The organism is Achromobacter sp. NFACC18-2 (genome assembly GCF_900108985.1).
GTDB lineage: Bacteria > Pseudomonadota > Gammaproteobacteria > Burkholderiales > Burkholderiaceae_B > Achromobacter.
The window spans coordinates 57044-110815 of the sequence record NZ_FNYM01000008.1; the positions used below are offsets into that span (position 1 = coordinate 57044).

The 53772-nt window shown below is 68.4% G+C and carries 59 protein-coding genes (2 of these 59 only partly in view); 30 read left to right on the forward strand and 29 right to left on the reverse strand.

Annotation, left to right across the window (positions count from 1 at the left end; all coding sequences use genetic code 11):
- From badH to aliA, 4 genes are all read left to right on the forward strand, one after another.
- On the forward strand, positions 1 to 677 hold the 3' portion of the coding sequence (gene badH, locus BMW75_RS13990; RefSeq protein WP_092580112.1) for a 2-hydroxycyclohexanecarboxyl-CoA dehydrogenase. 91 nt of this gene lie to the left of the window's left edge; 677 of the gene's 768 nt are visible here — the last part of the coding sequence; its start codon lies beyond the left edge, outside the window; it ends in the stop codon at positions 675 to 677.
- A gap of 35 nt (positions 678 to 712) precedes the next feature.
- Positions 713 to 1495 carry a 2-ketocyclohexanecarboxyl-CoA hydrolase gene (badI, locus tag BMW75_RS13995; RefSeq protein WP_076520265.1) on the forward strand — a complete coding sequence of 261 codons (783 nt, stop codon included), beginning with the start codon at positions 713 to 715 and terminating at the stop codon, positions 1493 to 1495.
- Between the two features lie 82 nt (positions 1496 to 1577).
- Positions 1578 to 2729: a cyclohexanecarboxyl-CoA dehydrogenase gene (gene aliB, locus BMW75_RS14000; RefSeq protein WP_092580114.1), complete on the forward strand. Its 1152-nt coding sequence runs from the start codon at positions 1578 to 1580 to the stop codon at positions 2727 to 2729.
- A gap of 46 nt (positions 2730 to 2775) precedes the next feature.
- A complete protein-coding gene (gene aliA / locus BMW75_RS14005; protein ID WP_092580116.1) occupies positions 2776 to 4431 on the forward strand; it encodes a cyclohexanecarboxylate-CoA ligase in 1656 nt (551 codons plus the stop codon).
- Here aliA and BMW75_RS14010 read toward each other — a convergent pair.
- Together BMW75_RS14010 and BMW75_RS14015 are read right to left on the reverse strand one after the other, a co-directional pair.
- Positions 4428 to 5177 (reverse strand): ABC transporter substrate-binding protein, encoded by a 750-nt coding sequence (locus BMW75_RS14010; protein WP_092580118.1) that lies wholly within the window; start codon positions 5175 to 5177, stop codon positions 4428 to 4430. The two genes, aliA and BMW75_RS14010, sit on opposite strands and share 4 nt — an antisense overlap.
- Positions 5178 to 5258: 81 nt before the next feature.
- Complete coding sequence (locus tag BMW75_RS14015; protein WP_076520269.1) at positions 5259 to 5684, reverse strand: copper resistance protein NlpE; 426 nt, start codon at positions 5682 to 5684, stop codon at positions 5259 to 5261.
- A 201-nt stretch (positions 5685 to 5885) separates the two neighbouring features.
- Here BMW75_RS14015 and BMW75_RS14020 point away from each other — a divergent pair, with 201 nt between their 5' ends.
- From BMW75_RS14020 to BMW75_RS14050, 7 genes are all read left to right on the forward strand, one after another.
- Entirely contained in the window at positions 5886 to 6359 is a 474-nt protein-coding gene (locus tag BMW75_RS14020; protein WP_076520270.1) for an OsmC family protein, read from the forward strand.
- Positions 6360 to 6375: 16 nt separating this feature from the next.
- Positions 6376 to 6924, forward strand: a complete 549-nt coding sequence (locus BMW75_RS14025) for a cysteine hydrolase family protein (protein WP_092580120.1) — start codon at positions 6376 to 6378, stop codon at positions 6922 to 6924.
- 5 nt (positions 6925 to 6929) lie between these two features.
- Positions 6930 to 7154 carry a DUF3820 family protein gene (locus BMW75_RS14030; protein ID WP_076520271.1) on the forward strand — a complete coding sequence of 75 codons (225 nt, stop codon included), beginning with the start codon at positions 6930 to 6932 and terminating at the stop codon, positions 7152 to 7154.
- 153 nt (positions 7155 to 7307) lie between these two features.
- A complete protein-coding gene (locus tag BMW75_RS14035; RefSeq protein ID WP_092580122.1) occupies positions 7308 to 7625 on the forward strand; it encodes a hypothetical protein in 318 nt (105 codons plus the stop codon).
- Between the two features lie 74 nt (positions 7626 to 7699).
- Positions 7700 to 8953, forward strand: a complete 1254-nt coding sequence (locus tag BMW75_RS14040; protein WP_092580124.1) for an Hsp70 family protein — start codon at positions 7700 to 7702, stop codon at positions 8951 to 8953.
- A 93-nt stretch (positions 8954 to 9046) separates the two neighbouring features.
- Positions 9047 to 9634: an NUDIX domain-containing protein gene (locus BMW75_RS14045; RefSeq protein ID WP_092580126.1), complete on the forward strand. Its 588-nt coding sequence runs from the start codon at positions 9047 to 9049 to the stop codon at positions 9632 to 9634.
- A 24-nt stretch (positions 9635 to 9658) separates the two neighbouring features.
- Entirely contained in the window at positions 9659 to 9991 is a 333-nt protein-coding gene (locus BMW75_RS14050) for a 2Fe-2S iron-sulfur cluster-binding protein (protein ID WP_092580128.1), read from the forward strand.
- Here BMW75_RS14050 and BMW75_RS14055 read toward each other — a convergent pair.
- The 7 genes from BMW75_RS14055 to BMW75_RS14085 form a co-directional block, all read right to left on the reverse strand.
- Positions 9972 to 10364, reverse strand: a complete 393-nt coding sequence (locus tag BMW75_RS14055; RefSeq protein WP_092580130.1) for a hypothetical protein — start codon at positions 10362 to 10364, stop codon at positions 9972 to 9974. The genes BMW75_RS14050 and BMW75_RS14055 overlap by 20 nt on opposite strands.
- Before the next feature lie 25 nt (positions 10365 to 10389).
- On the reverse strand, positions 10390 to 11091 hold the full coding sequence (locus tag BMW75_RS14060) for a DUF899 domain-containing protein (protein ID WP_092580132.1): 702 nt from the start codon (positions 11089 to 11091) through the stop codon (positions 10390 to 10392).
- 107 nt (positions 11092 to 11198) lie between these two features.
- The gene (locus BMW75_RS14065; protein WP_092580134.1) at positions 11199 to 11648 is read right to left on the reverse strand and encodes an SRPBCC family protein; all 450 of its coding nucleotides are present in this window, start codon (positions 11646 to 11648) and stop codon (positions 11199 to 11201) included.
- Positions 11549 to 11986, reverse strand: a complete 438-nt coding sequence (locus BMW75_RS14070; protein WP_092580136.1) for an ArsR/SmtB family transcription factor — start codon at positions 11984 to 11986, stop codon at positions 11549 to 11551. Before BMW75_RS14070 ends, BMW75_RS14065 begins: the two co-directional genes overlap by 100 nt.
- A gap of 82 nt (positions 11987 to 12068) precedes the next feature.
- Complete coding sequence (locus tag BMW75_RS14075) at positions 12069 to 13238, reverse strand: hypothetical protein (protein ID WP_092580138.1); 1170 nt, start codon at positions 13236 to 13238, stop codon at positions 12069 to 12071.
- A gap of 14 nt (positions 13239 to 13252) precedes the next feature.
- Complete coding sequence (locus BMW75_RS14080; protein ID WP_076520281.1) at positions 13253 to 13981, reverse strand: helix-turn-helix domain-containing protein; 729 nt, start codon at positions 13979 to 13981, stop codon at positions 13253 to 13255.
- 97 nt (positions 13982 to 14078) lie between these two features.
- Complete coding sequence (locus tag BMW75_RS14085) at positions 14079 to 14513, reverse strand: gamma-glutamylcyclotransferase family protein (RefSeq protein ID WP_092580140.1); 435 nt, start codon at positions 14511 to 14513, stop codon at positions 14079 to 14081.
- A 138-nt stretch (positions 14514 to 14651) separates the two neighbouring features.
- On the opposite strand from BMW75_RS14085, the gene clpB reads away from it, so the two are divergent.
- Positions 14652 to 17258 (forward strand): ATP-dependent chaperone ClpB, encoded by a 2607-nt coding sequence (gene clpB / locus BMW75_RS14090; RefSeq protein ID WP_076520283.1) that lies wholly within the window; start codon positions 14652 to 14654, stop codon positions 17256 to 17258.
- 117 nt (positions 17259 to 17375) lie between these two features.
- On the opposite strand, the gene BMW75_RS14095 is transcribed toward clpB, so the two are convergent.
- Both BMW75_RS14095 and BMW75_RS14100 read right to left on the reverse strand, forming a co-directional pair.
- On the reverse strand, positions 17376 to 19034 hold the full coding sequence (locus BMW75_RS14095) for a CehA/McbA family metallohydrolase domain-containing protein (RefSeq protein WP_092580142.1): 1659 nt from the start codon (positions 19032 to 19034) through the stop codon (positions 17376 to 17378).
- A 106-nt stretch (positions 19035 to 19140) separates the two neighbouring features.
- The gene (locus BMW75_RS14100; RefSeq protein WP_076522034.1) at positions 19141 to 19788 is read right to left on the reverse strand and encodes a TetR/AcrR family transcriptional regulator; all 648 of its coding nucleotides are present in this window, start codon (positions 19786 to 19788) and stop codon (positions 19141 to 19143) included.
- A 161-nt stretch (positions 19789 to 19949) separates the two neighbouring features.
- On the opposite strand from BMW75_RS14100, the gene BMW75_RS14105 reads away from it, so the two are divergent.
- Both BMW75_RS14105 and BMW75_RS14110 read left to right on the forward strand, forming a co-directional pair.
- Entirely contained in the window at positions 19950 to 21161 is a 1212-nt protein-coding gene (locus tag BMW75_RS14105) for a Tm-1-like ATP-binding domain-containing protein (RefSeq protein WP_092580145.1), read from the forward strand.
- Between the two features lie 11 nt (positions 21162 to 21172).
- Positions 21173 to 22003 (forward strand): phosphoenolpyruvate hydrolase family protein, encoded by an 831-nt coding sequence (locus tag BMW75_RS14110; RefSeq protein ID WP_092580147.1) that lies wholly within the window; start codon positions 21173 to 21175, stop codon positions 22001 to 22003.
- Between the two features lie 61 nt (positions 22004 to 22064).
- On the opposite strand, the gene BMW75_RS14115 is transcribed toward BMW75_RS14110, so the two are convergent.
- A complete protein-coding gene (locus BMW75_RS14115; RefSeq protein ID WP_092580404.1) occupies positions 22065 to 23030 on the reverse strand; it encodes a LysR family transcriptional regulator in 966 nt (321 codons plus the stop codon).
- Positions 23031 to 23119: 89 nt separating this feature from the next.
- Between BMW75_RS14115 and BMW75_RS14120 the strand changes: the two genes are divergently transcribed.
- Both BMW75_RS14120 and BMW75_RS14125 read left to right on the forward strand, forming a co-directional pair.
- Positions 23120 to 24577, forward strand: a complete 1458-nt coding sequence (locus tag BMW75_RS14120; protein WP_092580149.1) for an N-acyl-D-amino-acid deacylase family protein — start codon at positions 23120 to 23122, stop codon at positions 24575 to 24577.
- Positions 24578 to 24606: 29 nt separating this feature from the next.
- Complete coding sequence (locus BMW75_RS14125) at positions 24607 to 25566, forward strand: tripartite tricarboxylate transporter substrate binding protein BugE (RefSeq protein ID WP_092580151.1); 960 nt, start codon at positions 24607 to 24609, stop codon at positions 25564 to 25566.
- Between the two features lie 94 nt (positions 25567 to 25660).
- Here the strand turns inward: BMW75_RS14125 and BMW75_RS14130 are convergent, their stop codons facing one another.
- Genes BMW75_RS14130 through BMW75_RS14150 form a run of 5 tightly spaced genes read right to left on the reverse strand, consistent with a single transcriptional unit; the run spans position 25661 to position 30105 of the window.
- Entirely contained in the window at positions 25661 to 27037 is a 1377-nt protein-coding gene (locus tag BMW75_RS14130; RefSeq protein WP_092580153.1) for a sulfite reductase subunit alpha, read from the reverse strand.
- Between the two features lie 6 nt (positions 27038 to 27043).
- A complete protein-coding gene (locus BMW75_RS14135) occupies positions 27044 to 28072 on the reverse strand; it encodes an FAD:protein FMN transferase (protein WP_092580155.1) in 1029 nt (342 codons plus the stop codon).
- Between the two features lie 15 nt (positions 28073 to 28087).
- Positions 28088 to 28888, reverse strand: coding sequence for a DUF4198 domain-containing protein (locus BMW75_RS14140; protein ID WP_092580157.1), 801 nt, complete (start codon positions 28886 to 28888; stop codon positions 28088 to 28090).
- 47 nt (positions 28889 to 28935) lie between these two features.
- Entirely contained in the window at positions 28936 to 29451 is a 516-nt protein-coding gene (locus tag BMW75_RS14145) for a DUF2271 domain-containing protein (RefSeq protein WP_092580159.1), read from the reverse strand.
- 27 nt (positions 29452 to 29478) lie between these two features.
- Entirely contained in the window at positions 29479 to 30105 is a 627-nt protein-coding gene (locus BMW75_RS14150; protein ID WP_092580161.1) for a PepSY-associated TM helix domain-containing protein, read from the reverse strand.
- A gap of 200 nt (positions 30106 to 30305) precedes the next feature.
- Here BMW75_RS14150 and BMW75_RS14155 point away from each other — a divergent pair, with 200 nt between their 5' ends.
- On the forward strand, positions 30306 to 30860 hold the full coding sequence (locus BMW75_RS14155) for an HdeD family acid-resistance protein (protein WP_076520293.1): 555 nt from the start codon (positions 30306 to 30308) through the stop codon (positions 30858 to 30860).
- 5 nt (positions 30861 to 30865) lie between these two features.
- Positions 30866 to 31258, forward strand: coding sequence for a fluoride efflux transporter CrcB (crcB, locus tag BMW75_RS14160; protein ID WP_076522037.1), 393 nt, complete (start codon positions 30866 to 30868; stop codon positions 31256 to 31258).
- 10 nt (positions 31259 to 31268) lie between these two features.
- Here the strand turns inward: crcB and BMW75_RS14165 are convergent, their stop codons facing one another.
- The 3 genes from BMW75_RS14165 to BMW75_RS14175 form a co-directional block, all read right to left on the reverse strand.
- Positions 31269 to 32057, reverse strand: coding sequence for a GntR family transcriptional regulator (locus tag BMW75_RS14165; RefSeq protein WP_092580163.1), 789 nt, complete (start codon positions 32055 to 32057; stop codon positions 31269 to 31271).
- Positions 32058 to 32082: 25 nt separating this feature from the next.
- A complete protein-coding gene (locus tag BMW75_RS14170; protein ID WP_092580165.1) occupies positions 32083 to 33048 on the reverse strand; it encodes a tripartite tricarboxylate transporter substrate binding protein in 966 nt (321 codons plus the stop codon).
- 80 nt (positions 33049 to 33128) lie between these two features.
- Positions 33129 to 34010 carry a LysR family transcriptional regulator gene (locus tag BMW75_RS14175; protein ID WP_092580167.1) on the reverse strand — a complete coding sequence of 294 codons (882 nt, stop codon included), beginning with the start codon at positions 34008 to 34010 and terminating at the stop codon, positions 33129 to 33131.
- A gap of 85 nt (positions 34011 to 34095) precedes the next feature.
- Between BMW75_RS14175 and BMW75_RS14180 the strand changes: the two genes are divergently transcribed.
- The 5 genes from BMW75_RS14180 to BMW75_RS14200 all read left to right on the forward strand — a co-directional run bounded on the left by BMW75_RS14180 (position 34096) and on the right by BMW75_RS14200 (position 38914).
- Positions 34096 to 34941, forward strand: coding sequence for an HpcH/HpaI aldolase/citrate lyase family protein (locus BMW75_RS14180; protein ID WP_092580169.1), 846 nt, complete (start codon positions 34096 to 34098; stop codon positions 34939 to 34941).
- A gap of 92 nt (positions 34942 to 35033) precedes the next feature.
- Positions 35034 to 36263, forward strand: a complete 1230-nt coding sequence (locus BMW75_RS14185; RefSeq protein WP_371467105.1) for a CaiB/BaiF CoA transferase family protein — start codon at positions 35034 to 35036, stop codon at positions 36261 to 36263.
- A gap of 52 nt (positions 36264 to 36315) precedes the next feature.
- Positions 36316 to 37320 carry a cyclase family protein gene (locus tag BMW75_RS14190; RefSeq protein WP_092580171.1) on the forward strand — a complete coding sequence of 335 codons (1005 nt, stop codon included), beginning with the start codon at positions 36316 to 36318 and terminating at the stop codon, positions 37318 to 37320.
- A gap of 73 nt (positions 37321 to 37393) precedes the next feature.
- Positions 37394 to 38380, forward strand: a complete 987-nt coding sequence (locus BMW75_RS14195) for a tripartite tricarboxylate transporter substrate binding protein (protein ID WP_092580173.1) — start codon at positions 37394 to 37396, stop codon at positions 38378 to 38380.
- Positions 38381 to 38458: 78 nt separating this feature from the next.
- The gene (locus tag BMW75_RS14200) at positions 38459 to 38914 is read left to right on the forward strand and encodes a carboxymuconolactone decarboxylase family protein (protein WP_076520300.1); all 456 of its coding nucleotides are present in this window, start codon (positions 38459 to 38461) and stop codon (positions 38912 to 38914) included.
- Positions 38915 to 38935: 21 nt separating this feature from the next.
- Here BMW75_RS14200 and hpnE read toward each other — a convergent pair whose 3' ends face one another.
- Genes hpnE through hpnC form a run of 3 tightly spaced genes read right to left on the reverse strand, consistent with a single transcriptional unit; the run spans position 38936 to position 41962 of the window.
- Entirely contained in the window at positions 38936 to 40258 is a 1323-nt protein-coding gene (gene hpnE / locus BMW75_RS14205; protein ID WP_092580175.1) for a hydroxysqualene dehydroxylase HpnE, read from the reverse strand.
- Positions 40255 to 41118, reverse strand: a complete 864-nt coding sequence (gene hpnD, locus BMW75_RS14210; protein ID WP_092580177.1) for a presqualene diphosphate synthase HpnD — start codon at positions 41116 to 41118, stop codon at positions 40255 to 40257. Before hpnD ends, hpnE begins: the two co-directional genes overlap by 4 nt.
- 13 nt (positions 41119 to 41131) lie before the next feature.
- A complete protein-coding gene (gene hpnC / locus BMW75_RS14215; RefSeq protein ID WP_092580179.1) occupies positions 41132 to 41962 on the reverse strand; it encodes a squalene synthase HpnC in 831 nt (276 codons plus the stop codon).
- 150 nt (positions 41963 to 42112) lie between these two features.
- On the opposite strand from hpnC, the gene alr reads away from it, so the two are divergent.
- The gene (gene alr, locus BMW75_RS14220) at positions 42113 to 43240 is read left to right on the forward strand and encodes an alanine racemase (protein ID WP_092580181.1); all 1128 of its coding nucleotides are present in this window, start codon (positions 42113 to 42115) and stop codon (positions 43238 to 43240) included.
- Between the two features lie 155 nt (positions 43241 to 43395).
- Positions 43396 to 44115 carry an SDR family oxidoreductase gene (locus tag BMW75_RS14225; RefSeq protein WP_076520305.1) on the forward strand — a complete coding sequence of 240 codons (720 nt, stop codon included), beginning with the start codon at positions 43396 to 43398 and terminating at the stop codon, positions 44113 to 44115.
- Positions 44116 to 44148: 33 nt separating this feature from the next.
- On the opposite strand, the gene BMW75_RS14230 is transcribed toward BMW75_RS14225, so the two are convergent.
- Positions 44149 to 45135, reverse strand: coding sequence for a LysR substrate-binding domain-containing protein (locus BMW75_RS14230; protein ID WP_092580183.1), 987 nt, complete (start codon positions 45133 to 45135; stop codon positions 44149 to 44151).
- A gap of 124 nt (positions 45136 to 45259) precedes the next feature.
- On the opposite strand from BMW75_RS14230, the gene BMW75_RS14235 reads away from it, so the two are divergent.
- Positions 45260 to 46153: an MBL fold metallo-hydrolase gene (locus tag BMW75_RS14235; protein WP_092580185.1), complete on the forward strand. Its 894-nt coding sequence runs from the start codon at positions 45260 to 45262 to the stop codon at positions 46151 to 46153.
- Between the two features lie 61 nt (positions 46154 to 46214).
- Positions 46215 to 47192, forward strand: coding sequence for a Bug family tripartite tricarboxylate transporter substrate binding protein (locus BMW75_RS14240; RefSeq protein ID WP_092580187.1), 978 nt, complete (start codon positions 46215 to 46217; stop codon positions 47190 to 47192).
- A gap of 102 nt (positions 47193 to 47294) precedes the next feature.
- Here BMW75_RS14240 and hpaI read toward each other — a convergent pair whose 3' ends face one another.
- From hpaI to BMW75_RS14255, 3 genes are all read right to left on the reverse strand, one after another.
- Positions 47295 to 48095, reverse strand: a complete 801-nt coding sequence (gene hpaI, locus BMW75_RS14245; RefSeq protein ID WP_092580189.1) for a 4-hydroxy-2-oxoheptanedioate aldolase — start codon at positions 48093 to 48095, stop codon at positions 47295 to 47297.
- 46 nt (positions 48096 to 48141) lie between these two features.
- Complete coding sequence (gene hpaR, locus BMW75_RS14250) at positions 48142 to 48606, reverse strand: homoprotocatechuate degradation operon regulator HpaR (RefSeq protein ID WP_092580191.1); 465 nt, start codon at positions 48604 to 48606, stop codon at positions 48142 to 48144.
- A 168-nt stretch (positions 48607 to 48774) separates the two neighbouring features.
- The gene (locus tag BMW75_RS14255; protein ID WP_092580193.1) at positions 48775 to 49425 is read right to left on the reverse strand and encodes a hypothetical protein; all 651 of its coding nucleotides are present in this window, start codon (positions 49423 to 49425) and stop codon (positions 48775 to 48777) included.
- 417 nt (positions 49426 to 49842) lie between these two features.
- On the opposite strand from BMW75_RS14255, the gene radA reads away from it, so the two are divergent.
- The 3 genes from radA (at position 49843) to BMW75_RS14270 (ending at position 52433) form a co-directional block, all read left to right on the forward strand.
- Positions 49843 to 51204 (forward strand): DNA repair protein RadA, encoded by a 1362-nt coding sequence (gene radA / locus BMW75_RS14260; protein WP_076522039.1) that lies wholly within the window; start codon positions 49843 to 49845, stop codon positions 51202 to 51204.
- A gap of 28 nt (positions 51205 to 51232) precedes the next feature.
- Positions 51233 to 52012, forward strand: coding sequence for a sulfite exporter TauE/SafE family protein (locus BMW75_RS14265; protein WP_076520312.1), 780 nt, complete (start codon positions 51233 to 51235; stop codon positions 52010 to 52012).
- 196 nt (positions 52013 to 52208) lie between these two features.
- Positions 52209 to 52433 carry a hypothetical protein gene (locus BMW75_RS14270; RefSeq protein WP_092580195.1) on the forward strand — a complete coding sequence of 75 codons (225 nt, stop codon included), beginning with the start codon at positions 52209 to 52211 and terminating at the stop codon, positions 52431 to 52433.
- A 177-nt stretch (positions 52434 to 52610) separates the two neighbouring features.
- Here BMW75_RS14270 and BMW75_RS14275 read toward each other — a convergent pair whose 3' ends face one another.
- Together BMW75_RS14275 and BMW75_RS14280 are read right to left on the reverse strand one after the other, a co-directional pair.
- On the reverse strand, positions 52611 to 53567 hold the full coding sequence (locus BMW75_RS14275) for a 2-hydroxyacid dehydrogenase (protein WP_092580197.1): 957 nt from the start codon (positions 53565 to 53567) through the stop codon (positions 52611 to 52613).
- Positions 53568 to 53685: 118 nt separating this feature from the next.
- Positions 53686 to 53772: the end of a Bug family tripartite tricarboxylate transporter substrate binding protein gene (locus BMW75_RS14280; protein ID WP_092580199.1), read on the reverse strand. It continues 885 nt past the right edge of the window; only the last 87 of its 972 coding nucleotides appear in the window; its start codon lies beyond the right edge, outside the window; it ends in the stop codon at positions 53686 to 53688.

Below are 53772 nucleotides of genomic sequence, written 5' to 3' on the forward strand. Positions count from 1 at the left end.
CCGCCGTGGCGGTCCTGGATCTCAACGCAGAGCACGCGCAGCGCGTGGCGGACGACATCGCAGCGGCCGGCGGGCGCGCGTTGGCGATTGCCTGCGACATCACGCAGCGCGCGCAGGTGGATGCCGCCGTCGCGCAAACGGAGTCGGCGCTGGGGCCGGTCGACATCCTGGTCAACAACGCAGGATGGGACGTGTTCAAGCCTTTCACCAAGACCGAGCCCGCGCAATGGGAACGGCTCATCGCGATCAATCTGCTGGGCGCGCTGCACCTGCACCACGCGGTACTGCCCGGCATGGCCGCACGCAAGGCCGGGCGCATTGTGAACATCGCGTCGGACGCGGCGCGCGTCGGGTCGTCCGGCGAGGCGGTCTATGCCGCCTGCAAGGGAGGCATCGTGGCGTTTTCCAAGACCATCGCGCGCGAACATGCGCGGCAGGGCATCACCGTGAATGTGGTTTGCCCCGGGCCGACGGATACGGCGCTGTTTGCCGACTACAAGGAGGGCGCGGGCAACCCCGAAAAGCTCGTCGAAGCCTTTACGCGCGCGATTCCGCTGGGCCGTATCGGTCAGCCCGATGATCTGCCCGGCGCAATCCTTTTCTTTGCCAGCGACGACGCGGCCTACGTCACGGGGCAGGTGCTCAGCGTGTCTGGCGGACTGACGATGAACGGCTGAGGCCGCGCGGCCCACATTCCCTTCATGGAGCCATGATGAACTACGAAGACATTCTGTACGACGTGCGCGGCGGCGCCGCCTGGATCACGATCAACCGCCCCGAAAAAATGAATGCGTTCCGCGGCCGGACCTGCGACGAGCTGATCCACGCCATCAACCGCGCAGGCTATGCGCCCGAGATCGGCGTGATCGTGCTGGCCGGCGCCGGAGAAAAGGCCTTCTGCACGGGGGGAGACCAGTCGGCCCATGCCGGCCAATACGATGGCCGCGGCACCATCGGGCTGCCGATGGAGGAACTGCACAACGCCATCCGCGACGTGCCCAAGCCGGTGATCGCCCGCGTCCAGGGCTATGCCATTGGCGGCGGCAACGTGCTGTGCACCATCTGCGATTTCACGATCGCATCGGAAAAAGCGGTATTCGGACAGGTCGGACCCAAGGTTGGCTCGGTGGACCCGGGATACGGCACCGCCTACCTGGCGCGCGTGGTCGGCGAAAAGAAGGCGCGCGAGATCTGGTACCTGTGCCGCCGCTATCCCGCGTCCGAGGCCTTGGCCATGGGGCTGGTCAATGCGGTGGTGCCGCATGAGCAGCTCGACGAAGAGATCGGAAGGTGGTGCGCCGAGATCATGGAAAAAAGCCCCACCGCGCTCGCGATCGCCAAGCGGTCTTTCAACATGGACACGGCGCACCAGGCCGGCATCGCCGGCATGGGCATGTATGCGCTGAAGCTCTATTACGACACCGACGAGTCGCGCGAAGGCGTGCGCGCGTTCCAGGAAAAGCGCAAGCCCGATTTCCGCCAGTTCGCGAAGTAGGCGCACCGCGGCCACGCGCCCGTCGGGTACGGGCGACGAATAACAGCGGGCCGCCCGGAAGGGCGAGCCCGAAGGAGACGGCATGAATCCGTATATCGACGAGGACTTGTCCGCGTTGTCTGAACACGCGGGGCGTTTTGCCGACGGGCGCATCGCGCCGGGGTGCCAGGAGCGTGACCGGACGCGCGTGCTGGACCGCGGCCTGATGCGGGACATGGGCGCCATGGGCTTTATTGCCCCCGAACTGCCCGAGGCTTGCGGCGGGCAAGGCATGGGGTGCCTCGCGGCGGGCGTCATCCATGAAGCGGTGGCGCGCGCTGACCTCAGCATGTCGTACGTGAATCTGCTCGCATCCCTGAACGGGCAGATCCTGGCGCAGCATGGCCTTCCCGACGTCGCAAGGCCCTGGCTGGCACGGTTGACGCAAGGCGAGGCGCTGCTGGCCATTGCGCTGACCGAGCCGCGTGGCGGCTCCGATGCCGCCAATCTGCAGTTGCGCGTGGAGCGCGTGGACGGCCATTACGTGCTGAACGGGGAAAAGGCATCCATTTCCGCGGCCGACCAGGCCGACGCCGCAGTCGTGTTCGGCCGCAGCGGTCCGGCGGACTCGGGCGCGCGCGGCGTGACCGCGGTGCTCGTGCCGCTGGACCTGCCCGGCATCACCCGCAACCGGTACGACTGCCATGGCCAGCGCGCGATCGGGCGCGGGTCGCTGTTCTTTGAGAACGTCCGTGTGCCGGCCGACCACCTGCTGGGCGAGGAGGGCGGGGGCTTTGCGCAGGTGATGCAGGGCTTTGACTACTCGCGGGCGCTCATCGGCTTGCAGGTCCTGGCCGTCGCGCGCGCCGCGCTGGACGAGGCGTGGGACTACGCGACGCAGCGCGAGGCGTTTGGCAAGCCGCTGTCCGCGTTCCAGGGCGTGTCGCATCCGCTTGCCGAAGGCGACACGCAGGTCGAGGCGGCGCGGCTGCTGTGCCTGCAGACGCTGTGGCTCAAGGACCGGGGCCAGCCGCACGGCTCGCAGGCCGCCATGTGCAAATGGTGGGCGCCCAAGCTCGCGTACGACGTGGTGCACCAGTGCCTGCTGACGTTCGGTCACGGGGGCTACGACCGCGGCGTGATGGAGCAGCGGCTGCGCGACGTGCTGGGATTTCAGATCGGGGACGGTACCGCGCAGATCATGAAACTCATCATCGCGCGCCATCGGGCTGGACGCGGGGCGGTGCCGGCATAGTGGGGCGGGTGACCGCGGACATTACAACCATAAGGGAGACGTAGCCATGGAATTCGACGCCGTACTGATTGCGCCGCGCCGGGCCGAGAGCATCGCGCGCGGCTGGTGGCCGGACCGCACGATCAACGATCTGCTGGACGATTACGCGGCGTCGCGGCCGGAGAAGATTGCGTTGACCGCGGTGCAGGCAGAACAGGGCGTGGCCAGGCAGTTCACCAGCCGCGAGCTGGCGTCGCTTGCCGATCGGGTGGCAGTCGGGCTGGCGCGCCTGGGCGTGGGGCGGGGAGACGTGGTGGCCTGCCAGTTGCCGAACGGCTGGCAGTTCGTTGTCACGTACCTGGCGTGCTCGCGCATCGGCGCGGTCATGAATCCGCTGATGCACATCTTCCGTCAGCGCGAGCTGTCGTTCATGCTGCATCACAGCGAAGCCCGCGTGCTCATCATTCCGGATCGCTTTCGCGGCTTCGATTATCCCGGCATGGTCGAGGGCCTGCGCGCGGCCGTACCCGCGCTGGAACATGTGATCGTTGTGGGCGGCGCGGGGCCCGACAGCTTCGAGGTCCGACTGAGCGATCCGGCCTGGGAGCGCGAGCCGGACGCGCACGTCATCCTGACCCGTTCCCGGCCCGGTCCGGACGACGTCACGCAGCTCATGTACACATCGGGCACCACAGGCGAGCCCAAGGGCGTGATGCACACCGCCAACACGTGCCTGTCGAACATCGCCGCCTACGCCGAGCGCCTGCGTCTGGGGCCGGACGATGTGGTGCTGATGGGTTCGCCCATGGCTCACCAGACCGGCTTCATGTACGGGCTGATGATGCCTTTCTACCTTCAGGCCAGCGCCGTGACGCTGGATATCTGGAACGCGGCGACGGCCGCGCGGTTGATGCGCGAGCACGGCGTCACCTTCAGCATGGCCTCCACCCCCTTTCTGACCGACATTGCGCGCGAGGTGGCGCAGTCGGGCAATCCGGTGCCGACGCTGCGCACCTTTCTGTGCGCGGGCGCGCCGATACCGGGACCCCTGGTTGAACAGGCGAGCCGCACGCTGGGCGCCAAGATCATCTCGGCCTGGGGCATGACCGAGAACGGCGCGGTCACGCTGACGCTGCCGGAGGACGCGGACGAGCGCGCCTGCACCACCGACGGCCGGCCGCTGCCCGGGGTGGAGATCAAGGTCACGGACGCGTCGGGGACCGTGCTGCCGGCGGGCCAGGAAGGCTGCCTGTGGTTGAGATCCGCATCCAACTTCGGCGGCTACCTGAAGCGGCCGCAGCTCAACGCGACGGACGCCGACGGCTGGTTCGACACGGGCGACATGGCGCGCATCGATGCGGACGGGTATCTGCGCATCACGGGCCGCAGCAAGGACGTCATCATCCGCGGGGGCGAGAACATCCCCGTGGTGGAGATCGAATCGCTGCTGTATCGGCATCCGGCGGTGGAAAGCGCCGCCATCGTCGCCTATCCCGATGAGCGGCTGGGCGAGCGGGCGTGCGCCGTCGTCACGTTGAAGCGCGGCCAGCAACTGGAGCTGGCCGCACTGGTGGGCTTTCTGAAGGGGTTTGGCGTCGCGGTCCAGTACATTCCGGAACGCCTGGAGATCCGGGACGCCTTGCCCACGACGCCCAGCGGCAAGGTACAGAAGTTCCGGCTGCGCCAGATGCTGGCCGACGCCTCGCCCGCAGCGGGCGGCTAGGCCTTCGCCTCAGCCTCCAGCGGCGCCACGGCGGCGCCCTGGATCTTGTGGCGCGCCAGCGCATCGGCGACGAAGCCCGACTGCTTCATGGCCTCGACAAACGCCGAGAGGTAGGCGCTGGCCTTGTCGCCGCGGCGCTTGGGCACGCCCATGGCCTGGCGGATCAGCATGAAATGGCCGTCCAGGAGGCGCAGTCCGCCGAGTCGCCGGGCGTCCGCTTCGAGCTGCTGTTTCACGCCCGCGGCCACTTCCATGTTTTCCTGCAGGAAGGTGTCGACCACGGCGGGCGACGTGGGGGCGCGGAAGATCTCGGCCTGCTTGAGTTCGCGGGTCAGATACAGGTCGTAGGCGCTGCCCTTGCCCACGACGACGCGCTGGCCCTTGCTGTCGACCTCGTCCCGGCTCTTGATGGGCGAATCCTCGCGCACCAGGTAGGTGCCCTCGATCACGACATACGGCGCGGTGAAGGCGATCTGCTCGCCGCGCAGCGGGTCGATCGCGAAAAAGCCCACGTCCGCCTGCTCTGCCGCGACGGCGTTGACGGATTCGCCGGCGGATTTGAACACGACAAGTTCCAGCTTCACGTCCAGACGGCGCGCAAGCTCCGTGGCCAGGTCCACCGACACGCCGCCGGGCTGGCCGGTGGCGGGATCGGTGTTGGCGAGGATGGGGTTGCCCAGGTTGATGGACGCACGCAGCACGCCCGTGGGAGCAAAGGCGGAGAGCATTTCGGATTCGGTCTTCATGGCTTCCTTGCTGGAGGGGACGCGCCGCCGGGCGCGGTCGATGCCAGAGGATAGCGCCAAAGCCCTCCGCCGTGCGATGGCCTATTGGGCGCGGCGCAGGATGTACTGCCCAGCGAGCGGGCCGGTGGGGCGCGTGCCGTCGCGGTACAGCATCGTGACCTGGTTCTCGCCGACGAAGAAACGCTGGCTGTCGCCCGCCGCGTCGAGCCGGATCGTGCTGCCGTCGGACTCCCAACTGAAGGTGCCGGTCACGATCTCCGGTTCGGGCTGGCGGTCCAGGTATTGGGTCAGCTTTTCGTATCGGCCGTCCTTCATGAGCGTCAGGCGCATGCGGATGCCCGGGCAATCGGCGCAGGGCAGGGTGCCGTCGTAGCTGCCCTCCCAGTCCAGGGAGTTGCGCGCGGTGTGATTGTCCACCGGCACGGAGCGGGCGGTGATGGGCTTGGACGGGGCGCAGCCGGCAAGCAATGCAAGACTCAGGGTGCAGGTCAGGGTGGTTTTCATCATGGCGAGCTCCTGTGTGGCGGGTGATTGGCGGCAAGACGCGTATCCACGATACGGACAGTAACTGGGCCGTGCTGAAACGGGATGTAAGGCGACGACCCCAGGCCAACCGCTACCGCGCGCCCCGCGCCTGCGCTAAGCTCGGCCTGCTTTGCGCGCACAGGGCGGCATGGGGCCGCCGGCGCGCCGACTGGGACGACAGGCATGAAGGGCGAACACCAATACACCGTTACCGTGGACTGGACCGGCAATACCGGCGCCGGCACGTCCGGCTACGCGGCCTATTCCCGCGACCACCTCATCCAGTCCGCGGGCAAGCCCGATGTGCCGGGGTCATCGGACCCGGCGTTCCGCGGCGACCCGTCGCGCTGGAACCCCGAGGACATGCTGGTGGCCTCGCTCTCGGCCTGCCACAAGCTCTGGTATCTGCACCTGTGCGCGGTCGAGGGCGTGACGGTCGAGGCATACCGCGACGAGGCGCAGGGCGTGATGATCGAAGACCCCGAGCGCGGCGGCGCGTTTTCGCAGGTCACGCTGCGGCCCCAGGTCACGATCCGCGCTGGCGACGACGTCGCGCTGGCGGAAAAACTGCACGAACGCGCGCATCATTTCTGCTTCATCGCCAACTCGGTGAATTTCCCGGTGCGGTGCGAGCCGCGCATTGGTACGGTGGGATGAGCGCATGGAATTCCCCATGACCTCCGCCCTTATCGTCATCGACGCCCAACGCGCGCTTTTCGAAACCTCGCCTCCCCCCTTCGAGGCGGGTGAGGTTCTGGCCCGCATCAATGCGCTGGCCGACCGCGCTCGTGCCGGGGGCGTTCCGGTCGTTTATGTGCAGCACGAAAGCCCCGGCACCGAGCTGGCGCACGGCGCGCCGGGATGGGCGCTGGACCCGCGCCTGACGCCGGCCGGGCACGATATCCGCGTGCGCAAGACCACGGCCGATTCGTTCCTGCGCACGGACCTGGCGCAGCGGCTGGCGACGCTGGGCGTGACGCAGCTCGTGGTCTGCGGGTATGCGACGGAGTTCTGCGTGGACACGACGGTGCGGCGCGCGGCCGCGCTGGGGATGCCGGTTACGCTGGCGGCGGATGCGCACACCACGCACGACAAGCCGCATGCGGACGGCGGGCGCATCCGGGCGCACCACAATGCCACGTTGCCGGCCATTTCGAGCTTTGGCGTGAAGATCGCCGCCGTGCCCGCCGCTGAGCTTTATGCCGGCGCCTCGCCGCGGTGAATGCGATGGATCCGGAACTGCTGTCCCTGCTGGTGACCCGCGAGATGCCCTTCGGCAAGTACAAGGGGCGGCTGATCGCCGATCTGCCGGGGGCCTATCTGGCGTGGTTCGCGCGCAAGGGATTTCCGCCCGGTGAGCTGGGGCGCCTGCTGGCCCTCATGCTTGAACTGGACCACAACGGCCTGTCTTCGCTGCTGGATCCGCTGCGCAAGACCCCGCGCCGGCGCTGATCCGCGTCCCGGAAACGGCAGGAAACATCTGGCGCGCCTCATGTAGCGTCTTGGCACGACGGCCCGGGGCGGCTGGGGCTACCATAAGCGGCGCGCCCTGGGGCCGGCCGTCGGCCCGCCGCCCGGGCGCCGTCTTATCGAACGGAGGTCGCCATGAAAAAACGCCACATCACCGCTTTCCTCCTTGCCGCCCTGTGCGCGGCGGGCGCCGCGCAGGCCCAGAACGCCGCGCCCGCCACGCAGGAAATGCAGTTCCCCTCCCGCGAGGGCAGCCTGTCGCCGCCATCGACGCTGCGCATGACCGTGACGCCGGAGACCCCGCCGGTGGTGATCCGCGACACGCCGGCCAGCCAGGCCGAGTTCCAGCGCTGCCGCCAGGTGTCGGACCGGGCCGCGGTGTCCAACGCGCAGATGCAAGCCGGCGTGGAGCAATGCCTGCGGGAACTGGAGCAGCGTCGCCAGCAGCAATAGCCCCGGGGAAGACCGGGCGCGGAGCCGAAGCGGGTACACTTGTGCGCCGTTTTGCTTTCAGCGCCTGAATTCCCATGATTCCCACCGCCTGCGGCGTCGACTTCGGCACCTCCAATTCCACCGTCGGCTGGAGCCGTCCCGACCAACACGCGCTCCTGGCGCTGGAGGACGGCAAGACCACCTTGCCGTCGGCCATCTTCTTTCACGACGAGGACGCCGAGGTCAGCTATGGCCGCGCGGCTATCTCCGACTATCTGGCGGGCTATGACGGCCGCCTGATGCGCTCGATGAAGAGCCTCCTGGGCAGTTCGCTCATCGACGGTTCGACGGAAGTGCAGGGCCGCTCGATCCCGTTCCGCGTGCTGCTCACACGCTTCATCGCCGAATTGAAGGCGCGCGCCGAGACGGCCGCTGGCCGTGGCTTTACCCGCGCCGTGCTGGGCCGTCCGGTATTCTTCGTGGACGACAACCCGGCTGCGGACCAGACCGCCCAGGACACGCTGGAAGAGATCGCGCGCAGCGTGGGATTCACCGACATCGAGTTCCAGTTTGAGCCGCTCGCGGCCGCATTCGACTACGAGTCGCAGATCCGCCGCGAGGAACTGGTGCTGGTGATCGACATTGGCGGGGGGACGTCGGACTTCTCGCTGATCCGCCTGGGACCGGACCGCGCGGCCAAGCCCGACCGCCGCGACGACATCCTGGCCTACGGCGGCGTGCACATCGGCGGGGTGGATTTCGACAAGCAATTGAGCCTGGCGCACGTCATGCCGTTGCTGGGGCTGGGCAGCCAGTTGCGCAGCGGCAAGGATGTGCCGTCGACCCAGTACGGCAACCTGGCCTGCTGGCACACGATCAACCAGGCCTACACGCGCAAGGCGGCCGAACACTTCGCCTATATCCGCGCCGAGGCCGGCGACCGCCAGAAGATCGACCTGCTGCTGAACCTGGTCAAGGAACGGGCGGGGCACTGGGTGGCGGTGCAGGTGGAAGAAGCCAAGATCGCGCTGTCGGACGCGCCGGCCGCGCGCATCGATCTGTCGCGCGTCGCGCCCGAGCTGGGGGTGGAGGTGACGCGCCCGTCGTTCGACGCCTGCGTGGGAAGATTGATCGACAAAGTCGAGACCACCGTGGGCCAGCTTCTGCGCGACGCGGGGGTGTCGACGGCGGACGTGGATACCGTGTTTTTCACGGGCGGCTCCAGCCGCGTGCCGCGCCTGCGGGAAAGCGTGTCCCGGCTGGTGCCCGAGGCGCGCAGCGTCGAGGGCGATCTTTTCGGCAGCATCGGCGCCGGCCTGGCGCTGGACGCGGCGCGCAAGTTCGGCTGAACGGGGTCGGCTGCGCGGCGGTCGGCGGGCCGATGGTAAGCTCGCAGGCGTGCCCGCGCCGGTCCCGCGCATACCCCTGATCCAGACGTCCTCATGACCCGCCCAACCGATACCCATCTCGTCGAAACGCTCTTGAGCAGCGAGGCGCCGTACGACGGCAGCTTCCTAAAGATCCGCCGCGACACCGTCAGCCTGCCCAACGGCCACACAGGCATCCGCGAATACGTGGTGCATCCGGGCGCGGTGGTGGTCATCCCGCTGCTGGACGACGGACGGGTCCTGCTCGAGCGCCAGTTCCGCTATCCCATCGGCCGCGTGATGACCGAATTCCCCGCGGGCAAGCTCGATCCGGGCGAGGACCCGCTGGTGTGCGCCAAGCGCGAGCTGCTTGAGGAAACGGGCTACACCGCCGGCCAGTGGGCCCATGCGGGCGCCTTGCACCTGGCCATCGCCTATTCCACCGAAATCATCCACATTTTCTTCGCGCGCGGCCTGCGGGCGGGAGAGCGCCAGCTCGACCAGGACGAGTTCCTGGACGTGATCAGCACGCGGCCCGAAGATTTGGTCCAGGCTTGCGGCAGGGGCGAGGTCACCGACGCCAAGACGCTGACCTGCGTGCTGTGGATGCAGAACGTGCTGTCCGGCGCCTGGAAGCTGGACTGGCAGGACCACGCCGCCTGAGCGGCGCGCGCCGACACGACGGCCATGGCTTCCCATCCCGTGCTCATCCAGCCGTCCGGCCTGCGCTTTGACGCGCCGGCGGGCACGTCGGTGCTGATGGCGGCGCAGGTGGCCGGGATCAAGTTGCCCAGCTCGTGCCGCAATGGCACGTGCCGGGCTTGCATGTGCCTGATGCTGGAGGGTTCCGTGGCGTACGGCATCGAATGGCCCGGCCTGTCGCGCGACGAGAAAGAAGAAGGCTGGATCCTGCCGTGCGTGGCGCAGGCCACCGGCGCGCTGGAAATCCAGGCGCCGGGCGCCGCGCCCATCGAACCGGCGGCCGCGCCCGTGCGCCCGCTTACCGGCGCCAGGCGCTGAGGGCGCCGACGGGCATCAGGGCGGCGGTCATGCCCGCAACCATGCCCAGCACCATGCCCGCATAGGGCGACGCGTCCACATTCAGCGCGGTCTGAACGCCCAGACGCGCACCCAGCACCATTCCGATCGCCATGAGGACGGCGCACAGCGCGCGCTCGGCCAGCCTGGCTTGCGAACCGGGCCAAGGCAGCAGGGCGGCCAACGCCATGGCCGCGGAACTCGCCGGCATCAGCGCGGCATGCCGCCACGCAAGCTGCGCCAGCGTGCCGGGCGCGCCGCATTCGCTGGCCAGCAGCGCGGCGGGCGTGCGCCATGTGTCGACCAGCAGGCCGACAGCCATCGCGGCCATGCAGGCCAGCCACAGGCTCGCCATGCCCGCGGCCGGCGCAGCCCCGCGCCTAGGCCTGGTGGCGGCACGTACCGTGCGCGGTTTCGCCGTATCGGTCATGGTGGCGCACCCAGTCGCGCACATCGAAGTACGGGCCGTTTTCGTTGCGGCCCAGCGGCGCGATGTCCAGGTAGTTGTAGGCCCCGGACAGCCGCTCCACGCCGCGTTCGAAGGCTGAGTAGGTGTGGAAGATCTCGCCGTCCGGGTCGCGGAAGAAGACGCTGGCGCCGGGGCGCTCCTCCACGGCGCCGTCCGCCTGCGCCACGGACGCCTGGAAGTCGAAGTTGAAATCGCTGCGCTCGGACGAATACCAGTCGAACTTCCAGCCCATGCGTTGCTTGAAGGCCGCCAGCCTGGCCTGCGGGGCGCGCGATATGGCGACCACCGAGACGTCATGGTGGCGCAGGTGCATCAGCGCGCTGTCCAGGTGATCGGCCAGAAACGAGCAGCCCACGCAGCCGTCCTCCCAATCGGGGCTGAACATGAAGTGATAGACGATGAGCTGGCTGTGCCCCTGGAAGAGGTCCGCCAAGCCTTGGGGGCCGTGCGCGCCGTCGAAGGTGTAGGCCTTGTCCATCCTCACCCAGGGCAGGGCCATGCGCGAGCGCGTCAGCGCGTCCTCGGCGCGGGTCAGTTCTTTCTCGCGCCGCAGCAGCGCGTCGCGCGCGAGAGTCCATTCATGGCGGGATACGACGGGATGATCGGTTTGCATCGTACGGCTCCTTTGCGTGTTGGGCACGGGGCCCGGATAGGCGCGAACGGCGGACGCGTCAGGCCCTCATGCGAGGCCGGCGACGGACCCGCCTTTCACGGCCGGTGTCAGTCCGCGCCTGCCAGGTGCCCTGCCAGGCGGTCCATGGCGCCCGACCAGCCGTCCTCGTGGCCGTCGCGCGTGGCCTCGTCGACGAATGGGGCCTGCAGGAAGGCGAGCGCCGTGCCCGTCCCGTCGACCGTGAATTCCAAGGTGATCAGCGACACTTCCTGCGGCGTGTCGCGCCAGGCCCAGGTGAACACCAGGCGGCGATGGCGCTCCACTTCCTGGTAGCGGCCGCTGGCGTAGTGTTCACCGCCGTCCGCGGTGACGAAGCCCACTTGGTAGGCGCCGCCCACGCTGACGTCGGTCTCGGCCAGCAGCACGCGCTGGGTGCCCGCCGGACCGAACCAGCGCATCAGCGCTTGCGGGTCGGTCCAGGCGCGCCAGACGCGCTCGACTGGGGCGTCGAACCGTCGCTGGAGCCGCAGTTCGAGGGGGGAGATTCGGTTTTCCATGGGTGGACTTCCTCTTCGTGATAGAGATACCGCGCCAGTGAATCCAGTTGTCCGGTCCAGAACTTTTCGTAGCGGCCGAGCCAATCGGCGGCGGCGCGCATGGGTTCGGCCGACAAGGTGCAGCTCACGACCCTGCCATCCTTGGCCCGGGCGATGAGGCCGGCCGCTTCCAGCACCCGCAGGTGCTTCATGAACGCGGGCAGTGACATCGCGTGGGGCTGGGCCAGCGCGCTGACCGACGCCGACCCCCGTTCCAGGTCCGCAAGCACCCGCCGCCGCGTGCCGTCCGCCAGCGCGGAAAAGATGGCATCCAGCCTGTCGTCATTTAACTTAACCATAAGGTTAACTTTTAGGCCTGCAGCGAGCGGGTGTCAAGCCGTCAGGCTCCGGAGTTTCCCTAGGTAATGGTATGGCGGCGCGCTACTTGCCGCGTGGTTTGATGATGTCGCAGGCCGCGGCCGCGCTGCCCGCCTCGGCGTCTTCGCCCAGCAGCGCCCGCACGCCGCAGATCGACCCGAACATGCGCTTGCCGTCGTGGCCGACGCCGCCGACCTCGAAGCTGGTGTGGCGCAGCGCGACCGGCTTGGCGCCGCGCGCCGCCAGCACGTGCTCGTACCGCACGTAGCCCGTGCCCCGGGCCAGGCGCGTCGCGCCCTGGGCTTCGGCGCCGCAGGCCTTGTCCAGCAGCCGGTGCTCCGGGTTGTTGTCGGCGCCGCCCAGCAGGTAGACCACGTCGCGCGCCGCGTAGCGCACGAAGAGCCGCGAATCGTCGGTCTCCCGCGCGTAGGCGGGCAGCTTGTCCGTGCCGTACTTGTACTGGTTGTAGGTGGGGCAGATGCCGCGTTCGTAGCGGGCGTAGCCCTTGCCGTCGGGGCGCGGCCGTTCGTTGGTCAGGTACAGGTAGGAGGACGGATTGGCGATGACATAGCGCAGGGCCAGCCCGTCGCGGCGCAGCGATCCGTCCACGTTGTTCAGCACCGCGTAGCGGTGCACGAGCTGCGCGCCGGCGGAATGTCCGGCCAGCACCAGGCCGGCCAGGGCAGGCAGGCGCTTGCGGTCGTCCAGGCTGCGCAGCAGGTCGTCGAGCACCTGGAACGAACTGACCGGCGCGGGCCGGCCGGCGGCCTGGACGCTGTCTTCGCCGTCTTCCCAGCTGGCCTTGCGCCAGGCCGCCATGTTGGAGAATCCGGAGTCGATCGCGCCCGAAAAGCGCGGGGCAAGCACGAGCGTGTCGCGTGCGCGGGCGGGATTGGCGGCGACCAGGGCCGCTGCGGTCTCGAAATATTGGTCGGCGTCGCGCTTGACGCCGTGGATGACGATAAGCACCTGCCGGATGCCGCGCAGGTCGTCCTTGGCGAGGTCCCGGTTGGCGTAGACCGGCATCTTGTAGCGGTGGCCTGGGCGGCCCAGCTCAACCGCCTGCCAGCGCAGGGGCGCCGCGCGCCGGGGCGCGGGCGTGGCCTCGTCGTAGTCGTAGGGATCGGGCAGCGGCACCTGCGCATGCGCCGCGGCGCACGCCAGCAGGGCAACGATCGACAGGGATGCCGCCCGGGCGGCGCGGGAGAGGAACGCGGCGGGCGCGCGGCGCATGGCGCGGCGGCCGCTCAGCAGCCTTCGTGCCCCAGCAGTTGCTTGAGCGCCGGCAGGTCGAGGATGCGGACTTCGCGCTGGTTGATCTTGATGAGGCCGTCGCGCGCGAAGCGCGAGAAGAGGCGGCTCACCGTTTCCAGCGTCAGGCCCAGGAAATTGCCGATTTCTTCGCGGCTCATGCGCAGCACGAATTCGGTGGAGGAGTAGCCCAGCGAGGCGTAGCGTTGCGACAGGTTCAGCAGGAAGGCGGCCAGGCGCTGCTCGGAGCGCATCGAGCCCAGCGAGGCCAGCATCTGGTGCGAGCGGGTGATCTCGCGGCTCATGAGGCGGCGGAACTGCTGTTGCAGCGACGGCAGGTGCGAGGCGACGCGGTCGACTTCGTTCAGGCGGATGACGCAGACCTCGGAATCTTCGAGCGCCACGGCGGCCGACACGTGCTTGCCGTCCAGCATGCCGTCCATGCCGACGATTTCGCCCGGCAGGTGAAAGCCGGTGATCTGGATCTGGCCGGTGGCGTCTTCGAGCTGCGTCTTGAGGCTGCCGAAGCGCACGCCATAGACGGCGTCCAGCGGATGATCCAGCGAATACAGCGTCTTGCCCTTTTCCACGCGGACACGCTCTTTCACCAGTTCGTCCAGCTTTTCGACTTCGGCGGCTGCCATGCCCACAGGAACGCAGACGTGGCCCAGCATGCACGTGGAACAGTGGGCGGCATCAGGGGCAATGGGTACCCGTTTTTGCATACGATGACCTTTAGAGTGCCCATTGCGCGGCGGGCGCCGGAACGGGTGTGGAGCACGAGACAGGCGTCTATTGTAGTCCGTTGTTACTACGGGTGTCTTACCGGGCCTCGGAGCTGGTCTTAGAAAGGCGGTGGGCGATCCAGTCGTCCCCGAGAATATCGATTGCCGCGGCCCGCCAGGCGGGGTCGATGGGGTAGTACTCGCAGGGCAGCAGCCCGGTGTGGCCGGGGCCTTCCAGGCGGGCGCGCACCGTCCTGCGCACGAAGCAGCAGGGCTTGCCGGGCTCGTACTCTTCGATCTCGTCCATCAGCGCGACCAGCGCCGGTTCCACCTGGAATACATCGCCCCGGACGCGCCGGCCATCGTCCACCGGGATGAGGCCGGGCCAGTCGCCAAAATCGACCAGCATGCCGGGCACGGTGGCCGGGCCGACATGGCAGGCCGGCGGCAGTCCTCGCGCAGCGGCGGCCCGGGCGAGGTCGTTGATTTCGCCCGCGCGTAGGGTTCCGTACACAAAAACGTATATGCTCATTGCTTAGTTCGCTGCTGCACGTCGAAGACGACCATGGGCGGCCGGGGGTGTTGAAATTGTCTCATCCGGCCGCATATTCAGGTTATCGAGCCAGCCGGCACGTATCGGTCAGGCTCCCCACAAGCCACTACGACCACTATGCGATTCGACAAACTCACCACCAAGTTCCAACAAGCGCTGGCCGACGCGCAAAGTCTGGCCGCCCGCAACGACCATCCCTACATCGAACCCATCCACGTGTTGTCCGCCCTGTTGTCGGATGCCGACAGCGGCGCCGGCAGCCTACTGGCGCGCGCCGGCGTGGCCGTCAACCGGCTTGGCCCGGCGCTGGAAACGGCCCTCAAGGCCCTGCCGCAGGTGCAAGGCGATGACAACGTGCAGGTTGGCCGCGACCTGCAGGGCGTGCTGACCCGGACCGACAAGGAAGCCGCGCGTCGTGGCGACACTTACATCGCCAGCGAGCTCTTCCTTTTGGCCCTGGCCGACGACAAGGGCGAAGCCGGCCGCATCCTGCGCGACGCGGGCCTGCAGAAGAAGGCCCTGGAAGCCGCGATCGACGCCGTGCGCGGCGGCGAGAACGTCTCCGGCGCGGAAGGCGAGGCCAACCGTGAAGCCCTGGCCAAGTACACCCTGGATCTGACCGAGCGCGCCCGCCAGGGCAAGCTGGATCCGGTCATCGGTCGCGACGACGAAATCCGCCGCACCATCCAGATTTTGCAGCGCCGCACCAAGAACAACCCGGTGCTGATCGGCGAGCCCGGCGTCGGCAAGACCGCCATCGTCGAAGGCCTGGCGCAGCGCATCGTCAACGACGAAGTGCCCGAGACCCTGCGCGGCAAGCGCGTGCTGTCGCTGGACCTGGCCGCGCTGCTTGCGGGCGCCAAGTTCCGCGGCGAATTCGAGGAACGCCTGAAGGCCGTGCTCAAGGAGCTGGGCCAGGACGACGGCCGCAACATCGTGTTCATCGACGAGCTGCACACCATGGTGGGCGCGGGCAAGGCCGAGGGCGCGATGGACGCGGGCAACATGCTCAAGCCGGCGCTGGCGCGCGGCGAGCTGCACTGCATCGGCGCGACCACGCTGGACGAATACCGCAAGTACATCGAAAAGGACGCGGCGCTGGAGCGGCGCTTCCAGAAGGTGCTGGTCGACGAACCCGACGTGGAATCCACCATCGCCATCCTGCGCGGGCTGCAGGAGCGCTATGAAATCCACCACGGCGTCGAGATCACCGACCCGGCCATCGTGGCCGCGGCGGAACTCTCGCACCGCTACATCACCGACCGCTTCCTGCCGGACAAGGCCATCGACCTCATCGACGAGGCCGGCGCGCGCATCCGCATGGAGATCGACTCCAAGCCGGAAGTGATGGACAAGCTGGATCGCCGCATCATCCAGCTCAAGATCGAGCGCGAGGCGGTCAAGAAGGAGACGGATGACGCCTCCAAGCGTCGCCTGGCCGTCATCGAGGACGAGCTGCAAAAGCTGCAGCGCGAGTACAACGACTTCGAGGAAATCTGGAAGGCCGAGAAGGCCGCGGTGCAGGGCACCCAGGCCATCAAGGAAGAGATCGACAGCGTGCGCGCCGAAATGGCGGAGCTGCAGCGCAAGGGCCAGTTCGACAAGCTGGCCGAGCTGCAGTACGGCAAGCTGCCGGATCTTGAAGCGCGCCTGAAGGCCGCCGAAGTGGGCGCCGCCGAGGCTGCGGAGAACGCCGAAGGCGACGAGTCCCGTCCCCGCCTGCTGCGCACGCGCGTGGGCGCCGAGGAAATCGCCGAAGTCGTCTCGCGCGCCACGGGCATTCCCGTGTCCAAGATGATGCAGGGCGAACGCGAAAAGCTGCTGCACATGGAAGAATTCCTGCACAAGCGCGTGGTGGGGCAGGACGAGGCCGTGCGCCTGGTGTCCGACGCCATCCGCCGTTCCCGCGCGGGCCTGGCGGATCCGGCGCGGCCGTATGGCTCGTTCCTCTTCCTGGGCCCGACCGGCGTGGGCAAGACCGAACTCACGCGCGCGCTGGCCGAGTTCCTGTTCGACTCCGAAGAGCACATGATCCGCATCGACATGAGCGAGTTCATGGAGAAGCATTCGGTGGCGCGGCTGATCGGCGCGCCGCCCGGATACGTGGGCTACGAAGAGGGCGGCTACCTGACCGAGGCCGTGCGGCGCAAGCCCTACAGCGTGGTGCTGCTGGACGAAGTCGAAAAGGCGCACCCGGACGTGTTCAACGTGCTGCTGCAAGTGCTCGATGACGGCCGCCTGACCGATGGCCAGGGCCGCACCGTCGACTTCCGCAACACCGTCATCGTCATGACGTCGAACCTGGGGTCGCACCACATCCAGTCCCTGGCGGGGCAGCCTTATGACGTGGTCAAGGAAGTGGTGTGGGACGAGCTCAAGCAGACGCTGCGGCCGGAATTCCTGAACCGCATCGACGAAGTGGTCGTGTTCCATGGCCTGGAAGCGCAGCACATCGAGTCCATTGCCCGCATCCAGCTTCGCCGCCTGGGCGAACGCCTGGAAAAGCAGGAGATGCGGCTGGAAGTCACGGAGCCGGCGCTGGCGGAACTGGCCCGCTCGGGCTTCGATCCGGTGTTCGGCGCGCGCCCCTTGAAGCGCGCGATCCAGCAGCAGATCGAGAACCCGGTGGCGCGCCTCATCCTCGAAGGCCGGTTCGGACCGCGCGACGTGGTGCCGGTGGATTGGCAGGATGGGAAGTTCGTCTTCACGCGCACGCTGCAGTGATCGGGTTGCGCTGAAGCGTCGCCCTGAACGAAACGCCCGGCGTGAGCCGGGCGTTTTTTTGCCTGCGCCGCGGCGCGGCATCGCCGCAAGCAGCGACGCCGCAGCGCGGCCGTCAGGTCATTGCACCGTCACGAACACCGGGTTCGAATAAAACCACAGGTCGTTGTAGTTGCGGGCATTGATGGCGTTAAAGCGCGCCACGTTGTCGGCCAGGTCGATCTTTGCGTCCGGCAGCGGCTCGCCCGCTGCGGTTTCGCCGGCCACGTCCACGCCAAGATTGGTGCCGCGCAGGCGCAGGTACAGGCTCTTGTCGGCGGTGATGGTGGTCTTGATGACGTTGTAGCCGTCTTCGTCCACCGTCCAGTCGGCGCTGGTGTAGCGGGCCAGCACGCGCGTCGTGGGGTTGGTGTCGCTGTCGTACTCGGCGGTGCCCGGTTCGGCGCGCCCGGTCACGTCGCCCACGATCAGATCAACGTGGTGCACCGTGGGCTTCACGTAAGTGGGATTGCCGCTTTCGATCGGGTACTCGTAGTTGTTGCGCTCGGGGCTGCGAAAGCGGATGGTGACTTCCACTTCTTCACCCTTGGCCGCCTTGAGTTCGCCGCCCATGTGCGCCGCGCCGGCCGCGCCCTTGGCCTGGAAGTCCAGCGCGTCGATCAGGTCGCCGAAAACGCCGAACATGCGGCCGCTCTTCAGGCCCGCCGCCACGGCGGCCATGTCGTCGCCGTCCTTCCAGACGTGCGTCTTGGCGTATTCGCCGGGCGCGTAGCCGCTGCTGTACAGGCCCGAGGCCGTGCGGAAGTGGTAGTCCGAGTCGGCCACGTTCCAGATGCGGCGGCCTTCGCCCAGCAGCGCGTCCCAGGTGCCGCCCAGGTGCGCGACCAGGTAGTCGGCGCCGCCGTAGGTGCGGTTGGGCAGGAAGGCGTTGGTGTAGGCGGTGGCGTAGCCGCCGCGGTCCGGCTCCATCTGGTTGCCCACCATGCCCTCGATCGCGAAGAACACGGTCGGGGCCAGGTCGTGCATTTCGCGCAGTTGGGCAACGGTGTACTTGCCCGCATAGCGCGACGGGTGGTTCAGCAGCATGTAGCTGTCGGGATGCTTGTCGCGCAGCCACTTCAGCGCGGCCAGCGAGTCGGCGTGCGTGGTGTAGGCGCGCGTTTCACCGGACAGGCGCGAGACCAGCAGCGGGTCGAACAGGTTGGGATCGCGGTTGGTGAAAAGGTACTCGAACTCGGCCACGGCCTCCAGCGACTTGGCCGACTGCGGATTGTCGTAGCCGATGCCGATGTTCACGTGATCGTGCGTGGGCATGTCCCATTCGAACGACGAGAAGATGATCTTGCCGGCATAGCGGCCCGCGGCCTGCGCCTGCTTGATGTAGGGCACTTCGTACTGCGCCATGCCTTGCGAGAACGGGATCGATCCGCCCGCCAGGTTCACGCCGGTGTGGTCGCGCGCGGACAGGCGCAGGTGGTTCGAAATCGCGGCCCAGTCCAGCTTGTAGCGGTCGAACGCCTGGTCCAACGCGCTTTCCAGGCTGACCTGCGCGTCGTCCGACTGGTAGGTGTGCACGTGCAGATCGCCCGTCGACCACGCGCCGGTCTCGACCGGCTTGGGCTGCTCTGCGGGCGGCGTGGGGTCGGTCACCACCGGCGGCGCGGGATCGGGCGCGACCTCGTCGTCGTCATCGCTGCCGCCGCAGGCGCTCAACAAGGTGACGCAAGCCAGCGACAAGGGCATGATGGCCCGCCGCAAGCGGGATACTTCGAACTGCATCTGCAACACTCCAACGTCATGGCGGCATGCAACACGCAATGCCGCGAAGGGCGCAACTATGCAGACGGGCAATGACGGGGGAATGACAGCGCAGCGCGCCGGGCAACTATTTCTTTTTCGGCGCGGCCTCGGCCAGGGCCTGCTTGATGATGGCGTTGGCGGTCCAGCGGACCACGTCGGTGACCTCGGGCAGATCGAGCTTCCAGATGTCCTTGAGCACCAGGAACACTTCGGTGCCGTAGACCAGCGACAGCGCCTGCGCCACGCGGTCCTGTTGCGCCGGCGTGAGGTCGGCGGCCAGTGGCGCGATGGCGCGCTTCAGGATGTCGACGCGGTGGCCGCGCACCAGCCTGGGTTCGGCGCCGCCCTTGCCGGCGCTGGCCTGCGCGTGCTGCTGCAAGGAAACCAGGATGGCGGCGCGCAGCGGGGCCTCGTGGGCTTCCAGTCGGGGATAGGCAAAGCGCAGCAGTTCATCGACGCGCGCGGCGGCGTCGGGCGCATCGGAGTCCCACGCCAGGATGGGGCCCAGGCTTTCGTCGACCACGGCGGCGATCAGCGCGCTCTGGCTGGGAAAGTAGCGGTACGCCGTGGCCCGCGACACCTGCGCGTGTTCGGCCAGTTCCGCGACCGAGGGCGTGACGCCCTGCGCCATCAATCGATGGGCGGCGTCGAGCAGCGTCTTGCGCATGCGGGCGCGCGGCCCGTGCGGCGGTTCGCCGCTGGCCGCCGCCTGCGGGCTGGCGGGGGCGATCAGCCGTGTGCCGGCGGCCGGGGCGGGCGCCTTTTCGGCGGGCGTTCGGGTTTGACGTGAGACAGGCGTCTCAGTATGATTCTTTCGTCTCATTTCTGTATTCTACGGGCCTTTGGCCTCACATATCGAGGCGCGCACGCAGTGTAGCCGCCCGCGGAGGAGTCATGACGCATACCAGGCAGCGGGTGTTTGTCGCCGCAACCTACGACACCAAGGGCCAAGAGGCCGAGTACGTGGTGGACCTGCTTCGGCGCGATGGGCTGGACGTGGTGTCGGTGGATGTGTCGACCTCGGCCGCGCCCAGCGCGGCGCAGGTGTCGGCGCAGGAGGTGGCCCGGAGCCACCCCGAGGGCGCCGGCGCGGTCTTCACCGGCGACCGCGGCACCGCCATCGCGGCGATGGCCCTGGCGTTCGAGCGCTACACGGCTAATAACCCGGAAATCGGCGCCTTGCTGGGCCTGGGCGGCTCGGGCGGCACCGCGCTCATCACGCCCGCCATGCGGGCGCTGCCCATCGGCACGCCTAAGGTGATGGTGTCCACCATGGCCTCGGGCAACGTGGCCCCTTATGTGGGCCCGTCGGACATCGCCATGATGTACTCCGTGACCGACGTGGCGGGGCTGAACCGCATTTCGCGCCGCGTCCTGGCCAATGCGGCCGGCGCGATCGGCGGCGCGTTCCGCCAGGCCCAGGCCGCTGCCGACCACGATGACCGGCCCGCGGTGGGCGTCACCATGTTCGGCGTCACCACCGCCTGCGTGCAGCAGGTTGCGCCGCTGCTGGAATCGCGCTTTGACTGCCTGGTCTTTCACGCCACGGGCACGGGCGGCCAGTCCATGGAAAAGCTGCTGGACAGCCGCCTGCTGGCCGGCGTGCTGGACCTGACCACCACCGAAGTCTGCGACTTCCTGTTCGGCGGCGTGCTGGCCTGCACCGACGACCGCTTCGGCGCGGTGGCGCGCACCGGCGCGCCCTACGTCGGGTCGTGCGGCGCGCTGGACATGGTGAACTTCGGCGCGATGGACACCGTGCCCGAGCGCTATCGCGGCCGGCGGTTCTATCCCCACAATCCCCAGGTCACGCTGATGCGCACGACCATCGAGGAAAACGCCCGCCAGGGCGAATGGATCGCCGACCGGCTGAACCGCTGCGACGGGCCGGTGCGCTTTTTGATCCCCGAGGGCGGCGTGTCCGCGCTGGATGCGCCAGGCCAGGCGTTCTGGGACCCGGAGGCCGACGCCGCGCTGTTCGCCGCGCTGGAGGCCAACCTGCGGCAGACGGCCGACCGCCGGCTGATCCGCGTGCCCTGCCATATCAACGACCCGCTGTTCGCCAGGACGGCGGTCGACCACTTTCTTGAAATTGCCGCACATTGAGGATTGCCGCCATGCCGCGTTTTGACCGTCACGAACTGCTGGACACCTTCCGCGCCATGGTGCGCGCCCGCACGCCCATTGTGGGCGGGGGCGCGGGCACCGGGCTGTCGGCCAAGTGCGAGGAAGCGGGCGGCATCGACCTCATCGTGATCTACAACTCGGGCCGCTACCGCATGGCGGGCCGCGGTTCGCTGGCGGGCCTGCTGGCCTACGGCAATGCGAACGAGATCGTCGTGGACATGGGCCGCGAAGTCCTGCCGGTGGTCAAGAAGACGCCGGTGCTGGCCGGCGTGAACGGCACCGACCCCTTCTGCGACTTCGACGTGTTCCTGGACGACCTGAAGCGGCAGGGCTTTGCCGGGGTGCAGAACTTTCCCACGGTGGGGCTCATCGACGGCAATTTCCGCGCCAATCTGGAAGAGACGGGCATGGGCTACGCGCTGGAAGTCGACATGATCCGGCTGGCGCACCAGAAGGACATGCTGACGACGCCGTACGTCTTCAATGAGGACGACGCCGTGGCCATGGCCCAGGCCGGCGCGGACATCATCGTCGCGCACATGGGCCTGACCACCGGCGGGTCCATCGGCGCGGAGACGGCCCTGACCCTGGACGACTGCGTGCGCGCGATCGACCGCATCGCCGACGCGGCGCTGGCGGTGCGCCCGGACATCATCGTGCTGTGCCACGGCGGCCCGATCGCCACGCCGGCCGATGCCGTTCACGTGCTGCGCGCGTGCAGGCATTGCCATGGCTTCTACGGCGCCAGCTCCATGGAGCGCCTGCCGACCGAGCAGGCGCTGACCGCCGCCACGCGCGAATTCAAGAGCCTGACCTTCTGACCCTGTCGTTGCAATGCCCGTCCGCGCGACACCGATCAGCACGGTGGTGACGCCCGCACACCTAATGCTTCTGCCGCGCAGCGGGCAGGCGGCGGCAGCCTGCGGGCAGTTGGGCCGTGCGCAGGTAGTCGTGGATGGATGCGATCAATGCCTGTGCGGCCGGGCTCAACGGATATTCCTTGTTGCGAATGATGCATAGCGTGCGCACCACCGTGGGCCGCGCCAGCAGCGCGTAGGCCAGGCCCGGCTCCATCACACGTTGCGCGGCCAGCGCCGGCAGCACGGCCACGCCCATGCCAGCCTTGACCAGCGCCGCTTGCGACGTCGTGCTCGACGCTTCATAGAAGGGCGTCGCCGCCTCGATCGGCAAATCGGCGCGGGCGCGCAGCAGCGCCATGATGCCCGTTTCATCCACCACGCCCACCAGCTTGCGGCCGGTCAGGTCGGACCAGCGCATGGCGCCGTCACGTCCTGGGCGCAGGGTGGCGTCGTCCTGCCGGTAGAGCACACCGAAGCGGTCTTCCAGCAGGGCGTCGAATTGCAAGCCCGGGGCGTCGGCCCAGCGGCTGGTCAGGCCAAAATCGACCTCGCGCGCAGCCACCTTGCGTTGGATGCGGCCGGAGTTGTCGTCGCTGAGATAAAGCCGCACCGCCGGATAGTGCGCCGCGAACACAGCGGCAGCCGGCGCGATGAGCTGCGTGATGGCCGACGGTGCGGCCGCCACGCCAACCCGTCCGCGTTCCAGCGCGCCAAAGCGCACCACGTCCTCGATCACGCCGTCAAAATCCGCCAGCAGCCGCATGACGCGCGGCAGGAACTCTTCGCCGGCCGGCGTCAGCAGCACACGCCGGCTGGTGCGGGCAAAGAGCTGGGTGCCCAGCCCCTCTTCAAGCTGGCGCACCAGGCTGGTGACCGACGATTGCGTCTGGAACAGGCGCTTGGCGGCATGCGTGAAGCTGGACTCCTGGGCCACCGCCACAAAGGCGGTCAGGTGCTTCAAGGTGACGTGCTTGGGCAGGCGATGCATTTCAAAACGCGATAGATGGATCAATAAAAACAATTTTTCCAGATTGATCCCGCGGACGATACTAGGGCCTTCATCAAGGCAGGAACACCATGCAGGGGACTTTGGATCTGATCATCGAAGGCGGCTGGCTCATCGACGGGCTGGGCGGCCCGCGGCGGCGCGCCGACGTGGGCGTGGCGGGCGAACGCATCGCGGCCATCGGCGACCTGTCAGCCGTGGCCGCGGTCAGGCGCCTGAACGCGGCCGGCAAGATCGTGGCGCCCGGCTTCATTGACGTGCACGGCCACGACGATCTGATGTTCGTGGAAAAGCCGGACCTGGCCTGGAAGACCAGCCAGGGCATCACCTCGGTCGTGGTGGGCAATTGCGGCGTGAGCGGCGCGCCCGCGCCGCTGGCGGGCAACACCGCCGCCGCGTTGGCGCTGCTGGGGCAGACGCCGCTCTTTGCCAGCATGGCGGCCTATTTCGATGAACTGCGCGAGCGCCAGCCGGTGATCAACGTGGCGGCGCTGGTAGGCCACGCGAACCTGCGCCTGGCGGTGATGCGCGATCCGACGGCCCAACCCTGCGCCGAGGAACAGGAGGCCATGCAGCGCATGCTGGCCGAGGCGCTGGACGCCGGCGCGGTGGGCTTCAGCACGGGCCTGGCTTACCAGCCCGGCGGCGTCGCAAAGCCGCCGGAACTCGAGGGCCTGGCCCGCGTGGCGGCGGCGCGCGGCGCGATGCACACCAGCCACATCCGCAACGAAGGCGACAACGTCGAGGCGGCCGTCGACGAGGTGCTTGCCATCGGCCGCGCCACCGGCTGCGCCACCGTGCTGTCGCATCACAAGTGCATGATGCCGCGCAACTGGGGCAAGAGCGCCGCCACGCTGGCCAACGTCGACCGCGCCCGCGCCGAAGGCGTGGACGTGGCGCTGGACATCTATCCCTATCCGGGCAGCTCCACCATCCTGATCCCGGAACGCGCCGAGACGATCGACGACATCCGCATCACATGGTCGACGCCGCATCCCGAATGCAATGGCGAGTACCTGAGCGACATCGCGGCCCGCTGGGGCTGCGACAAGACCACGGCGGCCGAGCGGCTGTGCCCGGCGGGCGCCATCTACTTCGCCATGGACGAGAACGAAGTGCGCCGCATCTTCCAGCACGAGTGCTGCATGGTGGGCTCCGACGGGCTGCCCAACGACGCGCATCCGCATCCCCGGCTGTGGGGCAGCTTCACGCGGGTGCTGGGCCGCTATGTGCGCGAAGCCCGGCTCGTGACCCTGGAGGCGGCGGTGGCCAAGATGACGGCCTTGCCCGCGCGCGTCTTCGGACTGGCGGACCGCGGCCAGATCAGCGTGGGCGCGTGGGCCGACATCGTGGTGTTTGATGCCGACACGGTCGTGGACCGCGCCACCTGGGAAGCGCCGACGCTGGCTTCGGCCGGCGTGGAACACGTGCTGGTCAATGGCACGCCCGTATTCCCGGCCGCCGCGGACATGCCGCGACCCGGCAGGATCCTTCGCCGCGTCGGGGACGCGGCGCCACCCCTTCGATAACAACAGCAATTTCCAGGAGATCCACCATCATGTTCCGCAAGACTTTCGCCGCCCTGGCGCTGGCCGCCGCGCTGCCGACAGCCCACGCCGCCTTTCCCGACCGGCCCATCACCCTGATCGTGCCGTTCCCGGCGGGCGGTCCCACCGACATCGTCGGCCGTGTGGCCGCCGCCAAAGCGGGCGAGATCCTGGGCCAGCAGATCGTGGTGGAGAACCGCACGGGCGCTTCGGGCACGATCGGCATGACGGCCACCGCCCGCGCCAAGCCGGACGGCTACACCGTGGGCCTGGCCACCGTCAGCACGCACGGCACGGCGCCGCACCTGTTCCCCAACCTGGCCTACGACCCGGTCAAGGATTTCACGCCCATCAGCAACCTGGTGACCAGCCCCAACATTCTCAGCGTGAACCCGGGCTTTCCGGCCAAGACGCTGGCCGAATTCGTGACCTACGTGCGCGCCAATCCCGGCAAGGACGGGTACGCGAACGCTGGCGCGGGCGGCGTGAACGACTTGGGCATGATCTGGTTCCTGCAGATCATCGGCGGCAAGATGAACAGCATTTCGTATCGCGGCTCGGCGCCCGCGCTGACCGATACGGTGGGCGGCGTGGTGCCGGTGATTTTCGACAACTTCCCGTCGTCGCTGCCCTACGTCAGGAGCAATCACCTGAAGCCGCTGGCGATCACCGGCACGGCGCGCAATCCGCGCCTGCCGGACGTGCCGACCTTCGCCGAACAGGGCTACAAGGATTACGACGTGACGGCCTGGTACGGCGTGGTGGGTCCGGCCGACATGCCGGCCGATGTGCGAGACAAGCTGGCGGACGCCTTCGCGCGCGCCGTGCGCGATCCGGCCACCGCGGCCAAGATGGAAGAGACGGGCGCTTTCCCGCTGGGCAACACGCCGGCGCAGTTCGGCGAGCAGATCCGCACCGAACGCGACCGATGGAAGACGGTGATCGAGAAGGCGCAGATCAAGCTGCAGTGATCCCCGCGGCGGCGGCCATGCGGCATTGATCCGGCCGGATCGATCCATCTGCCCGCGCCGGCGCGCCCGTGCGCCGCGTCGCGGGCATGTTCTTTCAGTACACGTCGCGCCGATAGCGGCCGGCTTGTTGCAGGTCCTGCAGACGCTGGGCGCCCAGGATGTCCTGCAGGGCATCGTCCACGCCGCCCGCCATGCCTTGCAGGCTGCCGCACACATACACGGCGGCGCCCGCGTCCACCCAGGCACGCACGGCGTGCGCCTGTTCGCGCAGGCAATCCTGCACGTAGCGGCGCTCGGCCTGGTCGCGCGAAAAGACGGTGTCCACGCGTTCCAGCGTGCCGTCTTGCCGCCACCGTGCGATGTCCTCGCCGCAGAACCCGTCGCAGGCGGCATTGCGTTCGCCAAAGATCAGCCAGTTGCGGCGATGGCCGGCGGCGCGGCGCGCCTTGATCAGGGCGCGCAGGCCGGCAAGGCCGGTGCCGTTGGCGACCAGGATCATCGGGCGGTCGTCCGCGGGCGCGTGGAAATTGCGGTTGGCGCGCACGCGCAGGGCGATCTCGTCGCCGGGCTGCGCGATGTGCGTGAGCCAGCCGCTGCCCAGGCCCAGCGCGCCGTCCGGGCCGCGCATCTGGCGCACCAGGAGCTGGATGCCGCCATCTTCGGGCAGCGAGGCGATGGAGTATTCGCGATGCGCCTGCAAGGCGCCGCCGCGTTCACGCCGGGGGCCGATCTCGGCGATGTCGCCCGCCTGCCACGGGCGCGAGCCTTCGGCGGGCGGCGTCAGCGTGAGCAGATGGCAGGGGCCGCCCTGGCTGCCGGGATTCAGCAGGGTCCTGTCCGCCAGCCGCCAGGATTCGTAGACCGGCGCCTCCCAGTCGGGCAGGTCGCTGCGGCCGGCCAACAGGCCCAGGTGGTGCTGCCAATGGCGCAGCGCGGCCGGGTCGCCGTTGTCGACCTCGACCAGATCGAAAAGCGGCGCCGCGCCTTGCGCGTGCAGCCAGTGGTCCAGATGACGGCCGAAACCGCAGAAGTGCGCATATTCGCTGTCGCCCAGCGCCAGCACCGCATACTGCGCGCCCGCCAGCATGGCGCCGGCGGGGATCTGCTGCATCTGCCCGGCAAAGGCCGCCGCCGCATCCGGCGGATCGCCTTCGCCGTAGGTGCTGACGACGAACAGCATGCGCCGGTAGTCGGCGAGGCGCGCGGCGTCGATCTGGTCCAGCGCGGCGACGCGCACCGTCAGGCCGCCGGCCCGCAGGGATTGCGCGGTCTGCGCGGCCAGGGCTTCGGCGTAGCCGGTCTGGCTGGCGTAGGCCACCAGCAGCGCGTCTGCGGGGGCGGGCGCGTCCAAGGCCTGCTGCGCGCGTGCATGCTGCGCCTGCTGCAGCCGCGCACGGCGCCAGGCCCACAGGCACAGCAGCGCCCAGGTCAGCACCACGCACGCCGCCGCGATCAATCGGGGTTGGGACATAAGGGGTCAGCGCGCGAGCGCCAGGGTTTCGAACGGCGGCGTGGCGACCACGCGCCAGGCGTCGCGCTCGCGCACGATGAACAGCGCCGCGAGCGCGTGGCGGCGGGCATAGGCCAGCCCCTCGGTCTCGCCCAGCACCGTCAGCGCGGTGGCCAGCGCGTCGGCCTGCATGCAGACCGGATGCAGCACCGTGACCGACGCCAGGGCATTGCGCACGGGGTGGCCGGTGCGCGGATCGATCGTGTGGGCGTAGCGGGCATCGCCATCGCCGGCATGGCGCCGGTAGTCGCCCGACGTGGCGATGCTGCAGTCGGCCAGCGGCAGGGCCAGGGCGTGGGCGTCGCTGGCGTCGGGAACCTCGATGGCCACGCGCCAGGGCTGCCCGTCCGGGCGCCTGCCGCGGGCGCGCAGTTCGCCGCCCACTTCGACGAGGTAGTCCGTGATGCCCAGCGCATCGAGGGCCATCGCGGCGCGGTCCACGCCGTAGCCCTTGGCGATGGAGGACAGGTCCAGATAAGTGCCGCCGGCCTGGTAGGCGGCCTGGCGGTCTTCGTCCAGCCGCACGCGCCGCCAGCCGCAGCGGTCGCGGGCGGCCTGGATGGCGGCGGCGGAGGGCGGTTCATGCGCGCGCTGGTGCGGCCCGAAGCCCCAGGCGTTGACCAGCGGACCCACCGTGGGATCGTAGGCGCCGCCGCAGTCCTCGGCCAGCCGCAGCGCGTGGCGCAGCACATGGAAGAAACCTTCCGGAAGCGCCTGCCAGCCGGGCCCGGCGCGGTTGTAGCGCGTGATGTCCGAGTCCGATTCCCAGGTGCTCATCTGCGTGACCACCTCGTCGACCGCGGCCTGGATGGCCAGCCGCGCCGTCGTTTCGGCGACGCCGGCCGGCAAGGCCATGCGCGCGGACCAGGTCGTGCCCATGGTCGCGCCGGCCAGCGCGGCGGCCTGCGCGGCCGGGCGCGCGGGCATGGCGCCATAGGCGACGCGCACGGCCGGGGCGGCCGCGCCGCGCGGGGCGTAGGAAGGGGATGTGGCCACGCGTGCGCCTGCGGTTCAGGGTTGCAGCACTTCCACGGTGCCGGCGTACGACAGGCGGCGCTTCTTGGCCTGCGGCACGCTGACCTTGGCGTCTTCCATGCCGGCTTCGATCCAGTACAGGCCGGGCTGCGGCCACTTCACCGAGAACTTGCCGTCTTTGTCGGTCTTGAGCGCGATCTCGCCGACCTTGTCGCGATAGCGGCTGCCGCCGGGCACGACGTTCACCTCCAGGTCCGCGGCGGGCTTGCCGTCCAGCAGCATCTGGAACGTGGCGGCTTCGTCGGTGAAGAGGTCGTTCGGGTGCGTCACGGGCGCCAGTTCCAGGCCGCGGCCCACCGGCTTGACGGCCGACGGCTTGCCGGCGGTCACGAAGGTCTCGACGCGGCCCAGGCTCTGCGAGATTTCCAGTTCGTCCGCCTTGGCGGGCACGGCCTGCGCCAGACCTTCGGCCTTGCCGAAGTAGCGCTTGTTCTTGCCGTCTTCCTTCCAGCGGGCGAAGACGCCGTCGTTGACCACGGCCACGCGGTAGGTGCCGCTCTGCTTGAGCTGCAGGTCGAACGTGCTGCGCAGCTTGCCGCGGTTGACGTTTTCGGCCTCGGCGGCGGAGCCGTCCGGCGCGGTCACGGTCAGGCCGTCCAGGCGCAGCGGGGCGTGGTTGAAGTAGAACTTGTCGTTGCCGACGGCGGCATCCACGGTGATCCAGCTATCGGCGCCCGACAGCACCGTCGAGGACGGCACCATCCAGACGTCATGCGCATGGGCGGCAAAGGGCAGGCTCAGCGCGAGGGCGGCGGCCAGTTTGGCGGCGGATTTCATCGTTGCGTTCCTAGAGAACTGAAGGACTGAAAGGCTGAAGGACGTGATCAGGGTTTGAGGTCGAGCGCGACCGCGCCCAGTTCGTGTTCGCCGCGCGCCGTCAATTGCTCGGCCTTTTGCGGCGGCCACTGGAAGGGGATGCGCAGCAGCTCGCGGCCGCCGACTTCGCGCGCCGCTTCCACCACCAGGGCGTACTGCCCGGGCTTGAGCTGCGACAGCGGCTTGCTGGCCGCGTCAAAGGACAGCGCGTGCTTGCCCACGGGCTTGGTCGCGCCGCTGACGCCGTCCACCGGGAATTGCTGGTTGCGTCCGCTGCGGCGCCACCACTGGCGCATGTCCTTGAGCCATTCGGTGCCTTCGTTGTTCTTCTTGGCCACGTCATACCAGACGGCCAGGTCGGTGGCGACGCTCTGGTCGGGGTTCTCGATCCAGATCGCCACGTAGGGGCGGTGGTACTCGGCCACGTCCAGGCGCGGCACCTCGATGGACAGGCCGATGTCGGCCGCATGGGCCGTACGGGCGATCAGGCCGGCCAAGAGGGCCGGCAACAGCAGCTTGCGCATGGAAATCTCCAGGGCGTATCGATGGAATCAATGGATGAACAGCAGGGCCAGCACCAGCGGAATCACCAGGCCCAGCCCCACCATGGGCCAGGTCGCGCTGCGGTTGCCGGCGTGCATCTTGAGCAGCACCAGTCCGGTCAGCGAAAACACCAGACAGGCGACGGCGAACACGTCCAGGAACCAGCGCCAGGCCAGGCCCGTGTTGCGGCCCTTGTGCAGGTCGTTCAGGTAGGAAATCCAGCCGCGGTCGGTGCGTTCGTATTCCACGTCGCCGCTGGCGCGGTCGATGGACAGCCAGGCGTCGCCGCCCGCGCGGGGCAGGGAAAGGTAGACCTCGTCGGGCGACCACTCGGCGGATCTTCCAGCGGTGGAAGCGTCCAGCGCCTCGTCCAGCCACTCGGCCACGGGCGCGGGCAGCGGCGCCTGTTTTTGCGCGGGCGCCGCGGCAAGCTGGTTCAGGATGGCGTCAGGCAGACGGGCCTGGCGGCTGGTCACCGCCGCCTTCGATTCGATGAGCGAGGCATTGTTCAGGGTGAGCCCCGTCACGGCGAACAGCAGCATCCCCAACAGACAGAGCGCAGAGCTGATCCAGTGCCACTGATGCAGTGTCTTGAGCCAGTAGGCGCGGCGGCGAGGAACGGATTGGGTGTCCATGGGAAATCGGTCTGGAAGCGGCGGATTCTAGCATTTAATGAGAATTACTCTTAAAAAAGCCGGGCCGCCGCGCGCGCGGAAATTTCAATCGATTTCGGCTGTGAACGACGGCCTGGCGCGGCGGCGCGCCGCATGCGGCGTGCGCCCGCATCCTTTCCGGGGCTAAGATAAGCCACCCTTTGCAAACACCGGAGGTCGTCATGCTGCAACAGCAAGTGGTGGATCAGATCGGTCGTCATTGGGGATGGGTGGCGCTTCGCGGCGTCGTCGCCATCCTGTTCGGTTTCATGGCCATGTTCATGCCGGCCATCACCTTGTCGGCGCTGGTGCTGGTGTGGGGCGCGTTTGCGCTGGTGGATGGCGTGCTGGCGCTGATCGCGGGGTTTCGCATCCGCGACAACGGCAAGCCGCTTTGGGCGCTGATCGTCGTGGGCCTGCTGGGCGTGGCGGCGGGCATCGTCACCTTCCTGTGGCCCGGGCTCACCGCGCTGATCCTGCTCTACATCATCGCCGTCTGGGCCGTGGTGGCGGGTGTGTTCCAGATCATCGCCGCCGTGCGCTTTCGCAAGGCCATCCGCAACGAATGGCTGCTTGGCCTGGCGGGGCTGGTGTCGGTCGCCTTCGGCGCCATGCTCATCATGCAGCCCGGCGCCGGGGCGCTGGCGCTGGTGTGGGTGATTGGCATCTACGCCGTTTTTTTCGGCATACTCCTGCTGGTCTTTTCCCTGCGTCTCAAACAACACGGCGCCACCTGATGTCCATGTCTGCCTATCAAACGCTGGTACCCCTGAATTTCCTGGCCGTGGGCCTGGGCGCGATGCTGGGCGCCTGGTCCCGCTGGCTGCTCGGCCTTTGGCTCAACGTCGGCTCCTGGCCCTGGGGCACGCTGGCGGTGAATCTGGTGGGTGGCTATCTGATCGGGGTGGCGCTGGCCCTGGTGGCCGGTCATCCCGAATGGCCCGCCTGGGTGCGGCTGGGGGCGATCACGGGGTTCATGGGCGGACTGACCACGTTCTCCACCTTCTCGGCGGAAACCGTGGCGATGCTGGAACGCGGCGCCTATGCCAGCGCGGTGGGGTATGCCGGCTTCAGCCTGGCCGGCTCGCTGGCGCTGACGGCGGCGGGCCTGGCCACCGTCAGTCTGCTGCGCTAGGCGCCGCTGCTCACTTCTCGTCCTCGGGCGCCGGGGACGCCGCGGGCAGCCAGGTGGGCTGGCCGGGCATGTCGTGCGCCTGCATGTCCATGCGGTATTCGTAGCGGTCGGGGCGGTAGCGGGCGTGCAGCCATTCGACCGGCCGCCCGGATTCGTCGCGCACCACGCGATGCAGACTGAGCAGGGCCGATCCCACCGGCACGTCCAGCAGCTCGGCCACGCCGGGCTCGGCCAGCACGGCCGACATCGATTGCTCGGCGCGCGCCACGCGCACGCCTAGATCGCGAAAGATGGCCAGCAGCGGCTTGGAACCGAGATCCTCGCGGCGGATGCGCCGCCCGATGTCGTCCGGCACGAACGTGATCAGGCAGGAAAACGGCTGCCCTTCGTGGCTGCGCACACGCACGGCGCGCTGCACGGGGGCGCCCACCGCCAGCTCCAGCCGCGCCGCCACCTGGGGGGTGGCGGGCGTGGTCTCCAGTTCCAGCAGCCGCACCTGGGTGTGCATCCCCATGCGGGCCAGATGCGCCATGAGGGCGTCGATTCCCGCGCCATGCTGCGCGGCGGGAAACTGCGCGGGCTTGGCGGCGAACGTGCCGCGCCCCTGGCGGCGCTCGATCAGCCCGTCGGCCGCCAGGGCATCCAGCGAGCGTCTGATCGTCAGGCGCGACACGCCGTATTCGGCCGCCAGCGCGTTCTCGCCCGGCATGGCCCTGTCCGGGGCGAACCCGCCGGCCTCCAGCCGTTGCTTGAGCAGCAGATAGACCTTGTGATAAAGCGGCAATGGGCTGTCGGACACGGCTTGGGGGCTCCTGGAAGCAAGGTCAGTCGGCGGTCGCGCCGGTGAATTTGACGATCTCGGCATAGCGTTCGATGTCCTGCCGCACGAAAGCGCCCAGTTCTTCCGGACTGCTGCTCACCGCGCTGGCGGCCTCGCGTTCGAGAAGCTGGCGAAATGCCGGGGTGTCGACCGCCTTGCGCGCCGCGGCATTGAGCGCCGCCAGTTTATCGGCCGGCAGCTTGGCCGGCCCGAAGAGCGCGAACCACGCATTCGATTCAAAGCCCTTGATCGTCTCGCCGATGGGCGGCACGCCGGGGAACTGGGGCAGCGCCTGCGGGCTGGTCACGCCCAGCGCCCGCAGCGCGCCGCTCTTGATGTGCGGCAGGGCATTGAGCGAACTGGCGAACATCATGTCCACCTGGCCGCCCAGCAGGTCGGTGATGGCGGGCGCCGTGCCCTTGTACGGCACGTTCAGGATATCCAGGCCCGCCATCATCTTCATGCGCTCGCCGGCCATGTGCAGCGAGGACCCGATGGCGCCCAGCGCCATGGTGTGCTTGCCCGGGCTGGCCTTCACCAGCGACACGAACTCCGGCATGGTGCGGGCCGGGAAGTCCTTGCGCACGACCAGGACGCTGGGCACGTTGGCCAGCATGCTGATGGGCGTGAAATCCGCCACGGGATCGAACGGCAGGTTGCGGTATAGCGTGGCGTTGATGGAAAAGCTGGTGAAGGTGACCAGCAGCGTGTTGCCGTCGGGATTGCTCTTGGCGACGTAGTCGGCGGCAATGTTGCCGCCCGCGCCGGGCTTGTTTTCCACCACCACTGGCCGCTTCAAGTCCACCGCCATGTGCTGGGCGATGCTGCGGGCCACGGTGTCGGTGGTGCCGCCCGGGGGCGCGCCCACGACCAGCCTGATGGCGTCGCCCTGTGCGAGGGCGGGGGTAAGGGGCATGGCCAGCGCAGCCAGCAGCGCGCAGCCCGCGGCGATCCGAAGTCGTCCCGACATGGTTGTCTCCTGATATGTTGTATTGAGGACAATACAAGTATAGGGAAGCCGGGGAAAAGGCGATACGCCGGCGGCGCAACTTACCGGGCCGCCGCGGCGTACTGCGCCATGGCGATGTCGCGGAACGCCTGGATCAGGGCCAGCCGCGGCGATCCCCGGGACCAGATCAGGCCGAAGCGGCGCGGCTCGCAATGCACGGGCAGCGGCAACGCCAGCAGGCCCAGCCGTTCAATCGCACCGGTGGTCGACCTGGGCAGGATTGCCACGCCCAGGTCGCGGCTCACCATCACGGCAATGGATTCGATCGCGTTCAGTTCAAAGCGGTCGTGCGGCGTGATGCCGACGCGCCGCAGATAGTCCTCGACGTGGCGTCCGCTCCAGTCGCTGCGCCGATAGCGGATGAAGGGCTCGCCGGTCAGCAGGCTGTGCGCGTCGCGGCCGGCATGGCGCGGCGCCGCCGCCAGCACGTAGGTTTCCTCGCGCAGCAACTGCCAGCCCAGGCTCTTGGACAGGGGGTAGGGGGCTTCAAGCGCGATGGCCGCATCCAGTTCGCCGCTTTCGATGGCCGGATAGAAGCGCGCCGAATGCCCGGGCTGGATTTCCACGCTGATCAGCGGATGCCGCCGCACCAGGTGTTCCAGGATGGCGGGCACCATGGAGTTGAGCGCCGTGCTGCCCGCGCCCAGCCGCAGTTCTCCCATCATTTCGTCGGATCGGGCCAGATGCCGGATCTTTTCGATCCTCTCCAGGACCTCGCGCATGGGGCCGATCAGTTCGGTTGCCTTGGCGGTCAGGTGCACCGTGCGCCCGGCCCGCGCGACCAGGGACACGCCCAGTTCCTGCTCCAGCTTGCGCACCTGCTGGGCCACCGCGCCGTGCGTGAGGCCCAGCCGGCGGGCAGCCTGCGCCATGGAGCCGTATTGGGCGACCGCGGCCAGCGTGTTCAGAAAGTCTGTGTTCATGATGATAGAGATTCTATCTTCTTATCGTATGGCGGCTTTCCCCTGGGACGCCTGCTCCGAGACACAATGCGCCCAGGAGACATCAATGAGAAGCAAGCTTTTTGTTCCGGCATCGCGCCCGGAACTGTTCGATAAAGCCATGGCCAGCGAGGCCGATGCGTTGTCCTTCGATCTGGAGGACGCCGTCGCGCCGGCGCGCAAGCAAGCGGCGCGCGAGGCGCTGGCCGCCTGGCTCGCCTCGCCCGCCTTCGAGGCCGGGCAGGCACGACATGCCAAGAAAATTATCGTCCGCGTGAACGCCGACGACTCGCCCCACTTTGCCGGCGATCTGCAGGCCCTGGGCGGACTGCCCATCGACATGATCAATCTGCCCAAGGTCGAGCACGCCGCCGCGCTGCAGGCGTCGGTGGATCAGGCCATCGCGGCGGGCTTTGCGGGTGAATTCCTGGTCACGGTCGAAACGCCGCGCGCGCTCGTCCGGGCGGCCGAGCTGGCCGAGGCGCATCCGCGGGTGGCCGGCCTGCAATTGGGGCTGGCCGACCTGTTCGAGCCGCTCGGCGTCGACCGCTACCAGCCCGAGACGCTGCGGGCGGTGATGCTGTCGCTGCGCCTGGGCGCGGGTTGCGCCGGCAAGTACGCGATGGACGCCGCCTATGCCCGCGTGGGCGATGCCGAAGGCTTTCGCGCCGAGGCGCGGCTGGCGCGCTCGCTCGGCTTTCTGGGCAAATCCTGCGTGCATCCCAGCCAGATCGCCATTGCCAACGAGGTGTTCGGCTTTGACGCCGACGAGGTGGAGCAGGCGCGGCGCATCGTGGCCGCCAGCCGCCGGCACGAGGGCGTGGGCGCCTTTCTGCTGGACGGAAAGATGATCGATGCCCCCTTCGTGCGCCGCGCCGAGGACGTGCTGCGCGCGGTCGGCGCGGCAGCCTGAAACGCGCGGGCTCTGGCGCCGCCTTGCGCGTCAACGGCGCGCCGCAACGTCACGCCTCAACGTCCCGCCCCAATCAAGTTCAAGTGAATGCCATGATGGAACACGACACCCCACCGCATCTGCCGCTCGCCGGCATCAAAGTTCTGGACCTGAGCGCCTACATCGCAGGGCCGTACGGCTGCGCGCTGCTGGGCGACATGGGCGCGGAAGTGATCAAGGTGGAGCCGCCCGAAGGCGACAACCTGCGCAAGTATCCCTCCACGCTGGCGGCTGAAAGCCGCGCCTTCCTGGGCATCAACCGCAACAAGCAGGGTATCTGCCTGAACCTGAAAGACGCGGCCGGGTACGAGGTGCTCGTGCGCCTGGCGCGCGAGGCCGACGTGCTGGTCCACAATTTCAGGCCCGGCGTGCCGGAGCGGCTGAAGATCGACTTTGCCACGCTCTCGGCCATCAATCCGCGCCTGGTCTACTGCGCCATGACGGGCTATGGGGCGGCGGGGCCGATGGCGCGCCACGCCGGCTACGACCAGGTGCTGCAATCCATGACCGGCATGTGCGCCGCGCAGGCCAAGGCCGATGGACCGCCCGAAGTGCTGTACGGGTCGGTCGTCGACTACTACGGCGCCTCGCTGATCTCCAATAGCGTGTCGGCCGCGCTGTACCGGCGCGAGAAGACCGGACGGGGCCAGGCCATCGAGGTGTCGCTGCTGGGCAGCGCCCTTGCGATGCAGTCGGCGCGGCTGGTGTGGGCCGACGGCGAGCCGCGCCACATCGAGCGGGACATGCGCTCGGGCGGCATCACCGGCATTCATCCGACCCGCGAGGGGCACCTGTACCTGTCCGCGAATACGCCGCACTTCTGGCGCGCCCTGTGCGGCCATCTGGATCTGCCCGAACTGGCCGACCATCCCGATTACGACACCGTGAAAAAACGCGCGGCCCAGGCGGCGGTGCTGGTGCCGATGGTGCGGCAGGCGCTGGCGCGCGCGTCGGCGCGCGAGTGGGCGGAGCGTTTCGGACAGAGCGTGCCGTGCGCGGAAGTGATGCGCGTCGAAGACATGTTCGACCATCCGCAGGTGCTGGCGATGGGACATCTGCGTCCTTACCGCAGCACGCAGGCCGGCGGGTATCTGGGGCTGGCGCAGTGGGCCCGGTTCGACGCGGGCGACTGCGAGCCGTCATCCGGCGGCGGGCAGGACGTGGCGGCCGCGCCTGGCCGGGGCGCGCCGGCCCTGGGCGAACATAGTCGAGAAATACTGTCCACGCTGGGATACACCGCGGATGAAATCGCGCAACTGCTGCAATCGGCCGTGGTGCAATAGCCCGCAACAATAAGTAAAGCAATCGTCCGAGCCGGACGAGGAGACAAGAACCATGCGTCAAGCGCAACGATACGTTCAGCGGCCAGAGGGCTCGAACTGGGGAGATTTCGGGCACGACGACCAGCTCGGCACGCTCAATTACCTGGACCGCCAGGCGCGCCTGGCGGCCGTGGCCGAGATCCGGGAGGGCATTTCGTTTTCCCTGAGCCTGCCGCTGACGGTGCCGCGCGCGCCCGTGCTCAACCCGCGCCGCAAGGGCCCGGTCATCCAGCCTGCCCAGAAGAATGGCGTCCCGGTTTACCGCTATTGCCTCGGGCGCGACGTACCCGGCGCCACCGACGTGGTGAGCGACGACGCCGTCACGCTGTCGCCGCAGTATTCGACCCAATGGGACGCGCTGGGCCACGTCGGCGCGATGGTCGACGTGCTGGGCGCCGGGCAGGCGCAACCGACGGGCTACAACGGCTTCACGGTCAGCGAGGCGCAGGCGGAAAACTTCGCCGGCACGCGCGACCTGTCGATTGAACCGATGGCGCGCCACGGCATCCAGGGTCGCGGCGTCATGGTGGACCTGCGGGCCCGCTACGGCGACGCGCAGCGCAAGGTCTCCTACCGCGACCTGATGGACACGATGCAAGCCGACGGCGTGCAGGTCCGGCCCGGCGATGTGCTGTGCCTGCACACGGGGCTGGCCGATCTGGCGCTGACGCTGGGCGACGACGAGCAGGAGTTGCTCAAGACCCGCTGCTGCGTGCTGGACGGCGCCGACCCCGAACTGCTCGCGTGGATCACGCGCAGCCGCATCGCGGCCATCGCGGCCGACAACCATGCGGTCGAATTGCGCAATCACCACCTGCAGGGCGCCAGCGGGCCGTTGCTGCCCCTGCACGAACACTGCCTGTTCAAGCTGGGGCTGCCGCTGGGCGAGCTCTGGCATCTGACCCCGCTGGCGCAATGGCTGCGCCAGCACCACCGACACGCTTTTTTCCTGACCGCGGCGCCAATGTACGTGCCGGGGCTGGTGGGCGCGCCGGTCAACCCCATCGCGACCGTCTGAATCCTGCGGACGGATCGCGTCACGATCCCTGATCGACCTGAACATCCCCACAGGGGAGACGAGAGGAGCACACATGAAGAAAACCCGTCACGCGGCCGTTGCCGCACTGCGTCCGCTGGCCGCCGCCATTGCCCTGGTCGGCGCGTTTGGCGCGGCCCATGCGGCCGGCTATCCCGACCAGCCCATCACCTTGGTGGTGCCCTATTCGGCGGGCGGCGGCGCCGACAACGCCGCCCGCATCATTGCGCAGGGCATGGGCGAAGTCGCCGGCCAGAGCGTCGTGATCGAGAACAAGGGCGGGGCCAGCGGCGCCATCGGCGCGGCCTATGTGGCGCGCGCCAAGCCGGATGGCTACACGGTGCTCTACGACGCCTCGGCCTTCTCGATCAACCCCGCGCTGCGCAAACTGCCGTACGACGCGAACAAGGACTTCATCCCGGTATCGCAGGCCGTCAGCGTGCCCAACATCCTGGTGGCTGCGCCGGGTTCGCCGTTCAACAACCTGCCTGACTTCATCAAGGCCGCGCGCGCCAACCCGGGCAAGTACACCTACGCGTCGTACGGTCCGGGCAGCCTGGCGCAGATGGCGGGCGAACTGCTCAAGAAGGATGCCGGCGTGGACATCGTGCACGTGCCCTACAAGGGCGGCGCGCCCGCCATCGTCGACGTGATGGGCGGCCAGGTCGACGTCTACTTCGCCAACGCGGCCTCCAGCCTGAACTATGTCAGCGGCGGCAAGCTGAAGGCGCTTGCCGTCTCGTCGGGCAAGCGCATGCCGGAACTGCCCAACGTCGCGACGGTGGGCGAGGGCGGCATCAAGAATTTCGACGTGGTTGAATGGAACGGCTTCTTCCTGCCGGCTGGCACCAGCCCGGAGGTGGTGGCCAAACTGCAGGACCTGGTGCAGAAGGCGCTTGCGCGTCCGGACACCCGCGAGAAGCTCTCCAAGCTGGGGCTGACGCCCGTCGGCAGCAGCGCGGCGGATTTCGCAAAGTTCGTGTCCTCTGAACAGCAGCGCTGGGCGGAAGTCGTGAAAACCAATAGCATCACGGTGAACTGATCTTCGGGCGGGCAGCGGGGGCGGGCTTGGCGGCCCGCCTTCGCGCCCGCCTGGCCCCGTCGAAAGGAGATGCCTCGGATGAGCCGCAAAGACGATTTTGAGCGTGGCCTGGCCAACCGCCGCGCCGTGCTGGGCGATGAATGGGTCCAGCGTTCGCTGGACCGCGCAACCGTGTTTACCGCCGACTACCAGAACATGATCACGCGCTACGCGTGGCACGACATCTGGAGCCGCCCGGGCTTGCCCCACAAGGCAAGGCGGATGATGGTGCTGGCGGTGACCCTGTCGCTGGGCCGCTGGGAAGAGTTCGAGTTGCACGTGCGCGCCGCGCTCACGGCGCCGGACGAATCGCGCCTGACTCCCGACGAACTCAAGGAAGTGCTGCTGCAGAACGCCATCTACGCAGGCGTGCCGGCGGCCAACACCGCCTTCAATCTGGCCCAGGCCATTTTGCGCGAGGTGGCGGCGCAGATCGGCTACGAGCTGGCTCCCGCGGATCCGCGCCAGGCCGATCTGTTCGCCGGACAGGACTGATCCTGTCTGGCGTGCGCCGCCTCAGTCCGCCCGCGGATTGAGCACGCGCGCGGCCTGCAGGCCGCTGCGCACCGCGCCTTCCAGCACACCGGGATAGCCGGTGTCGGTCCAGTCGCCGGCCAGCGCCAGCGTGGGCCACGGCGTGGTATTCAACGGCCGAGTCAGGCCGGGCACGGCCGCGAAGGTCGCGCGCTTTTCGATGAAAAGTTCCGCTGCCGCGACCTCCGGCATCGGCGGCAGCCGCAGCGGGTGGGCAGCGGCCTGCTCGGCCACCTGGTCGATCAGGGCTTCGATCACCTGGCGCCGGTTGCGCTCGCCCATCCCCACGGCGGCGCTGGCCACCACGGCCAGTTCCCCGGCCTTGGCGTTGCCGGCCAGCTGGGCGCGGTCGAACAGCCATTGGCCCGCATGACCGCGGGCCGCATCTTCGCGCAGCATCATCATGGGCTCGGGCAGGCGCCAGGGATCGGCCAGACGCACGTTCAGCGTGGCGATGGGCAGGTAGTCAAAGGCCTTGAGCGCATCAAGCAGGCCCGTGGCGCCAGCCTCGCGCAGCGGGGCGTCCAGCAGGCGCGCCGCGAAGGCGGGCGGCACGGCCAGCACGGCGGCGTCAAAGCGTTCCTGGTTGATGTCGATGCCATGGACCGAGGGATGGAGCTGGCGCACCGTGCTGCCGTAGCGCATGGTGACCTGCCGCGCGGCCGCGTCCGGCCACAGCGCCGACAGGTCCGTGCAGGGCAGCAGCAGGTCGCTGTCCTCGCGCGCGCCGGCCAGGCTGTCGCGCAGCACACGGGCGAACAGCACGGCGCTGGCCGTGGCGATCGGCGTGTTCAGCGCGGCCAGGCACAGCGGCTCCCAGACCTGGCGGATCAGCACGTCGGACTGCGCGTGATAGTGCAGCAGCTGCAGCACGGTCCAGTCGCGCGGCGGCATCCATGACATGGTCTTCAGGCCGCGCATCAGGCGCAGCATGGCCAGCCGGTCGGCCCAGGACAGGCCGCGCGCGCGCAGCACGGCCATGGCCATGTGCAGCGGCGCCGGCAGGCGCGGGGCGGACAGGTGGAAGCGGCCGTCCAGGCTGGCGAGCCGCAAGGAGCGCCGCATCAGCAGCGCGTCCGGATTGCGGCCCACGCGGCGCATCAGCGCCAGGGTTTCCTTGTAGGCGCCCGACAGCAGGTGCTGGCCGTTGTCCAGCGGCGCGTCGAAGTCGCCATGAAAGACGCGGCGCGCGCGCCCGCCGGGGGTGTGGCCGGCCTCGAACACCGTGACCTTGGCGCCGGCTTCGCGCAAGGCGACGCTGGCGGCCAGGCCGGCCCAGCCCGCGCCGATGACCGCGGCCTTCACCGCGCCAACCGGCGGACCAGTCCGCGTCCGCCGCCCACCCAGGTTTTCCAGGCAAGCCAGAGTTTGCGCAGGGGCGTGAGCGAAATGCGTTGGTGCAGCACCTGCCAGTTGTCGCGTTCGATCTCGTCGAGCAGCGCATGGTAGATGGCGGCCATCATGAGTCCGGGGCGCTGGGCGCGGCGGTCGGCCTCGGGCAGGTTGTTCATCGCCTCGCGGTACAGCTCGCGCGCGCGGTCGGCCTGGAATTTCATCAGCGCGCTGAAACGGTCGGAATACTCGCCGTTCAGGATGTCCGATGCCTTGACCTGGAACTGCTGCATGTCGTTGACCGGGATGTAGATGCGGCCCCGGCGCGCGTCGTCGCCCACATCGCGGATGATGTTGGTCATCTGGAACGCCAGGCCCAGTTTCTCGGCGTACACCAGCGTCTTGGGATCGGAATAACCGAACACGCCGGCGGACAGCTCGCCGACCACGCCGGCCGCATGCCAGCAATACTTGCGCAGGCCCGGCCAGTCCAGGTAGCGGGTCTGGTCCAGGTCCATTTCCATGCCGTCGATCACGGCCAGCAGGCGGTCGCGGGTGATCGAACAGCTTTCCAGGTGCGGTTGCAGCGCGCGCGTGACGGGATGGTCGGGCTTGCCGTCATACATCTGGTCGATCTGCGTGCGCCACCAGGCGAGCTTGATGCGCGCGAGGGACGGGTCGGTGCATTCGTCGACCACGTCGTCCACTTCGCGGCAGTATGCGTACAGGGCCGTGATGGCGCGCCGGCGATCGGGCGGCAGGAACAGGAAGGAATAGTAGAAGCTGGAGCCGCTTTTGGCGGCTTTCTCCTGGCAATACTCGTCAGGGGTCATTAGGCACGGCCTGTTACTTGATGGAGCGCCACAACATGATGGCCCAGTCTTTGGCGCCCAATTCGGGGCGATTCATGAAAACATCGTAGCCGCTCGCCTCGATCCGCTCCAGGACGCGCAGCCCGCCTTGCACCACCATGCGCAGCTCCAGGCCGATGCGGCCCGGCAGGCGGCGCGCCAGCGGAGCGCCGAAGTGTAGCAGCGTGCGCGTGCGTTCGACCTCGAAGGCCATGAGCTCGCGCCAGGCAGGCGTAAGGCGGCACGCGGCCAGGTCTTCGTCCGAGACGCCGTAACGGCGCAGGTCTTCCTGGGGCAGGTACACCCGCTGCTTGTGCCAGTCCACCCGCACGTCCTGCCAGAAGTTGACCTGCTGCAGCCCGGTGCAGATGGCGTCGGATTCGGCAATGTTCTGCGGGGTGCTGGCTTCGTAAAGGTGGAGCATCAGCCTGCCGACAGGGTTGGCCGACCGCGTGCAGTAGTCCGCCAGGGCGGTGTAGTCCTCGTAGCGCTTGACGGTAATGTCCTGCTCGAAGGCGGACAGCAGGTCGTAGAAGGGTGTGATGGGAAGCTGGTGCCGGGCGATGGTCCGGGCGAGCGGCGCGAAGATGTCGGCCAGCGGGGGCAGCCCCGGGGCGGGCGGCGTGCCGGGTTCGGCGCCGATGCGGTGCAGCTCGGTGCGAAACGCCGCCAGTTGGGCAAGGCGCTCCTCGTCGGTCGCGCTGCCTTCGTCGGCGATGTCGTCCGCGGCGCGGGCGAACCGGTAGATATCGGTCACGGCGCCGCGCAGCCTGCGCGGCAGCAGCAGCGAGGCGACGGGAAAATTCTCGTAGTGATCGATGGACATGGACAGAAGCCTGTTGACAGAACTAGGTCTGTGGATACGGCGCAAAGCGGCGGGTTCGCTTCATTTTAGAGTAAGCATCCCGGCTTGATCCGGCGCGATGCCGCCGACGGCGGCGATCAGTTAGACTTGGACGCCACAGGATCTCACATCATGCCGCGTCCAATTACCGCCACCGTTTCCGTTTCCGCCCTTGCGCACAATCTTGCCACCGTGCGCCGCCACCTGGACCAGACCGCCGCCGCGGCCGGCGGCCTGCCGCCGTCGATCTGGGCGGTCATCAAGGCCAACGCCTACGGCCACGGCATCGAACAGGCGGTTGCCGGCTTTTCCCACGCGCAGGGCCTCGCAATGCTGGACCTGGACGAGGCCGTGCGCTGCCGCGAGGCGGGCTGGGGCGGGCCGATCCTGCTGCTGGAAGGCTTCTTCGACCCGTCCGACCTGGACATCGTCGACCGCTACCACCTCAGCAGCACCGTCCATCATCGCGACCAGCTCGACATGCTGGCCCGCGCTCGGCTGTCGCGCCGGGTCGATATCATGCTGAAACTCAACAGCGGCATGAACCGGCTGGGGTTCAGCCCCGCCTCCTATCCCGCCGCCTACGAGCGCGCGGCGCTGCTGCAGCAGCAGGGCACGCTGGGCTCGGTGGGCAAGATGACCCACTTCGCCTGCGCGGACGGGCCACAGGGCGTGAACGAGCAACTGAGCGTCTTCAATTCGGTGACGCATAAGCTGCCGGGCGCGGTCAGCGTGTGCAATTCGGCCGCGGCCCTGCGCTTTGCCGACATCGCCGTTGGCTCCGAAAACCAGGCCCATTGGGTGCGGCCCGGCATCTGCCTGTATGGCGCATCGCCCTTTGCCGACGCCGAAGCCTCATCGTTCGGCTTGCGGCCCGCCATGTCGCTCAACTCGGAAATCATCGCCGTGCAGGAGATCAAGGCGGGCGATTCCGTCGGCTACGGCGCGCTCTTTCGCGCCGAACGCGCCATGCGCATCGGCATCGTCGCCTGCGGCTACGCCGACGGCTATCCGCGCCACGCCACCACCGGCACGCCGGTCGTGGTGGCCGGCATCCGGACCCAGTTGCTTGGCCGGGTGTCCATGGACATGCTGGTCGTCGACCTGGGCCCCGTGCCCGCCGCGGGCGTCGGCTCGCCCGTGTCGCTGTGGGGCGAAGACGGTCCCTCGGTCGACGAGGTCGCCAGCGCCGCCGGCACCATCGGCTATGAACTGCTCTGCGCCCTGGCGCCGCGCGTCCCGGTCACCCGGGACGCCTGAGCCCGGCCCCGTCGCCTGCGGCAAGCCGAGGCGTCCGGAGGGCAAGAATTGCTACGCAATTTACAAGACAGGGGACGCCGGATGGTGTCTACTTTGGAAACCGGGCGCTCAGGCGCCCGTTTTTGACCAAGAAAACAGACTGCGAGGTTTCATCCATGAAGGACAAATGCGTGCTCATTACGGGCGCCACCAAAGGCATAGGCTGGGCGCTTACTCAGCGGCTGTCCGACATGGGCTGTCACGTGGTGGGCATCGCGCGCAACACCACCGATGTCGATTTCCCCGGCTACCTGTACGCCTGTGACCTGGCGGACGCCGGCCGCACCGAAGAAGTCCTGCGCGAAATCCGCGAGAAATTCCCCGTCGATGCCGTCGTCAACAATGTGGGCATCGCCTCGCCCCAACCGCTCGGCGAGATCGACCTGGCCACCCTGTACAACGTGCTGGACCTGAACGTGCGCGTGGCCGTGCAGGTGACGCAGGCCTTCATCGAATCCATGAAAGTGCGCCGCGCCGGCCGGATCGTCAACGTCGTCAGCCGCGCCATCCACGGCGGCCTGGAGCGCACCGCCTATTCGGCCGCCAAGAGCGCGCTGGTGGGCTGCACCCGCACCTGGGCGCTGGAACTGGCCGAATACGGGGTCACCGCCAACGCGGTCGCGCCGGGTCCCATCGAAACCGAAATGTTCCGCGCCACCCGGCCCGCCGGCAGCGAAAACGAAAAGCGCGCGCTGGCCTCCGTGCCCATGAAGCGCCTGGGCACCCCGGCCGAAGTGGCCGCGGCCATCGCCTTCCTGCTGTCCGACGACGCCGGGTTCATTACCGGGCAGGTGCTGGGCGTGGATGGCGGCGGCAGCCTGGCCGGCCGGTCCTAGTCCGGATCGGCCGCGGCGGGACGGCATCGCCGTTCATCCTTCCGGCGCGGAGGCGTCCACGCCGGATTCGCGCTGCAAGGTCCGGGCCTCGCTGCGCAAGGCCTCCAGGAACCGCAGCAGCGCCGGGGTCGGTTCCACGTGCGCCCGCTGCACCACGCCCACGGCGGGCAGACTCCAATCCGGCTTGAACTTCAGCACCGCCAGCACCCCCAGTTCGGCGTAATGGTGGGCCACGGCGCGCGGCATGGCCGCAAGCATGTCTGCGCCGCGCAGCAACACCTCGTTGGCCAGCAGCGAGACCGATTCGGCGACTGGTGCCGGCAGGGCCAGGCCCTGTTGCGCGAAGTAGGCGTCGATGCGCTGGCGCAGTGGCGCATCGGGCGGCGGCAGGATCCAGTCCTGGCGCGCAAGCGCCGCCGCGGTGATGCGGGATGAACGCGCCAGCGGATGGCCCCGTCGCGCCACCACGCAGATCGGTTCCTCGTACAGCATTTCCGTGCTGAACACGGCCTGCGCCGCATTCAGCATCAGCCGCCCCAGCACGCAATCGAGTTCGCCGCGCGCAAGACCGTCCATCAATGCGTCGTGCGCGCCCTCGTGGAGCATGACCGTGACGCCCGGATGATGCATGCGCATGCGCTGGATCGCGCGCGGCACCAGCACAGGCAGCGCGACGGGTTGCACCCCGACGCGGATGCGCCCGCTGGCGCCGGCCGCCAGCGCGGCGATCTCATTGCGGGCGCCGGCCAGGTCGGCCAGCAGCACGTCCGTCTTTGCCGCCAGGGCCTGTCCAAACGCCGTGGGCGTGATGCCGCGCCGCGACCGCACGAAGAGCGCCACGCCGAACATGTCCTCCAGCTCGAGCAGCAGCTTGCTGGCCGCGGGCTGCGTCATGCCCAGGCGCGCCGCAGCCTTGTGAACGCTGCCCAGCGTGTGCAGCGCCTGGAGCAGATCCAGGTGACGCAGGCGCAGGCGTCCGCTGATGTGGCGCAGGTCGGGAATGCTGGAACTGGCAGGCATGGCGAAGGTGATTCCTTGCGGTTTTCACAGCATTCTAATAATTGATCAAATAGTATGCACTCCATTCCTATACTGGCCTGGTGCTCTTGCGAGCCAATGCATCTGACCAGAGAGGGGGTTGCCAATGAAGATCACCATGCTGGGTACTGGCGCGGCCTTGCCGGATCCTGACCGGGCCCAGTCCGCCATTCTGTTGACGCTGGACGACGACCGGCACTACCTGTTCGATTGCGGAGAGGGCGCCACCCGGCAGATGGTGCGCGCCAACGTCGACCCCGCGAAGGTGGGGTTCGTGTTCCTGACCCACCTGCACCACGACCACATCTGCGATTACCCGTACTTCGTGATTTCGAGCTGGATCCTCAACAAGGAGGGCTCGCCGCTGGTGCTGGGCCCCAAGGGCACGAAGCACTTCGTGGATCACCTGTTCGAGAACGGCGCCTATCACACCGATTTCCAGGCGCGCGCCGCCTATCCGGTCCGGCAGCGCAACCTGGAAGCCATGCGGCCCGAGGTGCGCGAAGTGAGCCCCGGCGTCGTCTTCGAGGACGACAAGGTTCGCATCTCCGTCGACTGGGTCGAACACATCCCGCGCGATGTCTGCGAGTGCTTCGGCGTGCGCGTCGAAGCCGAGGGCAAGGTCATCGCATTCAGCGGCGACACCGCGCCCTGTGAGGCGATGGTGCGCCTAGCGAAGGATGCCGACCTGCTCATCCACGAATGCACCTTCCCGGAATCGTTCATCGCGCATCGCGCCAAGACGGGCGTGGGCACCTACGCCCACACCAGTCCGACAGACCTGGGCAAGATCGCGCGCGAGGCCAATGTGAAGAGCCTGGTGGCGACGCACTTCGGCCATTTCGATTCCACCAGTCCGGTGCTCAAGCGCGCGGCGGCCAAGCACCTTCCCGTCGAGCTGATGGGACCGCACCTGATGGACGAGATCGTGGCCGACATCCGCAAACACTATCCGGGTCCGCTGCGTCTGGCCCATGATCTGATGCGTATCGACCTGTAGCATCCGCGACCACGTATGGCCGGCCGTCGGGCAACGCCGCCCGGCGGCCAGGGAGAACACGATGCCGTATCGAGCTTGTGCCGTATCCGTCCTGACCGCGCTGGCCCCGGCCCTGATGCCGCCGGCCGCCAGCGCCCAGTATCCCGAACATCCCATCCGCGTGGTGCTGCCCTATGCGCCGGGGGCCGCGGGCGACATCGCCTTGCGGCAGATCCAGCCGCTGCTGGAAAAGCGGCTCGGCCAGCCTGTCGTGGTGGACTACAAGACCGGCGCCGGCGGCAACATCGGCATGCAGGACGTGGCGCGTGCCAAGCCCGACGGCTATACGCTGGTGCTTGGCGCCGCCAACAACTTCGTCATCAACCAGTTCCTGTATCGCAAGCTGGGTTTCGATCCGCTGACGGACCTGGAGCCGGTGGGCAAGCTGGCGGATGTGCCCGCCTTCGTGTACGTCAGCGCCGACGTGCCGGCGGCGGACTGGACGCAGTTCCAGGCGTACGCGCGCGCGCAGGTCGGCAAGCTCAACTACGGTTCGCCTGGCATGGGCACGACGCCGCACCTGTCGGCCTACCGGCTATCGAAGGCGATGGGCGCGAATATGACTCACATTGCCTACCGGGGGGCGGCGCCAGCCGTGCAGGCGCTGCTGGCCAACGAAATCCAGCTCTATATCGGGGGCTACAGCATCGCGGCTGCGTACGTGCCGCAGGGCAAGGTGCGGGCGCTGGCCGTGGCGGCGCCCCAGCGGTTCGCCGCGCTAGCCGGCGTGCCGACCGCCAAAGAGGCCGGCTTGCCTGACGCGGTGCAGGGCAACTGGTGGGGGTTCGCCGCGCCGAAGGGCGCGCCGGCAGACCGCATCGCGCGCTTTGCCGAGGCGTTGCACGACGTGCTGGGCCTGCCCGAGGTGCAGCAGGCGTATCTTGCCAGCGGTTTCGTGCCCGGCCAGGACTCGCCGGCGATGTTCGGCGCGGCCTGGCGCGAGGAGGCGAAGCAATGGGAAGCGGTAGTGCACGAGTCGGGCGTGGTTCTGGACAATTAAGACCCGCCGTTCGCGAATTCCTGAGGGCGCAATAGAAAACGGCGCCCCAGGGGCGCCGCATCGCGGGTCACGGAGCGCAGCGCGGCTACGCCTGCGCGCCGCTCAGTACGGTCCCTTGCTTGCGGCGACCGCGCTCAGTTCCTTGAACTCGCCGGCCAGCGCTTCAGCCGCGCGCGCCAGCAGCACCGCGTCCACGCCCACCGCGACGAAGGTGGCGCCCAGCGCCAGATAGTGCTTCGCCTGGGCCATGCCGCCATGCAGGATGCCGGCCGCCTTGCCTGACCGCACGATGCGGCCGATGGCGTCATCGATGGTCTTCTCGACCACTGGGTGCTCCGGCTGGCCCAGATAGCCCATGCTGGCCGACAGGTCCGCCGGACCAATGAAAGCGCCATCCACGCCGTCGATCGCAAGAATCTCGTCCAGCGCCTCGATGCCGCTCGGGGTTTCGATCTGCACCAGCACGCACATCTGGTCGTTGGCGCGTTCCAGGTAATTCGGGATGCGGTTCCAGCGCGACGCGCGGGCCAGCGCGCTGCCCACGCCGCGTATGCCTTGCGGCGGATAGCGCACGGCCGCGACCGCGGCGGCTGCTTCCGCCGCCGATTGCACCATGGGGACCAGCAGCGTCTGGGCGCCGGTGTCCAGGATCTGCTTGATCTGCACCGGGTCGTTCCAGGCGGGCCGCACCACGGGCGCGACCGGGTAGGGCGCCACCGCCTGCAATTGGGCGAGGGTGGAATCCAGCGTGTTGGGCGCGTGTTCGCCGTCGATCAGCAGCCAGTCGAAGCCGGCGCCCGCAAGGATTTCCGAAGTGTAGGCGCTGGCCAGGCCGGCCCACAGGCCGATCTGGGGCTTGCCGTCGCGCAAGGCCTGCTTGAAGGTATTGGTCAGAAGGTCCATGGGGGGGCGGATCGCGTGGAGGGGGGAGGTGTATTGGAGGCCGCGCTTACGGCCGGCCGGCATCGCGCGGGAGGGGACCGTCGCGCTTGATGAGGTCGACCATGGCGTCCACATCGCGGTACAGGCGGTCCAGCAGTTCCTTGCCGATCTTCGCTTCGATTTCCTGGTACTTCGCGTCCACCATCGGACGCATGCGGTCGATGAGCTTGTGGCTCTTGGCGGTCAGGGAGATTTCCTGGCGGCGCTGGTCGGCGCTGGAGCGCGTGCGCTTGATCAGTCCTTGTTCTTCCATGCCCGCCAGCATGCGCGTGAGACTGGGGCTCAGGATCTGACAGGCGCGCGCGATCTGGTTGGGCTCCAGCGCGCCGACTTCGCTCAGCGTGCGCAGCACGCGCCATTGCTGTTCGGTGACGCCGGCGGCATTGAGCACGGGGCGGAAATGCGCCATCAGCGTCTCGCGCGCATAGAGCAGCAAATGGGGAAGATTGCGGTGGTGGAAGCTCGGACTCATGGCGGCTATGTTAGCAAGAAGCCGCCCGGAAAATGACCAAATCTTCGCGCCCCGGGCAGCCTGCGCGGGCGCGGCGGCGGGGCCGGGCCAGGGCGGACCCTCGCGATTGGCGGGCCCTCGGCAATGCCCGCCGCTCGGACCGTCAGCCCCTCGGCATGGCCGGCCCTGTTAAGCCGGGTTCTGCCGCGACAGTTCCTGCAGGTCGTCCGGCAAGGCGAAGTCGGGCGCGCCTTGCTGCAATTGGCGCAGCGCCTGTACCGCCTCTTCCTCGCGGTCGTCCACGATCAGGCCCCGGATCTGGGCCACGCGGGCTTCGATGTCCTGCTCCGTGAAGGCTACGACGGCCTGCATTTCGGCGGCAGGTGCTTGATCTGCCGCCTGGGCAGGTTCCGCCGCGGCGGTCTCGGGCGCGACGGCGGCGGCGGGCGCCATGGCGGGCTGTGCCTGCGCGGGCGCAGACGCGGAGACGGGCTCGGGCTGCAGCGCGATGACGCGGCGCAGCGGCGGCGCATCGTTGGCTGCGGACGGCGGCGGGGCGGTGTCGCCTTGCGCCTTCTCGGTCTCGTGGACGCCAACCAGCTGCATCTGGGATTCCGGTTCGTCCACGGCTTCGCGCATGTCCGTCCAGGCGAACAGGCCGGCGACCATCACGGCGCACACGGCCGCGCCCCAGCCGGGATGCCAGCTATGGCCGGGATGCCATCTGCGCCGCACGGCCGCATCCAGTTCAGGATTGGCGCCGGGGCCCGGCTTGCGATACAGGGCGCGCAGATCCCGTTCGTCGTCTTCGTCAAAAGGGGGGCGATAGGTGATGCTCATGCGCGTACTCCTCGCACATACGCCGGGTGGCACGGCGTATCCGCGTTTGACCTTTTGCGTGCGCCGCGCCGGTGTGCCGGCGTCTCGTCGTGCTGGGGTCGTGTTCCGGTTTGCGCGGCATATCGAAAGACCGCGGATGATGGCGCCGTGATTGCCCGCGCGGCGCGTCACCAGGACGCGCGTCGTGGCGCACGCCGTCCGGTGTGGAAGGCTGGGCAATCTGTCGCTGCTCCTGGCGATTATGCGCGATTTGAAACGGATCGGGCAGTAAATTTCTTGTCTTTGCATCATGTAACTGCGGCGCGTCCCTGTTTATGCAAGCAGATTGAAAGCTCCCGCCGCGATGTGTCCGAAACGCGCGCCATGGCCGGTGCCGCGGCGGGCGGGCGGCGTGGGTTGCCGGGTACACTTTCGCGCATGGCCAAAACCCGAACCGTATATGTGTGCGCCGACTGCGGCGGCACCACCCCGAAGTGGCAGGGCAAATGCCCGCATTGCAACGCCTGGAACACGCTGGAAGAAACCGTGGAGTCGTCCGCGCCGGCGGCTTCCGCGCACCGCTACGCGCCGCTGGCGTCATCCAGCCCGGTGCGCAGCCTGTCCGAAATCGAAGCCCGCGAAACCCCGCGCCAGCCCACGGGCCTGGATGAATTCGACCGCGTGCTGGGCGGCGGCCTGGTGGCGGGCGCCGTGGTGCTGATCGGCGGCGATCCCGGCATCGGCAAATCGACGTTGCTGCTGCAGGCCTTGGCCTCGCTGTCCGAAACCACCAACGTGCTGTACGTGACCGGCGAAGAATCGGCCGAACAGGTTGCGCTGCGCGCGCGCCGGCTTGGCCTGCAGACCGGCAACGTCAACCTGCTTGCGGAGATCCGGCTCGAAGCCATCCAGGCCGCGGTATCCGAACAGAAGCCCTCGGTCGCCGTCATCGACTCGATCCAGACCCTGTACAGCGGCGAGCTCACCGCCGCGCCCGGTTCGGTGTCGCAGGTGCGCGAATGCGCGGCGCAGCTCACGCGGCTTGCCAAGCAGACGGGCATCGCCATCGTCATGATCGGGCACGTCACCAAGGACGGCGCGCTGGCCGGCCCGCGCGTGCTTGAGCACATCGTGGACACGGTGCTGTATTTCGAAGGCGACACGCATTCGTCGTTCCGCCTGGTGCGCGCCTTCAAGAACCGCTTCGGCGCGGTCAATGAACTGGGCGTGTTCGCGATGACGGACCGCGGCCTGCGGGGCGTGGCCAATCCGTCCGCCTTGTTCCTGTCGCAGCATGAACAACAGGTGGCGGGGTCCTGCGTGATGGCCACGCAAGAGGGCACGCGCCCTTTGCTGGTCGAGATCCAGGCGCTGGTGGACAGCTCCCATGCGCCCAATCCGCGCCGTCTGACGGTGGGCCTGGAAGGCAACCGCCTTGCGATGCTGCTGGCGGTCCTGCACCGGCATGCGGGCGTTTCCACGTTCGATCAGGACGTCTTCGTCAATGCGGTGGGCGGCGTGCGCATCACGGAGCCCGCGGCCGATTTGCCGGTGCTGCTTGCCATCATGTCCTCGTTGCGCGACCGGCCCCTGCCGCGCGGACTGATCGCGTTCGGCGAAGTGGGCCTGGCGGGCGAGATCCGGCCCGCGCCCCGCGGGCAGGAGCGTCTGCGCGAGGCTGCCAAGCTGGGCTTCTCGATTGCGCTCATTCCCAAGGCCAATGCCCCGCGCCAGCCCATCGAAGGGCTGGAGATCTGGGCGGTGGACCGGTTGGACGCGGCACTGGACAAGCTGCGCTGAAGCGCGGCGCCGCTTGCTGGAGCAAACCTTGAGTCTGTTCGTTATCGCCGCATGCCTGGCCGCCGGCGGCCTGATTGGTTTCATGGGGGGCGTGCTGGGCATCGGAGGCGGGCTGATCGCCATTCCGGCGCTGGTCCTGCTGATGGGGATGTCTCAGCAGCTTGCGCAGGGCACCGCGCTCATCATGGTCCTGCCGACCATCATGATGGCGGTGCGCAAGTACAACCAGCAGACACGCATCGACAAGCGCGTCGCGCTGGCAGGCGCCGCCGGCGCCGTGGTGTTCACGTGGGTGGGCGCGCAACTGGCGCTGGGCATCGATTCGACGCTGCTGCGCCAGAGCTTCGCGGTGTTCCTCTTTTTCATCGCCCTGTTCTACGTCTGGCAGACGTGGCGCGCATCGCGCCCGGCCGCACGCCGCGCGCCGCCGGCCACGCATGCCGCGCCCGCCTTCACGCCGCGCCGCGCGAGCGTGCTGGGCATCCTGTGCGGCACGCTGGGCGGATTCTTCGGCGTGGGCGGCGCGGTGCTGGCCGTGCCCATCATCACGTCCGTCTTCCGCCTGCCCCAGACTGCCGCGCAGGCGCTCGCGCTCAGCATGGTGATCCCGGGCTCCACCATCGCGCTCATCACGTATACCTGGGCGGGGCAGGCCAACTGGATGATCGGCGCGCCGCTCGCCATCGGCAGCCTCATCTTCGTGCCCATCGGCGTGCGGCTTGCGTACCGGCTTCCTGAACGCAAGCTGAGAGCCTGCTTCGCGCTCATGCTGTTCGCAACGGTTGCGCTGCTCGCGTTCGAGGGGTGATGGCCGCCCGCTGCCCGGTCCTGTTAGGCCGGGCGGCCGCTTCGGGCAGCAAGCGCGCGCAGCGTCGGGCAACAAATCTTTTCCGCGTTGAACCTTCTGGACCGGCCAGCTTCAAACCGCATACGGGAATTGCGGCAACCTTGCTGCCCCGTATCGGCAAAAGGCCACAGGCCTTCACCAACCAGGAGTACACCAAATGACGACTCACTCCCGCATTGCTGCGTTTCTTTCCACCTCGGCCTTGTGCCTTGGCCTTGCTGCGGCGCCCTCGGCGTTTGCGGCCGGCGCCAAGTCCGGCGAAACCAAGTCCCAGGCGCACCACAAGCATCACAAATCCGACAAGTCTTCCGCCAAGCACTCGGCGGACAAGTCGGGCGCAGCCAGCATGAACAAGTCCGGCGCCATGGCGCCGACGAAGTAAGCGCACCGGGCGGCCACGCCCACGTTCCTTTGCGCAATATGGACTGACCGGACACGCGGGGGCCGGAAAGTCGAAAGCCTCTCGGTATGGGCGCCGAGAGGCTTTTTCGTATCCGCTTCAAGCGCGCCTCCGCGCCGCCGGGGCGGCCACGGATCGGGGCGCGAAGCCGCGCGCGGTTTATTCCACCGGCGTGATCACGCTGCCGGTCTCGAAGAACGAGCGCAGATTGTCCAGCATCATGTTTTCCATCGCCAGGCGCGTTTCCTCGGTGGCGCTGCCGATATGCGGCAGCAGCACGGCTTTGTCGCTGTTGATCAGCGCCTCGGGCACCTTGGGCTCATGCTCGAACACGTCGAGCGCGGCGCAGCCCAGCTTGCCGGCTTCCAGGGCGGCGACCAGCGCGGCCTCGTCGATGACCGGCCCGCGCGCGATGTTGACGATGATGCCCTTGGGACCCAGCGCCTCGAGCACCTCGCGGTTCACCAGGTGGCGCGTGCTGGGGCCGCCGACGGTGGCCACGATCAGGAAGTCGGCCCACTTGGCAAGGTCCGTCAGCGACGCTTCGTAGCCGTACGAAACGTCTTCGCGCTTCCTGCGGTTGTGATAACGCACGTCCATGTCGAAACCCGTGCCGCGCTTGGCGATGGCTTCGCCTATGCGGCCCAGGCCGACGATGCCGAGCTTCTTGCCGCTGACGCGCAGGCCCAGGGGTATGCTGCCGTGCACCTGCCCCCATTGGCCGGCGCGCACGAAGCGTTCGCCCTGGCCCATGCGGCGGGCGCCCGCGATCAGCAGGCCCCAGGCCAGATCCGCCACGCAGTCGGTCAGCACGTCGGGGGTATTGCTCACCAGCACGCCGCGCTTGCGCGCCGCCTCGACATCGATGGTCTCGTAGCCCACGCCCCAGCTGCAGATGGCCTTCAGGTCGGGCAGCGCGTTGATGAGCTCGGCATTGGCGCCGAAATTCGCGGACGTGACGACGGCCGTGACGCCTTTGCCATGCTCGGCCAGGGCGGCCTTGCGATCCGGGTACTTCCACAATTCGATGACGTCGTAGCCGTCGGCCAGACGCTGGTTGGCGGAAGGGGAGCCGGCCAGCGAGCCGACCTGGATGATGCGTTGCTTGGTGGTCATGTTGTCGTACGGTTGGGTGGCGAAGGCTTCATGCTACTTGATTCAAGCGCGAGTCTTGCAGGCCCCGGGCCGCGATCGCAGGCGATCGGACCCGGGGCCGCGCGGACTATCCCACGCTTCATTCCAGCTGGATGTTGGCTTTCTGGATCACGTCCTTCCAGCGCTTGACTTCCGCCTGCTGGAAATCGGCAAACTGCTGCGGCGT

What these genes read in the sequence shown, in the direction of transcription:
- badI (WP_076520265.1), top strand. Translation starts at nt 713, where the DNA reads ATGAACTACGAAGACATTCTGTACGACGTGCGCGGCGGCGCCGCCTGG.
- aliB (WP_092580114.1), top strand. Translation starts at nt 1,578, where the DNA reads ATGAATCCGTATATCGACGAGGACTTGTCCGCGTTGTCTGAACACGCG.
- aliA (WP_092580116.1), top strand. Translation starts at nt 2,776, where the DNA reads ATGGAATTCGACGCCGTACTGATTGCGCCGCGCCGGGCCGAGAGCATC.
- BMW75_RS14010 (WP_092580118.1), bottom strand. Translation starts at nt 5,177, where the DNA reads ATGAAGACCGAATCCGAAATGCTCTCCGCCTTTGCTCCCACGGGCGTG.
- BMW75_RS14015 (WP_076520269.1), bottom strand. Translation starts at nt 5,684, where the DNA reads ATGATGAAAACCACCCTGACCTGCACCCTGAGTCTTGCATTGCTTGCC.
- BMW75_RS14020 (WP_076520270.1), top strand. Translation starts at nt 5,886, where the DNA reads ATGAAGGGCGAACACCAATACACCGTTACCGTGGACTGGACCGGCAAT.
- BMW75_RS14025 (WP_092580120.1), top strand. Translation starts at nt 6,376, where the DNA reads ATGACCTCCGCCCTTATCGTCATCGACGCCCAACGCGCGCTTTTCGAA.
- BMW75_RS14030 (WP_076520271.1), top strand. Translation starts at nt 6,930, where the DNA reads ATGGATCCGGAACTGCTGTCCCTGCTGGTGACCCGCGAGATGCCCTTC.
- BMW75_RS14035 (WP_092580122.1), top strand. Translation starts at nt 7,308, where the DNA reads ATGAAAAAACGCCACATCACCGCTTTCCTCCTTGCCGCCCTGTGCGCG.
- BMW75_RS14040 (WP_092580124.1), top strand. Translation starts at nt 7,700, where the DNA reads ATGATTCCCACCGCCTGCGGCGTCGACTTCGGCACCTCCAATTCCACC.
- BMW75_RS14045 (WP_092580126.1), top strand. Translation starts at nt 9,047, where the DNA reads ATGACCCGCCCAACCGATACCCATCTCGTCGAAACGCTCTTGAGCAGC.
- BMW75_RS14050 (WP_092580128.1), top strand. Translation starts at nt 9,659, where the DNA reads ATGGCTTCCCATCCCGTGCTCATCCAGCCGTCCGGCCTGCGCTTTGAC.
- BMW75_RS14055 (WP_092580130.1), bottom strand. Translation starts at nt 10,364, where the DNA reads ATGGCGAGCCTGTGGCTGGCCTGCATGGCCGCGATGGCTGTCGGCCTG.
- BMW75_RS14060 (WP_092580132.1), bottom strand. Translation starts at nt 11,091, where the DNA reads ATGCAAACCGATCATCCCGTCGTATCCCGCCATGAATGGACTCTCGCG.
- BMW75_RS14065 (WP_092580134.1), bottom strand. Translation starts at nt 11,648, where the DNA reads ATGGAAAACCGAATCTCCCCCCTCGAACTGCGGCTCCAGCGACGGTTC.
- BMW75_RS14070 (WP_092580136.1), bottom strand. Translation starts at nt 11,986, where the DNA reads ATGGTTAAGTTAAATGACGACAGGCTGGATGCCATCTTTTCCGCGCTG.
- BMW75_RS14075 (WP_092580138.1), bottom strand. Translation starts at nt 13,238, where the DNA reads ATGCGCCGCGCGCCCGCCGCGTTCCTCTCCCGCGCCGCCCGGGCGGCA.
- BMW75_RS14080 (WP_076520281.1), bottom strand. Translation starts at nt 13,981, where the DNA reads ATGCAAAAACGGGTACCCATTGCCCCTGATGCCGCCCACTGTTCCACG.
- BMW75_RS14085 (WP_092580140.1), bottom strand. Translation starts at nt 14,513, where the DNA reads ATGAGCATATACGTTTTTGTGTACGGAACCCTACGCGCGGGCGAAATC.
- clpB (WP_076520283.1), top strand. Translation starts at nt 14,652, where the DNA reads ATGCGATTCGACAAACTCACCACCAAGTTCCAACAAGCGCTGGCCGAC.
- BMW75_RS14095 (WP_092580142.1), bottom strand. Translation starts at nt 19,034, where the DNA reads ATGCAGTTCGAAGTATCCCGCTTGCGGCGGGCCATCATGCCCTTGTCG.
- BMW75_RS14105 (WP_092580145.1), top strand. Translation starts at nt 19,950, where the DNA reads ATGACGCATACCAGGCAGCGGGTGTTTGTCGCCGCAACCTACGACACC.
- BMW75_RS14110 (WP_092580147.1), top strand. Translation starts at nt 21,173, where the DNA reads ATGCCGCGTTTTGACCGTCACGAACTGCTGGACACCTTCCGCGCCATG.
- BMW75_RS14115 (WP_092580404.1), bottom strand. Translation starts at nt 23,030, where the DNA reads ATGCATCGCCTGCCCAAGCACGTCACCTTGAAGCACCTGACCGCCTTT.
- BMW75_RS14120 (WP_092580149.1), top strand. Translation starts at nt 23,120, where the DNA reads ATGCAGGGGACTTTGGATCTGATCATCGAAGGCGGCTGGCTCATCGAC.
- BMW75_RS14125 (WP_092580151.1), top strand. Translation starts at nt 24,607, where the DNA reads ATGTTCCGCAAGACTTTCGCCGCCCTGGCGCTGGCCGCCGCGCTGCCG.
- BMW75_RS14130 (WP_092580153.1), bottom strand. Translation starts at nt 27,037, where the DNA reads ATGTCCCAACCCCGATTGATCGCGGCGGCGTGCGTGGTGCTGACCTGG.
- BMW75_RS14140 (WP_092580157.1), bottom strand. Translation starts at nt 28,888, where the DNA reads ATGAAATCCGCCGCCAAACTGGCCGCCGCCCTCGCGCTGAGCCTGCCC.
- BMW75_RS14145 (WP_092580159.1), bottom strand. Translation starts at nt 29,451, where the DNA reads ATGCGCAAGCTGCTGTTGCCGGCCCTCTTGGCCGGCCTGATCGCCCGT.
- BMW75_RS14150 (WP_092580161.1), bottom strand. Translation starts at nt 30,105, where the DNA reads ATGGACACCCAATCCGTTCCTCGCCGCCGCGCCTACTGGCTCAAGACA.
- BMW75_RS14155 (WP_076520293.1), top strand. Translation starts at nt 30,306, where the DNA reads ATGCTGCAACAGCAAGTGGTGGATCAGATCGGTCGTCATTGGGGATGG.
- crcB (WP_076522037.1), top strand. Translation starts at nt 30,866, where the DNA reads ATGTCTGCCTATCAAACGCTGGTACCCCTGAATTTCCTGGCCGTGGGC.
- BMW75_RS14170 (WP_092580165.1), bottom strand. Translation starts at nt 33,048, where the DNA reads ATGTCGGGACGACTTCGGATCGCCGCGGGCTGCGCGCTGCTGGCTGCG.
- BMW75_RS14175 (WP_092580167.1), bottom strand. Translation starts at nt 34,010, where the DNA reads ATGAACACAGACTTTCTGAACACGCTGGCCGCGGTCGCCCAATACGGC.
- BMW75_RS14180 (WP_092580169.1), top strand. Translation starts at nt 34,096, where the DNA reads ATGAGAAGCAAGCTTTTTGTTCCGGCATCGCGCCCGGAACTGTTCGAT.
- BMW75_RS14185 (WP_371467105.1), top strand. Translation starts at nt 35,034, where the DNA reads ATGATGGAACACGACACCCCACCGCATCTGCCGCTCGCCGGCATCAAA.
- BMW75_RS14190 (WP_092580171.1), top strand. Translation starts at nt 36,316, where the DNA reads ATGCGTCAAGCGCAACGATACGTTCAGCGGCCAGAGGGCTCGAACTGG.
- BMW75_RS14195 (WP_092580173.1), top strand. Translation starts at nt 37,394, where the DNA reads ATGAAGAAAACCCGTCACGCGGCCGTTGCCGCACTGCGTCCGCTGGCC.
- BMW75_RS14200 (WP_076520300.1), top strand. Translation starts at nt 38,459, where the DNA reads ATGAGCCGCAAAGACGATTTTGAGCGTGGCCTGGCCAACCGCCGCGCC.
- hpnD (WP_092580177.1), bottom strand. Translation starts at nt 41,118, where the DNA reads ATGACCCCTGACGAGTATTGCCAGGAGAAAGCCGCCAAAAGCGGCTCC.
- hpnC (WP_092580179.1), bottom strand. Translation starts at nt 41,962, where the DNA reads ATGTCCATCGATCACTACGAGAATTTTCCCGTCGCCTCGCTGCTGCTG.
- alr (WP_092580181.1), top strand. Translation starts at nt 42,113, where the DNA reads ATGCCGCGTCCAATTACCGCCACCGTTTCCGTTTCCGCCCTTGCGCAC.
- BMW75_RS14225 (WP_076520305.1), top strand. Translation starts at nt 43,396, where the DNA reads ATGAAGGACAAATGCGTGCTCATTACGGGCGCCACCAAAGGCATAGGC.
- BMW75_RS14230 (WP_092580183.1), bottom strand. Translation starts at nt 45,135, where the DNA reads ATGCCTGCCAGTTCCAGCATTCCCGACCTGCGCCACATCAGCGGACGC.
- BMW75_RS14235 (WP_092580185.1), top strand. Translation starts at nt 45,260, where the DNA reads ATGAAGATCACCATGCTGGGTACTGGCGCGGCCTTGCCGGATCCTGAC.
- BMW75_RS14240 (WP_092580187.1), top strand. Translation starts at nt 46,215, where the DNA reads ATGCCGTATCGAGCTTGTGCCGTATCCGTCCTGACCGCGCTGGCCCCG.
- hpaI (WP_092580189.1), bottom strand. Translation starts at nt 48,095, where the DNA reads ATGGACCTTCTGACCAATACCTTCAAGCAGGCCTTGCGCGACGGCAAG.
- hpaR (WP_092580191.1), bottom strand. Translation starts at nt 48,606, where the DNA reads ATGAGTCCGAGCTTCCACCACCGCAATCTTCCCCATTTGCTGCTCTAT.
- BMW75_RS14255 (WP_092580193.1), bottom strand. Translation starts at nt 49,425, where the DNA reads ATGAGCATCACCTATCGCCCCCCTTTTGACGAAGACGACGAACGGGAT.
- radA (WP_076522039.1), top strand. Translation starts at nt 49,843, where the DNA reads ATGGCCAAAACCCGAACCGTATATGTGTGCGCCGACTGCGGCGGCACC.
- BMW75_RS14270 (WP_092580195.1), top strand. Translation starts at nt 52,209, where the DNA reads ATGACGACTCACTCCCGCATTGCTGCGTTTCTTTCCACCTCGGCCTTG.
- BMW75_RS14275 (WP_092580197.1), bottom strand. Translation starts at nt 53,567, where the DNA reads ATGACCACCAAGCAACGCATCATCCAGGTCGGCTCGCTGGCCGGCTCC.